At 67.1% G+C, this 54,380-nt stretch carries 59 protein-coding genes (1 of these 59 running past the window's edge); 34 read left to right on the top strand and 25 right to left on the bottom strand.

What is annotated here, in order from left to right; genetic code table 11:
• The 3 genes from ACFCV3_RS33205 to ACFCV3_RS33195 all read right to left on the bottom strand — a co-directional run.
• Positions 1-395, bottom strand: the beginning of a protein-coding gene (locus ACFCV3_RS33205; protein WP_376036830.1) for a sigma-70 family RNA polymerase sigma factor. 550 nt of this gene lie to the left of the window's left edge; only the first 395 of its 945 coding nucleotides appear in the window; it begins with the start codon at positions 393-395; the stop codon falls past the left edge of the window.
• Positions 395-1,429 carry an anthranilate phosphoribosyltransferase gene (gene trpD, locus ACFCV3_RS33200; RefSeq protein ID WP_376036828.1) on the bottom strand — a complete coding sequence of 345 codons (1,035 nt, stop codon included), beginning with the start codon at positions 1,427-1,429 and terminating at the stop codon, positions 395-397. The genes ACFCV3_RS33205 and trpD overlap by 1 nt, the downstream gene beginning before the upstream one ends.
• A 133-nt stretch (positions 1,430-1,562) precedes the next feature.
• Entirely contained in the window at positions 1,563-2,309 is a 747-nt protein-coding gene (locus ACFCV3_RS33195) for a glycoside hydrolase family 16 protein (protein ID WP_376036825.1), read from the bottom strand.
• Positions 2,310-2,396: 87 nt separating this feature from the next.
• On the opposite strand from ACFCV3_RS33195, the gene sigJ reads away from it, so the two are divergent.
• Positions 2,397-3,266, top strand: a complete 870-nt coding sequence (gene sigJ / locus ACFCV3_RS33190) for an RNA polymerase sigma factor SigJ (protein ID WP_376036824.1) — start codon at positions 2,397-2,399, stop codon at positions 3,264-3,266.
• Here sigJ and ACFCV3_RS33185 read toward each other — a convergent pair.
• Complete coding sequence (locus ACFCV3_RS33185; protein WP_376036823.1) at positions 3,250-3,960, bottom strand: phosphotransferase family protein; 711 nt, start codon at positions 3,958-3,960, stop codon at positions 3,250-3,252. The two genes, sigJ and ACFCV3_RS33185, sit on opposite strands and share 17 nt — an antisense overlap.
• Before the next feature lie 81 nt (positions 3,961-4,041).
• Between ACFCV3_RS33185 and ACFCV3_RS33180 the strand changes: the two genes are divergently transcribed.
• On the top strand, positions 4,042-5,319 hold the full coding sequence (locus tag ACFCV3_RS33180) for an FAD-binding oxidoreductase (RefSeq protein WP_376036822.1): 1,278 nt from the start codon (positions 4,042-4,044) through the stop codon (positions 5,317-5,319).
• Between the two features lie 57 nt (positions 5,320-5,376).
• On the opposite strand, the gene ACFCV3_RS33175 is transcribed toward ACFCV3_RS33180, so the two are convergent.
• Together ACFCV3_RS33175 and ACFCV3_RS33170 are read right to left on the bottom strand one after the other, a co-directional pair.
• The gene (locus ACFCV3_RS33175; protein ID WP_376036821.1) at positions 5,377-6,324 is read right to left on the bottom strand and encodes an SH3 domain-containing protein; all 948 of its coding nucleotides are present in this window, start codon (positions 6,322-6,324) and stop codon (positions 5,377-5,379) included.
• 163 nt (positions 6,325-6,487) lie between these two features.
• Positions 6,488-7,138: a TetR/AcrR family transcriptional regulator gene (locus ACFCV3_RS33170; protein ID WP_376036818.1), complete on the bottom strand. Its 651-nt coding sequence runs from the start codon at positions 7,136-7,138 to the stop codon at positions 6,488-6,490.
• A 57-nt stretch (positions 7,139-7,195) separates the two neighbouring features.
• On the opposite strand from ACFCV3_RS33170, the gene ACFCV3_RS33165 reads away from it, so the two are divergent.
• Together ACFCV3_RS33165 and ACFCV3_RS33160 are read left to right on the top strand one after the other, a co-directional pair.
• A complete protein-coding gene (locus ACFCV3_RS33165; RefSeq protein ID WP_376036815.1) occupies positions 7,196-7,708 on the top strand; it encodes an ester cyclase in 513 nt (170 codons plus the stop codon).
• Between the two features lie 45 nt (positions 7,709-7,753).
• Positions 7,754-8,536 carry an enoyl-CoA hydratase/isomerase family protein gene (locus ACFCV3_RS33160; protein ID WP_376036812.1) on the top strand — a complete coding sequence of 261 codons (783 nt, stop codon included), beginning with the start codon at positions 7,754-7,756 and terminating at the stop codon, positions 8,534-8,536.
• Here ACFCV3_RS33160 and ACFCV3_RS33155 read toward each other — a convergent pair.
• Entirely contained in the window at positions 8,528-8,833 is a 306-nt protein-coding gene (locus tag ACFCV3_RS33155; protein WP_376036809.1) for a YciI family protein, read from the bottom strand. The two genes, ACFCV3_RS33160 and ACFCV3_RS33155, sit on opposite strands and share 9 nt — an antisense overlap.
• A gap of 77 nt (positions 8,834-8,910) precedes the next feature.
• On the bottom strand, positions 8,911-9,066 hold the full coding sequence (locus ACFCV3_RS33150) for a DUF6131 family protein (protein ID WP_165956732.1): 156 nt from the start codon (positions 9,064-9,066) through the stop codon (positions 8,911-8,913).
• Between the two features lie 167 nt (positions 9,067-9,233).
• Here ACFCV3_RS33150 and ACFCV3_RS33145 point away from each other — a divergent pair, with 167 nt between their 5' ends.
• The 4 genes from ACFCV3_RS33145 to ACFCV3_RS33130 are packed head-to-tail and all read left to right on the top strand — an operon-like array spanning position 9,234 to position 11,972.
• Positions 9,234-9,587 carry a YciI family protein gene (locus ACFCV3_RS33145; protein WP_376037167.1) on the top strand — a complete coding sequence of 118 codons (354 nt, stop codon included), beginning with the start codon at positions 9,234-9,236 and terminating at the stop codon, positions 9,585-9,587.
• Entirely contained in the window at positions 9,584-10,816 is a 1,233-nt protein-coding gene (locus tag ACFCV3_RS33140) for an RNA polymerase sigma factor (protein WP_376036807.1), read from the top strand. Before ACFCV3_RS33145 ends, ACFCV3_RS33140 begins: the two co-directional genes overlap by 4 nt.
• Positions 10,817-10,854: 38 nt before the next feature.
• The gene (locus ACFCV3_RS33135; protein ID WP_376036806.1) at positions 10,855-11,532 is read left to right on the top strand and encodes a hypothetical protein; all 678 of its coding nucleotides are present in this window, start codon (positions 10,855-10,857) and stop codon (positions 11,530-11,532) included.
• 50 nt (positions 11,533-11,582) lie between these two features.
• Positions 11,583-11,972, top strand: coding sequence for a RidA family protein (locus ACFCV3_RS33130; RefSeq protein ID WP_376036804.1), 390 nt, complete (start codon positions 11,583-11,585; stop codon positions 11,970-11,972).
• Here ACFCV3_RS33130 and ACFCV3_RS33125 read toward each other — a convergent pair.
• Positions 11,969-12,520: a DUF4240 domain-containing protein gene (locus ACFCV3_RS33125; protein ID WP_376036801.1), complete on the bottom strand. Its 552-nt coding sequence runs from the start codon at positions 12,518-12,520 to the stop codon at positions 11,969-11,971. The genes ACFCV3_RS33130 and ACFCV3_RS33125 overlap by 4 nt on opposite strands.
• A gap of 40 nt (positions 12,521-12,560) precedes the next feature.
• A complete protein-coding gene (locus ACFCV3_RS33120) occupies positions 12,561-13,358 on the bottom strand; it encodes an alpha/beta fold hydrolase (protein WP_376036799.1) in 798 nt (265 codons plus the stop codon).
• 80 nt (positions 13,359-13,438) lie between these two features.
• On the opposite strand from ACFCV3_RS33120, the gene ACFCV3_RS33115 reads away from it, so the two are divergent.
• On the top strand, positions 13,439-14,080 hold the full coding sequence (locus ACFCV3_RS33115) for a TetR/AcrR family transcriptional regulator (protein WP_376036797.1): 642 nt from the start codon (positions 13,439-13,441) through the stop codon (positions 14,078-14,080).
• Positions 14,081-14,222: 142 nt separating this feature from the next.
• Entirely contained in the window at positions 14,223-14,540 is a 318-nt protein-coding gene (locus tag ACFCV3_RS33110; protein ID WP_376036795.1) for a hypothetical protein, read from the top strand.
• 65 nt (positions 14,541-14,605) lie between these two features.
• Here ACFCV3_RS33110 and ACFCV3_RS33105 read toward each other — a convergent pair whose 3' ends face one another.
• Positions 14,606-15,646 (bottom strand): LacI family DNA-binding transcriptional regulator, encoded by a 1,041-nt coding sequence (locus tag ACFCV3_RS33105; RefSeq protein ID WP_376036792.1) that lies wholly within the window; start codon positions 15,644-15,646, stop codon positions 14,606-14,608.
• Positions 15,647-15,807: 161 nt separating this feature from the next.
• Here ACFCV3_RS33105 and ACFCV3_RS33100 point away from each other — a divergent pair, with 161 nt between their 5' ends.
• The 12 genes from ACFCV3_RS33100 to ACFCV3_RS33045 all read left to right on the top strand — a co-directional run bounded on the left by ACFCV3_RS33100 (position 15,808) and on the right by ACFCV3_RS33045 (position 30,610).
• Positions 15,808-17,304, top strand: a complete 1,497-nt coding sequence (locus tag ACFCV3_RS33100; RefSeq protein ID WP_376036789.1) for a sugar ABC transporter ATP-binding protein — start codon at positions 15,808-15,810, stop codon at positions 17,302-17,304.
• Positions 17,301-18,320 carry an ABC transporter permease gene (locus ACFCV3_RS33095; RefSeq protein WP_376036788.1) on the top strand — a complete coding sequence of 340 codons (1,020 nt, stop codon included), beginning with the start codon at positions 17,301-17,303 and terminating at the stop codon, positions 18,318-18,320. Before ACFCV3_RS33100 ends, ACFCV3_RS33095 begins: the two co-directional genes overlap by 4 nt.
• Positions 18,310-19,278, top strand: a complete 969-nt coding sequence (locus ACFCV3_RS33090) for an ABC transporter permease (protein WP_376036785.1) — start codon at positions 18,310-18,312, stop codon at positions 19,276-19,278. Before ACFCV3_RS33095 ends, ACFCV3_RS33090 begins: the two co-directional genes overlap by 11 nt.
• Positions 19,279-19,289: 11 nt before the next feature.
• Entirely contained in the window at positions 19,290-20,348 is a 1,059-nt protein-coding gene (gene rhaS / locus ACFCV3_RS33085; protein ID WP_376036782.1) for a rhamnose ABC transporter substrate-binding protein, read from the top strand.
• A complete protein-coding gene (locus tag ACFCV3_RS33080; RefSeq protein WP_132405327.1) occupies positions 20,348-20,674 on the top strand; it encodes an L-rhamnose mutarotase in 327 nt (108 codons plus the stop codon). Before rhaS ends, ACFCV3_RS33080 begins: the two co-directional genes overlap by 1 nt.
• A 3-nt stretch (positions 20,675-20,677) precedes the next feature.
• A complete protein-coding gene (gene rhaI / locus ACFCV3_RS33075; RefSeq protein WP_376036779.1) occupies positions 20,678-21,835 on the top strand; it encodes an L-rhamnose isomerase in 1,158 nt (385 codons plus the stop codon).
• A complete protein-coding gene (locus ACFCV3_RS33070) occupies positions 21,835-23,853 on the top strand; it encodes a bifunctional aldolase/short-chain dehydrogenase (RefSeq protein ID WP_376036778.1) in 2,019 nt (672 codons plus the stop codon). Before rhaI ends, ACFCV3_RS33070 begins: the two co-directional genes overlap by 1 nt.
• A gap of 12 nt (positions 23,854-23,865) precedes the next feature.
• Positions 23,866-25,275: an arabinose isomerase gene (locus ACFCV3_RS33065; protein ID WP_376036776.1), complete on the top strand. Its 1,410-nt coding sequence runs from the start codon at positions 23,866-23,868 to the stop codon at positions 25,273-25,275.
• Positions 25,272-26,642 (top strand): rhamnulokinase family protein, encoded by a 1,371-nt coding sequence (locus ACFCV3_RS33060; RefSeq protein WP_376036774.1) that lies wholly within the window; start codon positions 25,272-25,274, stop codon positions 26,640-26,642. Before ACFCV3_RS33065 ends, ACFCV3_RS33060 begins: the two co-directional genes overlap by 4 nt.
• 6 nt (positions 26,643-26,648) lie before the next feature.
• The gene (locus ACFCV3_RS33055) at positions 26,649-26,885 is read left to right on the top strand and encodes a helix-turn-helix domain-containing protein (RefSeq protein WP_132405318.1); all 237 of its coding nucleotides are present in this window, start codon (positions 26,649-26,651) and stop codon (positions 26,883-26,885) included.
• A 141-nt stretch (positions 26,886-27,026) separates the two neighbouring features.
• On the top strand, positions 27,027-30,008 hold the full coding sequence (locus ACFCV3_RS33050; protein WP_376036772.1) for a family 78 glycoside hydrolase catalytic domain: 2,982 nt from the start codon (positions 27,027-27,029) through the stop codon (positions 30,006-30,008).
• A gap of 53 nt (positions 30,009-30,061) precedes the next feature.
• Positions 30,062-30,610, top strand: a complete 549-nt coding sequence (locus tag ACFCV3_RS33045) for a hypothetical protein (RefSeq protein ID WP_376036770.1) — start codon at positions 30,062-30,064, stop codon at positions 30,608-30,610.
• Between the two features lie 60 nt (positions 30,611-30,670).
• Here the strand turns inward: ACFCV3_RS33045 and ilvA are convergent, their stop codons facing one another.
• Positions 30,671-31,975, bottom strand: a complete 1,305-nt coding sequence (gene ilvA, locus ACFCV3_RS33040; protein WP_376036767.1) for a threonine ammonia-lyase IlvA — start codon at positions 31,973-31,975, stop codon at positions 30,671-30,673.
• A gap of 230 nt (positions 31,976-32,205) precedes the next feature.
• Between ilvA and ACFCV3_RS33035 the strand changes: the two genes are divergently transcribed.
• From ACFCV3_RS33035 to ACFCV3_RS33025, 3 genes are all read left to right on the top strand, one after another.
• On the top strand, positions 32,206-33,072 hold the full coding sequence (locus ACFCV3_RS33035) for a hypothetical protein (RefSeq protein ID WP_376036764.1): 867 nt from the start codon (positions 32,206-32,208) through the stop codon (positions 33,070-33,072).
• Between the two features lie 107 nt (positions 33,073-33,179).
• A complete protein-coding gene (locus tag ACFCV3_RS33030; protein WP_376036761.1) occupies positions 33,180-34,271 on the top strand; it encodes an RICIN domain-containing protein in 1,092 nt (363 codons plus the stop codon).
• Positions 34,272-34,281: 10 nt separating this feature from the next.
• On the top strand, positions 34,282-34,962 hold the full coding sequence (locus ACFCV3_RS33025; protein WP_376036758.1) for an SGNH/GDSL hydrolase family protein: 681 nt from the start codon (positions 34,282-34,284) through the stop codon (positions 34,960-34,962).
• Here ACFCV3_RS33025 and ACFCV3_RS33020 read toward each other — a convergent pair.
• Positions 34,948-35,703, bottom strand: coding sequence for a nucleotidyltransferase domain-containing protein (locus ACFCV3_RS33020; protein WP_376036757.1), 756 nt, complete (start codon positions 35,701-35,703; stop codon positions 34,948-34,950). The genes ACFCV3_RS33025 and ACFCV3_RS33020 overlap by 15 nt on opposite strands.
• A 34-nt stretch (positions 35,704-35,737) precedes the next feature.
• Between ACFCV3_RS33020 and ACFCV3_RS33015 the strand changes: the two genes are divergently transcribed.
• Positions 35,738-35,974, top strand: a complete 237-nt coding sequence (locus ACFCV3_RS33015) for a hypothetical protein (RefSeq protein ID WP_376036754.1) — start codon at positions 35,738-35,740, stop codon at positions 35,972-35,974.
• Here ACFCV3_RS33015 and ACFCV3_RS33010 read toward each other — a convergent pair whose 3' ends face one another.
• Positions 35,975-36,877 carry an RNA polymerase sigma-70 factor gene (locus ACFCV3_RS33010; protein WP_376036752.1) on the bottom strand — a complete coding sequence of 301 codons (903 nt, stop codon included), beginning with the start codon at positions 36,875-36,877 and terminating at the stop codon, positions 35,975-35,977.
• A gap of 126 nt (positions 36,878-37,003) precedes the next feature.
• On the opposite strand from ACFCV3_RS33010, the gene ACFCV3_RS33005 reads away from it, so the two are divergent.
• Entirely contained in the window at positions 37,004-37,486 is a 483-nt protein-coding gene (locus tag ACFCV3_RS33005; protein ID WP_376036750.1) for a carboxymuconolactone decarboxylase family protein, read from the top strand.
• Positions 37,487-37,563: 77 nt separating this feature from the next.
• Here ACFCV3_RS33005 and ACFCV3_RS33000 read toward each other — a convergent pair whose 3' ends face one another.
• Positions 37,564-38,403 (bottom strand): aldo/keto reductase, encoded by an 840-nt coding sequence (locus ACFCV3_RS33000; RefSeq protein WP_376036747.1) that lies wholly within the window; start codon positions 38,401-38,403, stop codon positions 37,564-37,566.
• A gap of 53 nt (positions 38,404-38,456) precedes the next feature.
• On the opposite strand from ACFCV3_RS33000, the gene ACFCV3_RS32995 reads away from it, so the two are divergent.
• A complete protein-coding gene (locus ACFCV3_RS32995) occupies positions 38,457-38,798 on the top strand; it encodes a MerR family transcriptional regulator (RefSeq protein WP_376036744.1) in 342 nt (113 codons plus the stop codon).
• A gap of 1,153 nt (positions 38,799-39,951) precedes the next feature.
• Here the strand turns inward: ACFCV3_RS32995 and ACFCV3_RS32990 are convergent.
• Both ACFCV3_RS32990 and ACFCV3_RS32985 read right to left on the bottom strand, forming a co-directional pair.
• Positions 39,952-40,506, bottom strand: coding sequence for an AAA family ATPase (locus ACFCV3_RS32990; protein ID WP_376036741.1), 555 nt, complete (start codon positions 40,504-40,506; stop codon positions 39,952-39,954).
• Between the two features lie 65 nt (positions 40,507-40,571).
• Positions 40,572-41,201, bottom strand: coding sequence for a DinB family protein (locus tag ACFCV3_RS32985; protein ID WP_376036739.1), 630 nt, complete (start codon positions 41,199-41,201; stop codon positions 40,572-40,574).
• 36 nt (positions 41,202-41,237) lie between these two features.
• Between ACFCV3_RS32985 and ACFCV3_RS32980 the strand changes: the two genes are divergently transcribed.
• Both ACFCV3_RS32980 and ACFCV3_RS32975 read left to right on the top strand, forming a co-directional pair.
• Positions 41,238-42,371 carry an erythromycin esterase family protein gene (locus tag ACFCV3_RS32980; RefSeq protein WP_376036737.1) on the top strand — a complete coding sequence of 378 codons (1,134 nt, stop codon included), beginning with the start codon at positions 41,238-41,240 and terminating at the stop codon, positions 42,369-42,371.
• A 104-nt stretch (positions 42,372-42,475) separates the two neighbouring features.
• On the top strand, positions 42,476-45,691 hold the full coding sequence (locus ACFCV3_RS32975; protein WP_376036736.1) for a S8 family serine peptidase: 3,216 nt from the start codon (positions 42,476-42,478) through the stop codon (positions 45,689-45,691).
• Between the two features lie 65 nt (positions 45,692-45,756).
• On the opposite strand, the gene ACFCV3_RS32970 is transcribed toward ACFCV3_RS32975, so the two are convergent.
• Positions 45,757-46,659: a serine hydrolase domain-containing protein gene (locus tag ACFCV3_RS32970; protein ID WP_376036733.1), complete on the bottom strand. Its 903-nt coding sequence runs from the start codon at positions 46,657-46,659 to the stop codon at positions 45,757-45,759.
• Between the two features lie 136 nt (positions 46,660-46,795).
• On the opposite strand from ACFCV3_RS32970, the gene ACFCV3_RS32965 reads away from it, so the two are divergent.
• Positions 46,796-46,984, top strand: a complete 189-nt coding sequence (locus tag ACFCV3_RS32965; protein WP_376036731.1) for a hypothetical protein — start codon at positions 46,796-46,798, stop codon at positions 46,982-46,984.
• 61 nt (positions 46,985-47,045) lie between these two features.
• On the opposite strand, the gene ACFCV3_RS32960 is transcribed toward ACFCV3_RS32965, so the two are convergent.
• Together ACFCV3_RS32960 and ACFCV3_RS32955 are read right to left on the bottom strand one after the other, a co-directional pair.
• Positions 47,046-47,801, bottom strand: coding sequence for a phosphotransferase enzyme family protein (locus ACFCV3_RS32960; protein ID WP_376036729.1), 756 nt, complete (start codon positions 47,799-47,801; stop codon positions 47,046-47,048).
• Between the two features lie 44 nt (positions 47,802-47,845).
• Complete coding sequence (locus ACFCV3_RS32955) at positions 47,846-49,339, bottom strand: hypothetical protein (protein WP_376036727.1); 1,494 nt, start codon at positions 49,337-49,339, stop codon at positions 47,846-47,848.
• Positions 49,340-49,437: 98 nt separating this feature from the next.
• Here ACFCV3_RS32955 and ACFCV3_RS32950 point away from each other — a divergent pair, with 98 nt between their 5' ends.
• On the top strand, positions 49,438-49,761 hold the full coding sequence (locus ACFCV3_RS32950; protein ID WP_376037164.1) for a nucleoside triphosphate pyrophosphohydrolase family protein: 324 nt from the start codon (positions 49,438-49,440) through the stop codon (positions 49,759-49,761).
• Here the strand turns inward: ACFCV3_RS32950 and ACFCV3_RS32945 are convergent.
• Together ACFCV3_RS32945 and ACFCV3_RS32940 are read right to left on the bottom strand one after the other, a co-directional pair.
• On the bottom strand, positions 49,758-50,150 hold the full coding sequence (locus tag ACFCV3_RS32945) for a DUF4375 domain-containing protein (RefSeq protein WP_376036724.1): 393 nt from the start codon (positions 50,148-50,150) through the stop codon (positions 49,758-49,760). The genes ACFCV3_RS32950 and ACFCV3_RS32945 overlap by 4 nt on opposite strands.
• 19 nt (positions 50,151-50,169) lie before the next feature.
• Positions 50,170-50,793: an SAM-dependent methyltransferase gene (locus ACFCV3_RS32940; RefSeq protein ID WP_376036723.1), complete on the bottom strand. Its 624-nt coding sequence runs from the start codon at positions 50,791-50,793 to the stop codon at positions 50,170-50,172.
• Positions 50,794-51,210: 417 nt separating this feature from the next.
• Here ACFCV3_RS32940 and ACFCV3_RS32935 point away from each other — a divergent pair, with 417 nt between their 5' ends.
• A complete protein-coding gene (locus tag ACFCV3_RS32935) occupies positions 51,211-51,363 on the top strand; it encodes a hypothetical protein (RefSeq protein WP_376036720.1) in 153 nt (50 codons plus the stop codon).
• Here ACFCV3_RS32935 and ACFCV3_RS32930 read toward each other — a convergent pair.
• Positions 51,333-51,815 carry an SRPBCC family protein gene (locus tag ACFCV3_RS32930; protein WP_376036718.1) on the bottom strand — a complete coding sequence of 161 codons (483 nt, stop codon included), beginning with the start codon at positions 51,813-51,815 and terminating at the stop codon, positions 51,333-51,335. The two genes, ACFCV3_RS32935 and ACFCV3_RS32930, sit on opposite strands and share 31 nt — an antisense overlap.
• A gap of 92 nt (positions 51,816-51,907) precedes the next feature.
• Here ACFCV3_RS32930 and ACFCV3_RS32925 point away from each other — a divergent pair, with 92 nt between their 5' ends.
• Positions 51,908-52,252 carry a ClpX C4-type zinc finger protein gene (locus ACFCV3_RS32925; RefSeq protein ID WP_376036715.1) on the top strand — a complete coding sequence of 115 codons (345 nt, stop codon included), beginning with the start codon at positions 51,908-51,910 and terminating at the stop codon, positions 52,250-52,252.
• Positions 52,253-52,374: 122 nt separating this feature from the next.
• On the opposite strand, the gene ACFCV3_RS32920 is transcribed toward ACFCV3_RS32925, so the two are convergent.
• Both ACFCV3_RS32920 and ACFCV3_RS32915 read right to left on the bottom strand, forming a co-directional pair.
• Entirely contained in the window at positions 52,375-53,361 is a 987-nt protein-coding gene (locus tag ACFCV3_RS32920) for an NAD(P)H-dependent glycerol-3-phosphate dehydrogenase (protein WP_376036713.1), read from the bottom strand.
• Positions 53,358-54,380 (bottom strand): GTP-binding protein (locus tag ACFCV3_RS32915; RefSeq protein WP_376036710.1); only part of this gene is annotated, 1,023 nt, incomplete at its 5' end. The genes ACFCV3_RS32915 and ACFCV3_RS32920, both read right to left, overlap by 4 nt.

The raw sequence follows: 54,380 nt of genomic DNA, 5'->3' as shown, positions 1-54,380 counted from the left end.
GTGGCGACAAACGCCAGTTCCACCGACTCCAGCGTCGCCACACGAGCCTCCGGAGTGGTCCAGTCGAGACGGCTGGTGGGGTACGGCTCCAGCCACAGAACCTCCCCAGCGCCCTCGACATCCACCGGGAGCTCGCGGCGGCCGCGGCGCTCGATCAGAGTGAGGCAACGGTTCGTGGCGATCTTGTAGAGCCATGGCCGGATCGACCCGCGGTCGTCGTACCCGTCCAGGCTCATCCAGGCCCGCAGCAACGTCTCTTGCACCGCATCCTCCGCGTCAGCAAAGGATCCGAGCATGCGGTAGCAGTGTGCGTGCAGTTCACCCCGCCACGGCTCGACGAGCTGACCGAATGCCTCCTGGTCGCCCGCGCGAGCCGCCTCCAACAGTTCCTGCATCACGTGGAGCCTATCCAGCGAGCCAGTGTTGTTGCAGTGCGGCCGCTGTCCAGTGCTGCACGGCACTCATCCAGACAGGTGGCGAGTTGGTCGAGGAAGTGGTCGGGCTGCAGGTTCAGCGTGGTCAGAGCGGCCGCAGCATTGAGCAGTACGACGTCTCGCACCGGACCGGGTTCGCCGTTGACCAGTGCATGCAGAACGCGAGCGTTGCTGGCCGCATCACCCCCACGCAGAGCCGACAGTGTGGTGGGTCGCAAACCGAGTCCACGCGGATCGAAGACCGTCTCGCGCAGCGTGCCGTCAGAAACAAGCCATAGCCGGGAGAACGTGGTTGTGGTGAGCTTGTCCAGTCCATCGTCGCCACGAGCAACCAGTGCCGTTTTCCCTTGCTGACAAAGGGTTTGAGCGATCACCGGCAGCATCTGCGGATTGGCCACCCCGACTAGCTGGTGCTGTGGGTCGGCTGGGTGCAGCAGTGGCGCCAGCACGTTGAACGCAGTCGGTACGCCGAGCTCCCGCCGTACGACGGCCGCCTGGCGCAGCGCGGGGTTGAAGCGCGGTGCGAACAGATACGCAAGCCCAACGTCAGCGGCCGACCTGGCAGCCTCAGAAGCGGACAGGTCGAGCGGGACACCCAACTGCTCGACCAAATCGGCAGAGCCGCCCGCAGATGAGGAGGCGGCTCGGCCACCGTGTTTGACCACGGTCACTCCGGTAGACGCTGCTACTACCGCAGCCATGGTGGAGACGTTGATCGCGCCAGTCCGATCGCCACCTGTGCCGACGATGTCGACGAAAGGGCCGTCGATCCGCACAGGAATCGCGTGTGAACGGAGTACCGAGGCCAGTCCGAGCAACTCGTCGGCTGTCTCGCCCTTGGCACGCAGAGCGATCAGGAAGCCCGAGATCTGGGCCGGGGAGACGTCGCCCAGCACCACCTGGTCCATGGCCCAGCCGGTGTCCGCCGTGGTCAGGTCGGAGCCGTTCAGCAGGGCGGAGATGAGCCCGGACCAGGTCCGGAGTGCGGTTGCCATAGCAGTCCTCGGGACAGGGACCGCTCCTCCGAGAAGGCCGCCTCGGAAGAGACGGCCGGAGTGGTTACACGCGGAAGCAGCCGTCTAGTCGACGGCCCACCACATCCCCGCGCGCATGAACATGTCAGTGATCCTACGCAACGATGTGGTCGACGGTAAACGTAGGCACCAGGTGGTCGTCGTCACCGACAGACCGATCCGGGAAGTCGAACACCGCCAGCATCAACTGCAGCGGGTACGTCGGCGCACCCGTGCACCGGCGGATCGGCGAACCGTCAACGCTGAACTCGGCCACCCCGTCGGCCCACTCCACCGCGTAGGTGTGGAACTCGCGGATGTCGATCGGCAGCCGGACCGCCTCGAAGTCCTCGGTGACCGAGGGGTCACGGAAGCTGTGCAGCCCCATGCCGACCGCAGCGGACTCGCCGGGCACCACGGCGTCGCCGAAGACCTCCATGACACAGATCTCCGCGCACCGCTCGGGCTGATCCTCCAGTCCGACCATCCAGAGCGAAACCATCGAGCGGGGACTCAGATCGGCTCGCGCGCGCAGTTCGACGCGTCCACCAGCCGGAGTCCAGCCCCAGAACGGCTCCTGCTCCTCCTGAACGAGCAGTCCGTCGCGGTACGGCTGCTGACCGACAGTGCTGCCCACAGGACCCGAGTACCGACCAGACTGCAGGCCCGAGACCCGCAGGTCAGGCTTGTGGTCCCCGGCGCACCACAGTCCCTGGTCCGTGGGGATGCTGAGTGTCAGACACGAATCACTCAGCGTGTAGCTGGCCTTTGTCGCAGCACGGGAGCTCCACTGCGGCAGGTAGTACGGCGACCAAACGGACTGGTCGAGGGCGGGACCGTCGAAGTCGTCGGAGAAGGTCATGACTCCACATCTTGGCACCGTGTCACATGATGTGGTCGCGATTCGTCAAGAGAATGACCGGACGGGCAACAAGAGGGAGCAAGAGCAGTGGACGAGCTGGCGCGGAGTTTCGAGGAGCAGCGGGATCACCTGCGCGGGGTGGCGTACCGGATGCTCGGTTCGCGCAGTGAGGCCGAGGACGCCGTACAGGAGGCGTGGCTGCGGCTCAGCCGATCTGATGTGAGCGAGGTGGCCAATCTGGCCGGCTGGCTGACCACTGTGGTGTCGCGGGTCTGTCTGGACATGCTGCGGAGCCGGAAGTCACGGCGCGAGGACTCACTCGACACGTTCGTACCGGACCCGGTCTCGCTGAAGGCGGACACCAGGGCGCCCGAGGACGAGGCGGTGCAGGCAGATGCGGTGGGGCTCGCGCTGCTCGTCGTACTGGAGACTCTGGCGCCGGCGGAGCGGCTGGCGTTCGTACTGCACGACATGTTCGGGCTGAGCTTCGACGAGGTGGCGGAAGTCGTCGGCAAGTCGCCTGCCGCCGCACGGCAGCTCGCCAGCCGGGCACGGCGGCGCGTCCAGGGCGCACCGGCCCACGACGGCGACCCGAGCCGGCAGCGCGCCATCGTGGACGCCTGGCTGGCCGCATCCCGTGGCGGCGACTTCGAGGGCCTGCTGGTGCTGCTCGACCCGGACGTCGTACTGCGGGCCGACGCCGGCGACGGCGAGAGTGGGGCGGCGGTCTCGAAGGTGGTCCGGGGTGCACTGGCCGTCGTCGAGCAGGCGCTGATGTTCAGCCGCCTGGCCCCGCACACCGAACTCGCTCTGATCAACGGCGTGCCCGGCGCCGTGACCGTCGTCGACGGCCGTGTCCAGGGGGTGATGGCCTTCACCATCACCGACGGCAAGATCACCGAACTCAACATCCTCGCCGACCCCGACCGCCTCGCCGAACTCACCGTGGAGCGATAAGCCCCAGCACTCGCTCAGCCTGGGCCTCCGCAGTTCCAGGTGGGTTTCGCACAAAGCTGGGTCCGCCAGGGCCGATCAGCCCGAGCCAGAAGGCGGCCCAGAGCGTGCGAGCGCTGTGCAGCCGGGCGGTATCCACAGGCCACCTGTGGATGAGTGAGCTCCAGTCGGTACGGCGGCCGGCCAGGTGCTCGATCAGATTCGCGAGCTCGACTGTCCGATCACCGAGGCCCGCGTCCTCGAAGTCGACGATCCGAATCCGGGTGCCGTCCCACAGGTAGTTCGCAACATTCGGATCCCCGTGCGCGACGACGGGGTCGTGGATCACCAGCAGGCCGGACCAGTCGAGCCCGTCACAGGCCGCAGCGGCTGTGCCGATCACGTCGTCGCGCTCGCGCAAGGCGGCAAGCCCGACAGAGGTTCGCTCGATCAGCGCAGCGATGTCGAGCGGCACCAAAGCCGGCGAGACCGACCAGAGCGTGTCCAGCGCGACGCCCAGCGCTTCGACCTGCTGAGGCGTCACTGGATCGGCGAGCGGCTCGCCCGGGACGACCGACATGGTCACCCACATCGGCCCACGGGACACCGGTGCCGGCACCAGATCCGGTACCGCGGCCGCGAGCAGTGTGAGCGCGGCCCACTCGCGGTCCGGTTGGCCACGAGGCGCGGACGCGAACTGCTTGGTGAAGGTCATCAAGAAAAGTTTGGTGGCAGTGTCAATCTGGGCGGTTCTCCTTCGACGTGTGGGTGAGAGCAAAACGGCGAAGGGGAGCGAGACATGTCTACGCAGGTTGTGGTGGCGACAGGGCGGGACCTGGTGGCCGGGCTGCTCGGGGCGGGGTTCAACGGCGACGTGCGGTTGCCGGGTGAGGCTGAGTACGACGTGCAGCGGCGGGCGATCGTGCCTTCGGTGGACTCGCGGCCGGTGCTGGTTGCCGAGGCGTACAGCCGGAGTGACGTGCAGGCGGTGGTCCGGGTCGGGCGGGAGTACGGCGTACCGGTGGCTGTGCAGGCGACCGGTCACGGGACGAAGCTGCCGGCCGATGGTGGCATCCTGCTGAAGACCACGCCGATGACGGCGGTCTTCGTGGATCCCGAGCGGCGGGTCGCCAAGGTTGCGCCGGGTGCGCGGTGGGGTGCGGTGCTCGATGCGGCGCGGCAGTTCGGGCTGGCGCCGTTGTCGGGATCGTCGCGGGACGTCGGCGTCACCGGGTACACGCTTGGTGGTGGAGTCGGTTGGCTGGCGCGGAAGTACGGGTTCGCGGCCGACAGCGTGATCCGGGCCGAGGTCGTGACCGCGGACGGCCGGGTGGTGACGGCGACCGCCGAGCAGCACCCGGATCTGTTCTGGGCGATCCGCGGTGGCACCGGCAACTTCGGCATCGTCACGTCACTCGAGTTCCGCCTGTACCCGGTCCGCCAGGTACACGCCGGCATCGTCTACTACGGCATCGACCGCGCCGCCGAGATCCTCCGCCGCTACCGCGACTGGACCGCCACGATCCCCAACGAGCTGAGCACTGCGGTCGTCCTGACCCGCATCCCCGGCACCGAACAGCGCGCGGTCGCGATCAAGGTCCTGTACGCCGGAACCCGCGAACTGGCCGATCACCTCCTGAAGCCGCTGTTCGCGGTCGCCGGTCCGCGACTGGCCGGTGAGCTGACCACGATCGAGTACGCCGACGCCGCGATGGGCGGGACGCCTGCCCGGCACCTGGACTTCCTCGACGAACTCACCGACGACGTCATCGATTTACTGACCAGCATCGAGGACGAGCCGACCATCGAACTTCGGCACTGGAGTGGAGCGATGGCGCACCCAGGTCCGGGCGCCGGCCCGGTCGGTCACCGCCAGGCACAGTTCTCGCTGATCATCGACCGCGAACTGCCGGCCGGACTGCTCCCCGATTCCGGTCGCACCTTCGTGAACTTCCTCGGCGATCACGGTCGCGCCGAGACGTCGTACAGCCCGGCCGATCTCCAGCGACTGCGTGCAGTGAAGCGGGCCTACGACCCGACGAACTTCTTCCACCTGAACGCGAACATAAGGCCGTGAAACGGCACAGCAGCCCGGTCCTTAGGAGGGTAGGACCGGGCTGCTGCGGGGTGGAACTCAGACGGTGCCGGAGTTGCCGTAGACGCTCACGTGCACGTGGTCGTAGTGGTTGGCGGTGTCGCCGCCACGGTCCTCCATCGAGCGCCAGCCTTCGCTGCTGCGCTGGACCGTCCAGATGCGCTGCGACCAGATCAGCTCGCTGATGCCGAGCTTCTTGTAGTTCGCGCGCAGGTAGTCCGCGACCTCCTGGCCCAGGGATCCCCTGACCATGATGTCGAGCGCGCGCCCCGACGAGTGCTCGGAACCGCTGTCACCCGAGCGGAGACCGCCGTACGACGTGATGCTCGGGAAGAGGTTGCAGATCGCACGGTGGACGCGGATCGCGTCCTGGGTGAGACCGGACTCGACCGACGAGCCCGACTTGCAGGCGGCCTGTGAGACGCCGCCGGCGACCTTCTCGACCGGCTTGGTGGCCGACAGGTACTGCGCCTTGACCCAGCGGGACTTGCCGTTGCTGACGATCTCGGCCCAGATGCCGTCGACCTTGCCGGTCACGGAGACCTTGGAACCGCGCTTCAGGACATCCAGCAGGACGCCGGTCAGCGGGACGGTCCACACGTTCAGATCCGTGGTGGTGAACTTCGAGCCGGTGATCTTCGGCGGCAGCGCGGCCGCGGCGCGCGTCTTGGTCGCGGTCGCCTTCGGGATCGGCGCCTGCTTCTTCAGGTGCTTCGGCGTCGGCGCCGCGGAGGGCTTCGCCGAGTTGAGATTCAGCGGGGGACGCAGTGCATCCCGGCTGGTAGCCACATCGCGCGCCAGCTGCAGGGACGAGCTGGCGATCGGGGTGTCCACCTTGACGTCGTGCTGGCCAGGAAGAGCGGCGGCGGAACCGGTGGCCACCAGGGCCACTGCCGCTCCGGGAATCGCCACCTTCACGAGGCCGGGGCCGATCAGCTTCGGGCGCGGTTGACGGTGCCGCGCCTGTCTATGCCGTCCTGCAGTCATTACGTTGAACCCAATCTGCCGAGACCAAAACGTTATCGACCGGAGGAGTCAAGCACAGATCTGCCAAAGGTTCGCAATCGACCGGCGTTTTTAACGCATTGCGAACATGCCGAAGGGGTGTTGAGCGTGATCTGCCCGCTATTCGGATGTAATCGATCCGAGATCAAACGCTTGGCTCCGATAACAGGCTCCCGATGAGACCTGCCGTGACGAACTCTCCGTACTGCCGCGGTGACCATCTGCGGATCACGACCAGCAGTTCGTAGAGTTCGACGGCGATATAGGTCCACAGAACGTCGGCGACCTCCTCGACCTCGAGTCCGGATCGCAGGTCACCGGTCGCCACCAGATGCCGGGCAAACAGAGTCATCCCGGTCAGTCGCTCGTCGAGCAGGGTCTGCCAGGTTTCCCGCAGGGTCTCGTCGCTGTGCCGGCCGTCCCGGATCATGATCTGCACCCGGGCCGACCGCTCGGCCCGCTCGACCATGCCGTCGACGTACAGCCGGAGCTTCCGCCGTACGTCGGGTTCGGCCTGAATGGTCTCGGCCTCTGCGCGCTGGGCGACCGGGACCGGTTCGTCGTCACCGGCGATCACTTGGTCGAAGACCGCCTTGGCCAGCGCGGCCTTGGTGCCGAATCCCTTGTAGATGCTCTCCGCCGAGACGCCTGCCCGCCGGGCCACGGCCGCGATCGTGGTCGCCTGGAACCCGTCGGACTCGAACAGTTCGCGGGCCGCGGCCACGACGGTACGGCGTCGCTGCCGGGCCTGCTCGCGCCGGCCGGACGCGTCGTACTGCCGCTTGACTTCCGCCATTCACCGTCCCATGCTTTTGAGTGCAGTATCACTGTATCTAATTAGGGGGAGAACCTGATGGACACCACCGAAGCGATCGGCATCGCCGCTCGCTGCATCAAGATCATGGCCGACGGGGAGCCGGCCGACTTCGAGGAGCTCGTGCACCCGGAGGCGGTCAACCACGAGGACAGCGCCGAGCCGCCCGAGTGCCGCAAGCCCGGACCGGCCGGCTACTACGCGACCGCGCTCTGGCTGCGGACCGCGTTCGCCGACCTTGCCTACGACATCCACTACGTCGTGACCGAGGGGGATCTGGTCGCGATCAACTCGACGATGAGCGGGCGGCACGTCGCGCCGTTCGCCGTGTACGACGAGAGCGGCGCGGTGGACTCCGTGTTCCCGCCGACCGGCAAGACGTTCGCGGTGAGCCAGTCGCACTGGTTGCGGATCAAGGACGGCAAGGTCGTCGACCACTGGGCGAACCGGGACGACATCGGCCAGGCCAAGCAGCTCGGCTGGGTCCCGCCGACCCCGCTGTACCTGATCAAGATGGCGCGCGCCAAGGCCCGGCTCAAGCGTGCGATGTGACCCACGAGGCGGCGCGACCACGGCCTGCGCTGGTTGACTGCTGGAATGGATGACCTCGGGTTCCAGATCCAGAGTGGCGTGGTCGCCCGGCTGGTGATCGATCGGGTGCCGAAGCGGAACGCGCTGACGCGGGCGATGTGGGAGGCGCTGCCCGGTCTGCTGGCCGAGCTGGCCGCGAACGACGAGGTCAAGGTCCTGGTCGTCACCGGCGCCGGGCCGAGCTTCTCCGCCGGTGCGGATATCGGTGAGCTGATCTCCGGCGCCGACCCGGCCGACCCGATGGCCGAGCTGCGGGCCTTCAACCTGCGAGCCCAGCAGGCGCTGCGCGAGTTCCCGAAACCGACGATCGCGATGGTCCGCGGCCATTGCATCGGCGGTGGGCTCGAGATCGCGGTGAACTGCGACTTCCGGTTCGCTGCGCACGGTTCGACGTACGGCGTGACTCCGGCCCGGATCGGGGTCGTGTATCCGCCGGCGGCGATCAAGGTCCTGCTCGACCTGGTCGGTCCGGCGACGACGAAGTACCTGCTGTTCAGTGGTGAGCTGCTGACCGCAGAACAGGCTGAGCTCAAGGGCTTGGTCGATCGCGTGGTCGGCGAGCTCGATCTGGAGTCGGAGGTCGACGAGTTCGCGGCCACGCTGGTGTCGCGGTCGCAGCTGACGATCCGGTCGGCCAAGGAGACCGTGAACGCGTTGCTCGCCGAGACGGATGCGGACACGGCCGCGCTGGCGCGCTACCAGGAGACGATCGCGAGTGGCGAGCTGGCGGAGGGCATCACGGCCTTCGGCGAGCGGCGCTCGCCGCGCTTCCCCTGGCACTCAAGCTGAGATCAGCGTCCCGCGGAGCTCGACCCGATCACCCACCGCAGCCGAGACCTGCGCAGCCACTGCCTCCGCCCGGGCCTGGTCCGGTACGTCGATCAGCAGGAACCCGGCGAGCGGCTCCTCGATGAACGGCCCGGCCGTGACCACTTGAGCGCCGTTGCGGATCTGCACGATCCGGCCGTCGCTGGGCGGCAGGAGTCCTTCGGAGCTGACCAGCTCACCACTCGCCGTCAGCTCGGCCCGCACGGCATCCAGCGCGGCGGGGGCGTTGGCGGAGAAGATCATCACGACGTACTTCATGGCGACACCGTAACCGTCGGCTCCGACAGAAAACCCCGCGGACCGGATCGGCCCGCGGGGTTGTGTTCTGCTGTGGCTTAGAACCAGTGTCGACGTCCCCCGACCGCACGGCCGGTGGACCCGAGCAGGAACAGCACTGCCCCGACCACGAGCAGCACGATGCCGATCGTCCACAAGATCGAGATCTTCAGCAAGAACCCGAGCAACAACAGAATCAAACCGAGGATGAGCATGGAGCCTCCTTACGAGAGCCGCCAGGCGGAATGAACGGCGGCCACTCCTCCAGTGCCCATCTGATCAAACCGCAATCCCCAACGACCGTTTGTCGAAGTCGGTGCCACGGTCTCGACGTACCTGGTGAGAGGCTCGAGCGAGTTAGAGGATGGTGCCTGTGAAGTACATGCTGATGATCTACAGCAGCCCGGAGAGCTGGGCCGGGCTGTCTGCCGAGCAACGCGACGGATTGACGCGTGCGCACAACGAGCTGACCCAAGAGCTGCGTGAACAGGGTCTACTGGTCAGTGCGGCCGGTCTGGCCGACCCCATCACCAGTCGGACGGTGTCGGTGCGTGATGACGCCACTACGACGACAGACGGACCCTATGCCGAGGCGAAGGAGCACTTGGCCGGGTTCTACGTGGTCGAGTGTGAGGACATCGACCAGGCGATCGGCTATGCCGCGCGGATGCCGGACGCGGAGTACCTCGCCGTGGAAGTGCGCCCTGTGATGGAGACGTCCGGGTTGGAGATGTGAAGGACTTCGAGCTGCTCCTGCGCGAGCAGACGCCACAGGTGCTGAGTGCTCTGGTGCGGCACTACGGTCACTTCGATCTGGCCGAGGAGGCTGTGCAGGAAGCGCTGTTGGCTGCTGCACAGCAATGGCCGGACGAAGGAGTGCCCGACAATCCACGTGGCTGGCTGATCCGGGTCGGTTCGCGTCGGCTGATGGACCTGCTGCGCAGTGAGTCGGCCCGGCGTAAACGTGAGGAGAACGCCGCACAGCTGGCCATGCCTGAAGAGTTCGTTGCCTCAGGCCCCGAAATTGACGAGTTGGGTGGGCAGGACGACACCCTGACGTTGCTGTTCCTGTGCTGCCACCCTGCACTCTCGCCGGCATCGCAGATCGCACTCACACTGCGCGCTGTCGGCGGTCTGACCACCGCACAGATCGCTGCGGCGTTTCTGGTGCCGGAGTCGACCATGGCACAACGGATCAGCCGGGCGAAGCGTGGCATCAAGCAGGCAGGTAGCACGTTCGAGCTGCCGCCCGAGGCGGAGCGATCCGAGCGGATGAGCGCCGTACTGCATGTCCTCTACCTGATCTTCAACGAGGGCTACACAGCCTCATCCGGTACGGCGTTGCACAGTGCCGAGCTGACGGGTGAGGCGATCCGGCTGGTGCGTGCGGTGCGGAGGTTGCTGCCGGACGACGGTGAGGTCGCGGGGCTGCTGGCGCTGATGCTGCTCACCGATGCACGGCGGGCGGCTCGGACGACCAGTGAGGGCGCACTGGTTCCGCTGGGCGAGCAGGACCGGTCGTTGTGGAACAAGGAGGCGATCGTCGAGGGCGAGGCCTTGGTCTCCGATGCGCTCACTCACACGCGGATCGGGCCGTACCAGGTGCAGGCCGCGATCGCTGCGGTCCATGACACTGCCGAGCGCGCCGAGGACACGGACTGGCGGCAGATCGTCGCCCTGTACGACGTACTCGAGCAGCTCGTCGACAACCCGATGGTGAAGCTCAATCACGCAGTAGCAGTCGGTATGGCGGTCGGCCCGAAGGAGGGTCTCGCCGTACTGGAGCCGTTGGAGTCCGACGGCCGGGTGACCGAACACCACCGGTTGGAGGCCGTCCGCGCGCACCTGCTCGAGATGGCCGGTGATATGGCGGCTGCCCGAGAGAGCTACCTGCTGGCGGCCCGCCGTACGACGAGTGTGCCGGAGCGGGACTACCTGCAGTCCAAGGCGGACCGCCTGAGCTGAAGTCGCAATAGGCCCTCAGGTGTGGTCAAGTTGGAGCTGTGGACCTGACGAGGGCGTCGCTCCTGAGGGAGATGCTGACCGGGACCGAGTTGGGTACGCAGACTCGGGACTTCGGCCACTCGCTGCGCCGCTACACGACCCGCACCGGCGGTCTGATGCTGTTCGGCCCGGTCGACGAGGAGCCGTGGCACCTGACCGCCCACCTGGACGACGAGCTGCACCGGGCCGGCGTAGAGAGCATCCGCCCGTCCCTGGTGCGCTGGGCGCCACCACCGGACGCACCGCCGCATCTCGCGATCGGACTGGACCGCCTGCGCGACGCAGGTCGTGGCGAGTCCCTGCTGGTGGTCGCCGAGGAGGACCCCGCTGACACCCTGCTGGAGCGGATCAGCGACGTACGGCGTCGTGGTACGACGATCTTCAGCATCGGCAACGGTGACAAGGAACTGTCGTCACTCAGCCACGAGGTGCTCACCCCGGAGCTGCTGGTGCCGGACGGGTTCGGCTGGGCCAGCCGGCCGATCAGCTTCGACCACGACGAGCCAGAGTACGAACCACAGCCTGCCGTGACCGACCTGGACTCACAGGCCGCCGAAGGCTTCGAGATGGCCCAGCACCTGGTCAGCCTGGCCGCAGCCGACGAAGAGGCCGGCCAACCCGCCTGGCGCCGCCGCCTCCGCACCGCGATCGAGCGCCTCGGCGGCGAACCCGCCTGACCCTTTTTAACTGGTAGAACGAAAGAAACCGGTTAGTGAGGAGTGGCGAGATGGTCGAGATCACGCAGCTGGATCCGCAGATACTGCCGCAGCGGATCGGGCAGTACACGAACGGAATCCTGGTGACCGGCGGCGAACGGACGGTGTACGTCAGCGGTCAGGTCCCGTGGGGGGACGAGGACGGACGTGTTCCCGAATCGTTCGAGGACCAGTGCCGGATGGTTTGGCGCAACGTGCTCGCCGTCCTCAGCGAAGCCGGTATGGGTGTGCAGAACATCGTCAAGGTGAACACCTACCTGGCGGATCGGCAGTACCGCGCCGCCAACAACGAGATCCGCCTCGAGATCCTCGACGGTCACGCACCGGCGCTGACCATCATCATCTGCGACATCTTCGCCGAGGAATGGCTCCTCGAGATCGACGTCGTCGCAGTCGCCTAACCCTCGAGGTACAGCCCCGCCAGCCGGGGTAGGTGGTCGTGGAGGTCGTCTTCGTTGTCGAAGTCGATCTCCTCGCCCAGCGGCAGGTCCGGTGTGTCCGGGGCCTCGGCCTCGACCGCCTTCCAGTACGCCGCCTCGTCGCCGGTCACGTTCTTGTAGGCGTGACTCCCGACGTGCAGCATGCCTTCGCCGTCGAACCCCTCGAACCCGTCCGGCCGGTCCTCGTCGACCACGTCGGCGAGCGAATCCGGGTCGACCAGCGCGGCCTCCCAGATCTCCCGGCCCTGCGCGACCAGCCAGCCCCGGAACGAGTCGAACCCGTCCTCCGAAGCGCCCGCGTTGATCAGGTACGCCGCCGCCCACAGGTCCCACCGGTACGACTCGACCTGCAGTCGTGCGAGCTCGATCCCGAACTCCACGATCTCCTCGGCCGTCAGCCCCGCCAGCTCCCGCGTCAGCGCGTCCGCAACCCCGTCCGGATCCGCGACGGTGTCGTCCACCGTTTCGCGCGCACCTTCCACCGCTTTCCAGAACCCGTCCCTGTCCACCCCCAAAGCGTCTCAAAAGCCCAGCTCATTCGGGAGGGGTTCATCCAGCGAATTCGCGCAGGTTCGCAGCCAGTACGTCGGCGGTGGTGCCGTGGTCGGCGCCGGGAACGGCTTTGAGGGTGGCCGTGGGGACGTGGGCGGCGACTGCCTTGGCGCCGGAGACAAGCGCCGGCCAGGTCTGGTCGCCGTACAGGACGTTGACGGGGACGTCGATGGTCGTCCAGCGGTCGGCGGGCAGCGGGTTGCCGGACATCGTGGTGCCCATGATGCGGCCGTCGTAGGAGATGGTGTGGGCGACGTCGACGACGGGCTGGAAGTGCGGCGTCTCACGCATGCCGGCGACCGTCTCGGGCGGGAGGCCGACGGCAGCGGTCATGAAGACCTCGGCGGCCAGGTCGGGTCGACCGGCGGCGATGTGGGTCTCGAGCTGCTCGACGTAGTCGCTGGGCAGGGGCGGGCGGGAGTCGTCGACGACGACCGGCGGCTCGAACGCGACGACCCTGGAGATCGGGAGGCCGGCTTCCGCGGCGTCGAGGGCCAGGAGCGAGCCGGATGACCAGCCGAAGACGATCGCGGGCCGGCCGGCGTCCTCGATCAGGGCGGCGAGGTCCTCGATCTCCCGCTGGATCGCGTACGGCGCGGTGTCGCTGCTCTGCCCGCGGCCGCGGCGGTCGTAGACGTAGGTGCGGAACTGGTCGCTCAGCAGTTTGGCGGTCTCGGCGTTCAGCGGGTTCACCGCGCTGTGGGCGGTGGCGCCGTCGACGATGATCAGCGGCTGACCCTCGCCGTACACGTCGTAGCTGATGGTGGTGCCGTCGGCGGACTTCACGGTGCTCATGGGGCTCTCCTCAGGGGATCGTTCGGAACTAGACCGTACAGTACTCGACGGAAAACTAGACTGTCCAGTATGATTTCGTCATGGAGCTGAACCCGGAAGGCCGCACTGCCACCAAACGCCGCGCGATCCACGCGGCGGCCACCGAGGTGTTCCTCCAGCACGGCTATCTCGGCGCGAGTATGGACGAGGTCGCGGCCAAGGCCGGCGTCTCCAAACAGACCGTCTACAAGCAGTTCGAGAACAAGGAACGCCTCTTCGCCGAGATCGTCCTCGCGACGAACGACCAGCTAGCGGTCAACTTGGCCAAGGCGTACGCCGAGACTCTCGACGGCGCGACCGATGCCCGCGAAGCCCTGCGGGCACTGGCCTTCCGGCTCCTCGAGAGCCTGATCGCCGACCACGTCCTCCAGCTCCGCCGCCTCGTGATCGCCGAGGCCGACCGCTTCCCCGAAGTCTGCGGTGCCTGGTTCACCAGCGGCTTCGAGAAATCCCTCGAAACCCTCGGCCAAGCCCTCACCGGCCTCACCGACCGAGGCCTGCTCCGCACCCTCGACGACCCCACCCTCGTCGCCTACCAGTTCGCCGGCCTGGTCATGTACAAACCCATGAACCGAGCCATGTTCGCCGGCACCCGAGAACGCCCCGAACCAGCCGAACTGGAAACCCTCGCCACCCAAGCCGTAGACGTCTTCCTGGCCTCCTACGGCGCCGAAGAACAGTGACTCGGCGGACCGATAGCATCGCCGCTGTGCACTACACGCCCATGGGTCACCGCACCGTCGTCTGGTCCACCGCGATCGGCGTGATCTTTGCCGGCATCAGCTGTGGCGGACATGGGCCCAGGCGGCCCGGGAGGACGTGGATATGACGGATCATCGCACCAGACCTGCCGATCCTTGGTCGGACGGCGGCGATCCCGCCCGAGCACGCCGTCTCGCCTGGATGTGGACCGGGTTCTCCGCCGTGTGGTGGGGCGCGGCCGCGTTCCAGGTCCTCAGCTGGTGGACCGCTCAAGTGACCGATCGCGCAGGCGAGTACGAGTGGCGGGGTTACGCCGACGGCGACATGTTTCCGTGGTACCTGGTGATCCCGTTCGGGCTACTGGGACTGGTCTTCGCGATCGTTGCCGTACGCAAGTGGTCCCGTGCCGCTCAACTGAGAAGGAACACACCAGCCGCATGAGCGGAGGCGCTCTGTTGCGAGGCGGGCAAACCCGACTAGTACCCGTTCTTCCGTGCGCCGCCGCGTCAGGCGGTGCCGCGGGTGGACGTCCGGACGACGAGTTCGGGGGTGAAGGTGACTCGTTGGTGTTCGTGGTCCGGGTTGGAGGATTCGTCCAGGAGGAGTTCGGCGGCGGTTCGGCCGAGGAGCTGGCGGGGCTGGCGGACCGAGGTGAGGGGTACGGCGGCGGCTTCGGCGAACTCGATGTCGTCGTAGCCGACGATGGCGAGGTCCTCGGGGACGCGGAGGCCGAGGCTCACGCATTGCTGGAGTAGTCCCAGGGCCAGCAGGTCGTTCGCGCAGAAGGCGGCGGTCGGGCGGCGGGAGGCGGGGAGGCCGGCGAGTCGTTGCCCTGCGCCCCTACCTTCGGCGACGGTGAGGGCGCCGGTGGTGATCTCGATCAGGTCGTCCTCGGACCGGCCGGCCTTGCGCAGCGCGTTGCGGCCGCCGTCGCGGCGGTCCACGACCTGACCGATCGTGAGCGGGCCGCCGACGTACGCGATCCGCTCGTGGCCGAGCTCGAGCAGGTGGGCGATCGCGAGCTCACCGCCGAGAACGTCGTTCACCGCGACCGAGCAGTGCTCGCCGCCGTCGATCGCGCGGTCGACCACGACCACCGGCGTACCGCGGGCGGGCAGTGAGCGCAGGCGTGAGGAGTGCTGGTCGATCGGGGTGATGAGCACGCCCTGGACGCGTTGCTGTTCGAGCAGGTCGAGGTAGTCGGCCTCGCGCTCGGCGTCCTCGTTGCTGTTGCAGAGGAAGACCGACAGGCCGGCCGCGCGGGCCGCCTCCTCGACGCCCTTCGCGACATCGGTGAAGAACGGGTTGCCGGCATCGAGCATCAGGTACGCGAGGATCCGGCTGCTGCCGGCCCGGAGCTGCCGGGCGGACTCGTTGCGGACGAAGCCGAGCGAGGCCATCGCGGCCTCGACCTTGGCCCGGGTCATCGGACTGACCATCTCGGGCCGGTTCAGCACGTTCGAGACCGTGCCGAGGGAGACGCCGGCCGCGGCGGCGACCGCCTTCACGCCGGCGGTGTGCCCGCGGCGCCGGGTGTCGTCCGCCACGCAACCTCCCCGCCTCAGGTCAAACGTTGAAACGTCTTAGGGCCCGAAGCGTACCGCGAGATCTGCGCAATCCGCACTCCACCTCTTGACGCCCGCAAGCCGCCACCCGTACTTTCCTCCCAAGACTTTGAAACCTTTCAGAGCCGAGCTGGAGGTGACCGATGGCGGCACTGCTGCGGGTCCGTGGCGTGTCGAAGTCGTTCGGCGCGGTCGCCGCGGTCCGGGACGTCTCCTTCGACCTGTACGGCGGGGAGGCGCACGCCCTGGTCGGCGAGAACGGTGCCGGCAAGTCCACGATCGTGAAGATGCTGGCCGGTGTGCACCGCCCGGACGACGGCTCCCTCGAGCTCGACGGTACGGCGCTCGCCCTGACCGGACCCGCCGACGCGAAGGCGGCCGGGATCGCGGTCATCTACCAGGAACCGACTCTCTTCCCCGACCTGTCGGTGGCCGAGAACATCGCGATGGGCCGCCAGCCACTGGGTCGTTTCAACACCATCGACCGGGCCGCCATGGTGCGCCAGGCCGCGCGCCTCTTCACCCGCCTGGGCGTGTCGATCGACCCGAACCGTCCGGCGCGCGGCCTGTCGATCGCCGATCAGCAACTGGTCGAGATCGCGAAGGCACTGTCCGTCGACGCCCGCGTCGTGGTGATGGACGAGCCGACCGCAGCGCTCACCGGGGTCGAGGTCGAGCGCCTGTTCGCGGTCGCCCGCTCACTCCGTGACGACGGCGCCGCGCTGCTGTTCATCTCGCACCGGTTCGAGGAGATCACTGCCCTCTGTCAGCGCGTCACGATCATGCGCGACGGCAAGCATGTCGCGACCGACCTCCTCGCAGACACCAGTGTCGACGAGATGGTTCGCCGGATGGTCGGCCGTGATCTCGACGCGCTCTTCCCCAAGCAGGACGTCGCCCCGGGCGCGACCGTCCTCAAAGTCGAGGGCCTGACCCGAGACCCGGTCTTCAAGGACATCTCGTTCGAAGTGAAAGCCGGTGAGATCGTCGCGCTCGCCGGTCTGGTCGGCTCCGGCCGCTCCGAGGTGGTGCAGTCGATCTTCGGCGTCGACCCGCGCGACGCCGGCACCGTCGAGGTGCTCGGCAAGACGCTCAAGCCGAAGAACCCCAAGCAGGCCATGGCCGCCGGCGTCGCGCTCGTCCCGGAGGACCGCCGCCAGCAAGGCCTGGTGATGGAGCTGTCGATCGAGCGCAACGTGACGCTTCCGCGGTCCCGATCGCTGTCCCAGCTCGGTTTCCTCACCGGTAGCAGCGAACGCCGCTCGGCCAAGGAATGGACCGAGCGCCTGAAGACGAAGTACGGGCGACTCTCCGACGAGGTCGGCACATTGTCCGGTGGCAACCAGCAGAAGGTCGTGCTGGCCAAGTGGCTCGCGACCGGACCCCGGGTGCTGATCGTCGACGAGCCGACGCGCGGGATCGATGTCGGTACCAAGGCCGAGGTGCACCGGTTGATGTCCAGCCTCGCCGCGGAAGGAGTCGCCGTACTGATGGTGTCGTCGGAGTTGCCCGAGGTGCTCGGGATGGCCGATCGCGTACTGGTGATGCGCGAGGGCCGCCTGGTCGCCGAGCTGAGCCGCACCGAGGCCACCGAGGAGTCCGTCATGTTCGCCGCGACCGGTCAGGAGGCGACGGTATGACGGCTGTCGAGCTGCCCGCGCCGCGCCGCAACACGCTGAGCGTCGTACTGCGCGCCCGTGAGCTGGGCATCGTCATCGCGCTGGCCTTGCTGGTGGCGGTGACCGCGATCTCGAACCCGCGCTTCCTGTCCGGGCAGAGCGTCCGCGACATCCTGCTCAACACCGCGATCCTGGCCGTTCTGGCGGTCGGCCAGGCGGTGGTGGTGATCACCCGCAACATCGATCTGTCGGTCGGCTCGGTGCTCGGCCTGAGCGCCTTCACCGTCGGCACACTGCTCCAGAACAACCCCGGGCTGCCGGTCGTCGTCGCGCTGCTGGCCGGTGCCGCGGTCGGCGGGGTCTGTGGCGTCCTCAACGGCGTCCTGGTCCGCTATGGCAAGGTCCCCGCGCTCGTGGTGACGCTCGGCACCTTGTACGTCGTTCGCGGGGTCACGTACTTCTGGGCCGGCGGTAGTCAGATCAACGCCGACGAACTCCCACCGGGGTTCCTGAGCTTCGGCAACGCATCCCTGCTCGGCGTACCGCTGTTGGTGCTGATCGCGCTCGGAGCCTTAGTGGTGACCGCAGTCGTGCTGCGCAACTACCGGGTCGGCCGCGAGCTGTACGCGATGGGCTCCAGCCCACAGGCCGCCCAACTCGCCGGCATCCCGGTTGGCCGCCGTACCGTCGGCGCCTTCCTGGTGAGCGGCGCGTTGGCCGGAGTGGCGGGCGTCTTGTTCGCTGCCCGGTTCGGCACGATCGATGCCGCGGCCGGTACGGGCCTCGAGCTGAACGTGGTCGCGGCCGTGGTGGTCGGCGGAGTCGCCGTCTTCGGTGGCAGCGGGTCGGTCTGGGGTGCCGCGCTCGGCGCGTTGCTGCTGACCACGATCGGCAGTGCGCTCGCCGTTCTCGAGATCAACCAGTTCTGGCAGCAGGCGATCGTCGGCGGCCTGATCCTGCTCGCGATCGGCGCCGACCGGCTGGTCGCCGTCCGGGTCGCGGCCGGTCTGAAGAAGCGAGGCTCCCATGTCGGCTGAGCTCACTGAAACTCGCGTAGGCCGTATCGCCAACTGGAATGTCGCGATCATCGCGATCACCGTGCTGGTGCTGATCATCGCCGCCGCGAGCGTCGACAGCTTCGGTACCGGACAGAACTTCGGCTTCCTGGTTCTCGACCTGCTGCCGATCGCCCTGGTCGCCCTCCCGATGACACTGGTCATCGTCACCGGCGAGATCGACCTGTCCGTCGCCAGCACCCTGGGACTGTCCAGCGCGGTCATGGGCTACCTGTGGAACGCGAACCAGCCGATCGAGACGATCATCCCGATCTGCCTGCTCCTCGGCGCAGTCCTGGGTGCAGTCAACGGCTTCTTCGTCACCGTCCTCGGCCTCCCGTCCCTCGCCGTCACCATCGGCACCCTCGCCCTCTACCGCGGTCTCGCCTTCGTCGTCCTCGGCGACGGCGCAGTGGCCGACTTCCCGGCCGTCTACACCGACTGGGTCACCGGAACCATCGGCAGTACGCCGATCCCGAACGTCCTGATCGTGATCGTCGTCCTGGCCGCCGTCTTCGGGGTCATCCTGCACGCCACCCCGATCGGCCGGGCTGTGTTCGCGGTCGGCGCCGGTGAGCAGGCGGCTCGGTTCGCCGGGATCCGGCCCGGTCGCCTGAAGTTCTGGCTGTACGTCGCCAGTGGCGTGATCTCGGGTCTTGCCGGGGTGCTGTGGACGCTGCGCTACTCCAGCGCGCGCGCCGACAACGGCGCCGGCCTCGAACTCGCGGTGGTCGCCGCCGTACTGCTCGGTGGTGTCTCGATCTTCGGTGGCAAGGGCGCCCTGCCCGGAGTCATCGCCGGCGTGGTCCTGCTCGGTTCCCTGCAGAACGCGCTCCGCCTCTCCGATGTGTCCAACGAGGCGCTGAACGTCGTCACCGGCGTCCTCCTCATCGCCTCCGTGCTCGGCCCCAACCTGGCTCATCGAATCCGTCGTACCTGAAAGGACGAACCATGCGTAAACCCCTCACTGTTGCGGTGGCGCTGCTGGCGCTGACCGCGTGCGGCGGTACGACGAAGTCGAGTACCGAGGGTCAGAACACCCCTGCCCCGCAAGGCTCGGCGGGTAAGGCGGATCCGAACGCGCCGCTCAAGGAAGGGCTGAAGATCGCCTATCTCCCCAAGCAGCTGAACAACCCGTACACCGATGTCGAGGTCGGCGGCGGCAAGGTCGCGGTCGACGAGATCAAGGGCACCTACAAACTGGTCGGCCCGAACGACGCCAGCGCGTCCTCGCAGGTCAGCTACATCAACACGCTGATCCAGCAGCAGCAGGACGTGATCGTGGTCGCGGCCAACGACCCGAACGCGGTCTGCCCCTCGCTGAACCAGGCGCGCAAGGCCGGGATCAAGGTCGTCACGTTCGACTCCGACGCCTCCAAGACCTGCCGGGACGCGTTCATCAACCAGGCCACCACGCAGGGCATCGGTGAGAGCCTGGTCAAGATGGCGAGTGAGCTGGCCGGCGGTTCTGGTGAGATCGCCGTGCTGTCCGCCACCCCGAACGCCACGAACCAGAACTCCTGGATCGAGGTGATGAAGACCGAGCTGGCCAAGCCGGAGAACGCGAAGCTCAAGCTGGTCAAGATTGCCTACGGCAACGACGACGACCAGAAGTCGTTCACCGAGGCGCAGGGGCTGCTGCAGTCCTACCCGAACCTGAAGGTGATCGTCTCCCCGACGACGGTCGGGATCGCGGCCGCTTCGCGGTACGTGAGCGCCTCCAGCTACAAGGGCAAGGTCGCGATCACCGGTCTCGGGCTGCCGAACCAGATGCGCCAGTACGTCAAGGACGGCACGGTGAAGAAGTTCGCGCTCTGGAACCCGGCCGATATCGGCTACCTGGCGGCGTACGCGGGCGCGGCGATGAGCTCGGGCCAGATCACTGGTGCACAGGGCGAGAAGTTCAAGGCCGGCAAGCTCGGTGAGTACACGGTCGGCGCGGACGGTGAGATCGTCCTCGGCCCGCCGACCGAGTTCACTGCCGAGAACATCGACAAGTTCGACTTCTGATGCAGCGCTACTGCTTCTGCCTCCAGGTCCGCCCCGACCGGCTGGACGAGTACGTCGAACGTCATCGCGACGTCTGGCCGGAGATGCAGGCGGCGCTGCGGGAAGCCGGGTGGCACAACTACTCGCTCTTCCTGCGCGACGACGGACTGCTGATCGGGTACGTCGAGTCGCCGGATCTGGACGCGGCGCAGCGAGCGATGGCGGCCACCGAGGTCAACGCCCGGTGGCAGGCCGAGATGACCGAATTCTTCCAAGGGACCGACGGTGCGGCGCCGGACGAATCGTTCCAGCTGCTCCCGGAGATCTTCCATCTACAAGAGGACTGAGACATGAGCAGCGTGACGGATGCCCTCAAACGTCAGGAGATCGAGCTCCCCTCGTGGGCGTTCGGGAACTCCGGGACCCGGTTCAAGGTGTTCGCCCAGCCGGGAGTGCCGCGGTCGCCGCAGGAGAAGATCGCCGACGCGGCCGTCGTGCACAGGTTCACCGGGATCGCGCCGAGCGTCGCGCTGCACATCCCGTGGGACAAGGTGGACGACTACGCGGAGCTGGCGGCGTACGCGAAGGAGCAGGGGGTCCGGCTCGGGGCGATCAACAGCAACGTCTTCCAGGACGACGACTACAAGCTGGGCAGCGTCACCAACCCCGATCCGCGGGTACGGCGCAAGGCCACCGACCACCTGCTCGAATGTGTCGACATCATGGACGCGACCGGGTCCCGCGATCTGAAGCTGTGGTTCTCCGACGGCACGAACTACCCGGGCCAGGACGACATCCAGGACCGGCAGGACCGGCTCGCGACCGCGCTGAAAGAGGTGTACGACCGGCTCGGGGACGACCAGCGGATGCTGCTGGAGTACAAGCTGTTCGAGCCGGCCTTCTACACGACCGACGTACCGGACTGGGGAACGTCGTACGCGCACTGCCTCGAACTGGGGCCGAAGGCAACGGTGTGTATCGACACCGGGCATCACGCGCCGGGGACGAACATCGAGTTCATCGTGGCGTTCCTGCTGCGGGTGAAGAAGCTCGGTGCGTTCGACTTCAACAGCCGGTTCTACGCCGACGACGACCTGATGGTCGGGTCGGCCGATCCGTTCCAGCTGTTCCGGATCATGTCCGAGATCGTCCGCGGTGACGCGCTGGATCCGGACCGCGGGATCGCGTTCATGCTCGACCAGTGCCACAACATCGAGGTCAAGATCCCGGCGATCATCCGCTCGGTGATGAACGTCCAGGAGGCCACCGCGAAGGCGTTGCTGGTCGACCGGGAGGCGCTGAAGAAGGCTCAGCAGGAAGGCGACGTGCTGGAGGCGAACGCCGTACTGATGGATGCCTACAACACCGATGTGAGGCCGCTGCTGGCCGAGCTGCGGGAGTCGCAGGGGCTCGATCCGGACCCGATCGCGGCGTACAAGCGCAGTGGGTACTTCGAGCAGATCGTCAAGGACCGTGCCGACGGCCAGCAGGCCGGATGGGGAGCGTGATGGAACTCGTTGCCAGGAGCAACCGCCTGGGTGCGGATCCGCGGAACACCAACTATGCCGGCGGGAACACGTCGGCGAAGGGTGCCGCGGTGGATCCGGTGACTCAGCAGCCCGTCGACCTGCTGTGGGTGAAGGGTTCCGGGGGTGACCTCGGCACGCTGACCGAGGCCGGGCTCGCGGTTCTGCGGCTCGACCGGTTACGTGGGCTGGTCGACGTGTACCCGGGTGTCGAGCGCGAGGACGAAATGGTCGCCGCCTTCGACTACTGCCTGCATGGCAAGGGCGGCGCGGCGCCGTCGATCGACACCGCTATGCACGGGCTGGTCGATGCGCCGCATGTCGATCACCTGCACCCGGACTCCGGGATCGCACTGGCGACGGCCGCGGATGGCGAGAAGCTGACTGCCGAGTGCTTCGGGGACCGGGTGGTCTGGGTGCCGTGGCGGCGGCCCGGATTCCAGCTCGGCCTGGACATTGCTGCAGTGCATCGTGACAACCCGTCAGCCATCGGCTGCATCTTGGGTGGTCACGGCATCACGGCTTGGGGTGCGACCTCGGCTGAGTGTGAAGCGAACTCACTCGAGATCATCCGTACGGCGGAACGCTTCATCGCTGACCGGGGTATCGCGGAACCGTTCGGTGCCGTGGTGCCCGGGTTCGAGGCCCTGCCGGTCGCTGAGCGCCGGGCGCGCGCGGCTGCGCTGGCCCCGGTGATCCGCGGCCTCGCCTCAACCGACAAACCGCAGGTGGGCCACTACACCGACTCGGACGTCGTACTGGAATTCACCGCGCGTGAGCGGTTGGCGGAGCTGGCCGCGTTGGGCACGTCCTGCCCGGATCACTTCCTGCGGACCAAGGTGCGGCCGCTCGTGCTCGACCTGCCGCCGAGTGCGTCGGTGGAGGACGCGGTGGAGCGGCTGAAGGAGCTTCACGAGGCGTATCGCGAGGAGTATTCGGCCTACTACCAGCGGCACGCGGATGCCGACAGTCCGGCGATGCGGGGTGCGGATCCGGCGATCGTGCTGGTGCCCGGGGTCGGGATGTTCAGCTTCGGCAAGGACAAGCAGACGGCTCGGGTGGCCGGCGAGTTCTACGTGAACGCGATCAACGTGATGCGCGGTGCGGAGGCGGTGTCGTCGTACGCGCCGATCGACGAGCGGGAGAAGTTCCGGATCGAGTACTGGGCGCTGGAGGAGGCCAAGCTGCAGCGGATGCCCAAGCCGAAGCCGCTCGCGACCCGTGTCGCGTTCGTGACCGGTGGCGGCTCGGGAATCGGTAAGGCGATCGCGCAGCGGCTGGCGGCCGAGGGCGCGTGTGTCGTGGTGGCCGATCTCGATCTGGCCGCGGCCGAAGCGGTCGCGAAGGAGATCGGCTCCAGCGACGTCGCTGTCGCGGTGGGAGCCGATGTCTCTGATGCGGCTGCGGTCGACGCTGCCTTCGAGGAGGCGGTGCTCGCCTTCGGGGGCGTGGATCTGGTCGTCAACAACGCCGGACTGTCGATCTCGAAGTCGTTGCTGGAGACAACTGAACGCGACTGGGACCTACAGCATGACGTGATGGCCAAAGGCTCGTTCCTGGTCTCGCGGGCGGCCGCGAAGGTGCTGATCGATCAGGGCATCGGCGGCGACATCGTCTACATCTCCAGCAAGAACGCCGTCTTCGCCGGCCCGAACAACGTCGCGTACGGCGCGGCCAAGGCCGACCAGGCGCACCAGGTTCGACTGCTCGCCGCCGAGCTCGGCCAGTACGGCGTCCGCGTCAACGGCGTGAACCCGGACGGCGTCGTCCGAGGCTCGGGGATCTTCGCGAAGGGCTGGGGTGCGAAGCGGGCCGCGGTGTACGGCGTACCCGAGTCGGAGCTCGGTGCGTACTACGCCCAGCGCACGCTGCTGAAGCGGGAGGTGCTGCCGGAGAACGTCGCGGCGGCGGTCTTCGCGCTCGTGGGTTCGGACCTGAGTCACACCACGGGACTGCACGTGCCTGTCGACGCCGGCGTGGCTGCCGCGTTCCTGCGGTAAGAGGAGCCTGGGATGGAGCGGATCGTGACTCGGAAGACGAGGATCGGACTGGTCGCCGGTGGACTGGGGGCGTACTGGCCGCAGTTCCCTGACCTGCTGCCGCAGTTGCAGGCGTCCGCTCACCGGGTGTCCGAGCGGTTCGCTTCGCTGGACTGCGAGGTCGTGGATGTCGGGTTCATCTCTGATGCGCAGGAAGGTGCTGCGGCGGCGGAGAAGCTGCGGCTGGCCGACTGCGATCTGATTGTGGGCTTCCTGACCACGTACATGACGGCGTCGATGCTGGTGCCGGTGGCGCAGCGGAGTGGTGCGCCGGTGCTGCTGCTGAATCTGCAGCCGACGGAGTCGATGGATCACGCGACGTTCGACACCGGTGCCTGGCTCGCGTACTGCGGTGCTTGTCCGCTGCCGGAGATGGCGAATGCGTTCGAGCGCTGCGGGATCGAGTTCCGGTCGGTGTCGGGGTACCTCGAGGACGAGCGGGCGTGGGCGCGGATCGGCCGATGGATCCGGGCGGCCGGCGTACGGGCTGCGTTTCGGCATGGGCGGCACGGCCTGCTCGGGCATCTGTATCCCGGCATGATGGACGTCGTCACTGATCCGACGCTGGTGTCCGCGCAGCTCGGTGGACATGTGGAGATCCTGGAGATCGACGATCTGCGGGTCCGGGTCGAGAAGGTCACCTCAGCGGAGACGGACGCCCGGATGGCGCTGGCCCGGGAGATCTTCACGCTGGACGACTCGGTGGTCGAGGACGACTTCCGGTGGGGTGCGACGGTCTCCGTAGCGCTGGACCGGTTGGTCGAGGACTTCGACCTGACCACGCTGGCGTACTACCACCGTGGTCTGGACGGGGAGACGCATGAGCGGGTGGCCGCCGGGATGATCCTCGGCGCATCGTTGCTCACGGCCAGGGGTGTGCCGACGGCCGGTGAATACGAGCTGCGGACGTCGCTGGCGATGCTGGTGATGGACAAGCTCGGTGCGGGTGGCTCGTTCACCGAGCTGCAGGCGCTGAACTTCCACGACAACGTGGTGGAGATGGGGCACGACGGGCCGGCGCATCTCGCGATCAGTTCGGCCAAGCCGTTGCTGCGTGGGCTGGGTGTCTACCACGGTAAGCGTGGGTGGGGAGTGTCCGTCGAGTTCGACGTTCGTCAGGGACCGGTCACGTTGTGCGGGCTGGGTCAGCGGCGCGACGGCACGTTCCACCTGATCGCTTCCGAGGGGAACGTCGTACCGGGGCCGTTGCTCCAGATCGGGAACACGACGTCGCGGGTGGACTTCGGCCGTGACCCGGGTGAGTGGACCGATGCGTGGTCCGCGTCTGGTGTCGCGCACCACTGGGCGCTCGGCACCGGCCACCGCGTCAAAGACCTGGAGGCCGTCGCCGGTCTCCTCCGCCTCGACCTCACCGTTATATGAAGCGCGTCGCGGCGGTCGACCTCGGGGCCTCCAGCGGACGCGTCATGCTCGGCGAGGTCGGCCCCGACGTGCTGAACCTGACCGAGGTCAACCGCTTCTGGAACGGCCCGGTCGACGTCCGCGGCACCCTGCACTGGGACATCCTCCACCTCTACCGCTCCATGCTGGATGGCCTGCACAAGGCCGGTCCGGTGGACTCCCTCGCCATCGACTCCTGGGCCGTCGACTACGGCCTCCTGGACGCCTCCGGTCAGCTGCTGAGCAACCCGATCCACTACCGCGACAGCCGCACCCAAACGTCGGTCGGTGAGGTGCTGCAGAAGATCTCCGCTCCAGACCTGTACGAGGTGACCGGTCTCCAACAGTTGCCGATCAACACCCTGTACCAGCTGGCTGCTGAGCACCGGCTCGAGCAGGCTCAGACACTCCTCCTCATCCCCGACCTGCTTGCTTACTGGCTCACCGGCTCGATCGGCGTGGAGCGGACCAACGCTTCCACCACCCAGCTGTACGACGTGCGCCGTCGGGAGTGGGCAACCGCGCTGGCCGAGCAGGTCGGCGTACCGGCTCGGGTTCTGCCTCGGTTGTGGGAAGCGGGGGACACGATTGGTTCGTACGACGGGACCCCGGTGATTGCGGTGGGGTCGCACGACACGGCGTCTGCTGTGGTGAGTGTGCCGACCGAGACAGAGCGGTTCGCGTACATCTCGTCGGGGACGTGGTCACTGGTGGGACTCGAGCTGGACGCACCTGTGCTCACCGAGGAGGCACGTCTCGCCAACTTCAGCAACGAAGGGGGAGTGGATGGGCGGATCCGCTTCCTGCGCAACGTCATGGGCCTCTGGATCCTCCAGGAGTGCCAACGCGTCTGGCAGGACGACGACCTGCCCCGGCTGCTCAGAGAAGCAGCTGCTGCAACACCTTTCGCCTTACTCATCGATCCGGATGCGCCAGAGTTCCTAGCTCCAGGTGACATGCCGGCTCGGATCGGGAACGCACCGAAAGGTGCCGTGGTGCGGTGCGTGCTGGAGAGCCTGGCGCTCGCCTACCGGCGGACGCTGCGGTCGGCACAAGAGCTCGCGGACCGGCCGGTCGACGTACTGCATGTCATCGGAGGCGGCTCCCAGAACGAACTGCTGTGTCAGCTCACCGCAGACGCCTGCGGCCTGCCGGTACTTGCCGGTCCGGTCGAAGCGTCCGCACTGGGCAACGTCCTCGTCCAAGCTCGCGCACTAGGCGAGCCACTGCCGGATCTGGCCGCCATGCGCGCCCTGGTCCGCTCCACCCATCGCCTGCGGCGCTACACCCCGCAGGGCAAACCGGCCGACTGGGACGCCGCCGAGTCCCGGGTGTTCGGAACCAGGTGATACGCAATGACCGCACTCCCCCAGGAACTGCGCCCGCTGCGGGTACCGCCGCGGGAGATCAGCCATGACGATCTGCAGCTGCTCCGCCTCCTCGCCACCGGCTTGCCGATGGACGCGGTGGCGCGCAGGTTGCAGTTGTCCGAACGGACTGTCCGCCGCCGGACGCGCTTGATCTGCGACCGGCTCGGCTTCAGTACCGCGATCGAAGCCATCGTCTGGGCCGCCCGCCGCGGCCTGGTCTAAAGCCCTACCCACTCCCCTGCAGTTCCGCCCCACTGACTGAGGAGCTTTGTCATGCCTCGACACCTTCGAGGGCTCTGCCTTGCCTTGGCAGTCCTCCTGGCTATGCCGATATCCACGGCATCGGCCGCCCCAGCACCTCAGGTGCACAAGCTGAAGACCAACGCTCTCGCCGAACCACTCGGCATCGCCGCCGGCGCACCCCGGCTGAGCTGGCAGCTCGACAGCAGCAGTCGCGGAGTGACCCAGACGCGCTATCAGGTCAGAGTCGCGACCGCAGCCTCTAAATTGAACCGTCCGGATGCGTGGGACAGCGGTGTGGTCCGCTCCGACCGCTCGGTCGATGTCGAGTACGCCGGTACTACGCTGAAGCCGTACACGCAGTACTTCTGGACTGTGCGGGTCTGGGACGGCAACGGCCGCGCTACGCGCTGGTCCGACCCTGCGACGTTCGAGACGGCCCAGTTGAAGCCCTCGGACTGGACTGGTCAGTGGATCGGCGCTGAGAGCCAGCCTGGTCCCGAGTGGACCGACTACACGGTCGATGCCGATGTCACGGTCGCCAAGGAGGCACTGGGCGTCTTCTTCCGCGGCCGCTCCGGCATCGGCTACATGTGGCAGCTCAACTCGATCAACGGGGCGAAGCTGCGGCCGCACGTCCGCCAGCCGGGTGGTGGGTACGTCGTACTCGGGGAGATCCCGCTGAACGTCGACCTGAGCCAGCGGCACCACCTGCGCATCACCGTCGCCGGTAAGACCATCACCACCTGGATCGACGGTACGCAGGTCGACCAGCGGGAGCGGTCTGACCACAACGCGGCCGGGGTCGTGGGTTTCCGCACCAACGGAGCTGAGAGCGGCGTTGTGCATAACCTGGTGGTGACCAACGCCGCCGGTAAGAAGCTGATCGACACCGCCTTCGCGTCCGGTGACCAGACCTTCCCGGACGGGACTGTGCTGCCGAGTGGCGGCCTGCAGGTGAAGGGCAACACGGACCTGTGGCTCCCGGGCCCGCCGCTGCCCGTGTTCAAGCGCACGGTGACGATCCCGGCGGGGAAGAAGGTCGTGCGGGCACGGATGTATGCCGCCGCGCAGGGGATCTACGAGCTGAGCCTGAACGGGCGCAAGGTCGGCGATCAGGAGCTGGCACCGGGCTGGACGGACTACCGGCAGCGCATCCAGTCGCAGACGTACGACGTCACCCGGCAGCTGCGGCCGGGTCAGAACGTGCTGGGTGCCGAGCTGGCCACCGGCTGGTTCGCGGGCAACCTCGCGATGTTCGGGTCGCAGAAGTACGGCAGCGAAACCGCGCTGACCGCCCAACTGCGCATCACGTACTCGGACGGCACCACGGAGGTGGTCGGCACGGATCAGACCTGGCAGACCGCACCGGGCGCCGTACGGGTGGCTGACCTGCTCAACGGCGAGAGCTACGACGCACGTCGTACGGCTACCGAGTGGACGCCCGCTTTGCTGCGGCCCAGCGCGACGGCACAGCTGGTCCCGCAGACCGACCAGCCCGTCCGCGTGACACAGCACTTGGCTGCCAAGGCCATTGCCTCGCCGACCCCGGGTAAGTACCTGTACGACCTCGGACAGAACATGGTCGGCGTTGGACGGTTCAAGCTGACCGGACAGCCGGGGCAGACGGTGACCATCCGGTACGGCGAGGTGCTGAACCCGGACGGGACGCTCTACACCGACAACCTGCGCGGTGCGAAGGCCACTGACCACTACACGTTCGCCACCAACCAGCCGGAGACCTACCAGCCGCGCTTCACCTTCCACGGCTTCCGGTACGTCGAGTTGAGTGCGCCGGCCGATGCGGTCACCGGTGTGGTGATGGGCACCGACGGGGCACAAACAAGCAGGTTCCACACCAACTCCACGCTGGTGAACCAGCTGCACAGCAACATCGTCTGGGGTCAGCGTGGCAACTTCTTGTCGATTCCGACCGACACTCCGGCCCGCGACGAACGGATGGGCTGGACCGGTGACATCAACGTGTTCGCGCGCACTGCCGTCTACAACCTGGACTCACAGGCCTTCCTGACCAAGTGGCTGCAGGACCTGCGAGACAGCCAGGCGGCCGACGGCTCGTACCCGAGTGTTGCGCCGACCGTGCCGGACTCGTTCGACGGCGGCCTCGGGAACGCAGGCTGGGCAGATGCCGGTGTCAACGTGCCATGGACGCTCTGGCAGGCGTACGGCGACACGAACGTGATCCGCTCGCACTACGCGTCCATGGTGCGGTACGTCGACTACCTGGCCTCCCACGTGCCCGGTCTGATCCGCGGTGGCGGTGACTACGGTGACTGGTTGAACCTGGACGACCCGACACCCGGTGACCTGATCGGTACGGCGTTCATGGCCAAGGGTGCCCGCCAGCTCAGCCAGATGGCTGCGGCCATCGGGAACAGTGCGGACGAAACGAAGTACCGGAAGCTGTACGACGACGTCCGGGCCGCGTGGATCGGGCGGTTCGTGGCAGCTGACGGGAAGGTCGGGTCGGACAGTCAGACCGGCTACATCCTCGGGTTCACCAACGACCTGATCCCCGACGTCACCAAGTCCGGTGAGCACTTCGCGAACACCATCCTGCGCCGGGACACGCACCTGTCCACCGGCTTCCTCGGAGTGGACGGGCTGCTGCCGGTGCTGACCAAGATCGGCCGCTCGGATCTCGCCTACAAGCTGCTGCAGAACACGTCGTACCCGTCCTGGGGGTACGAGATCGGCTGGGGCGCGACCACGGTCTGGGAACGCTGGAACTCGATCAACCCGGACGGCACCTTCAACGACGTCGGGATGAATTCCTTCAACCACTATGCGTACGGCGCGGTCGGCGAATGGATGTACCGGACCCTGGGCGGGGTCTCGGCGGCCGAGCCGGGCTATCGCAAGATCCTGATCGCACCGACGCCGGGGGCGGGGATCACCCGGTCCGACTTCGCGCTGGAGACGCCGTACGGCGAGGTGGTCAGTAACTGGAGGACTACTGCGCGCGGCTTCCAGCTGGACGTGACGGTACCGGCCAACACGACGGCAATCATTCGTTTGCCTGGATCTGCGAAGGCAGTGAATGTTGCCTCGGGCACCTACCAGTTCGTGGTGCCGGCTGGTTAGCGGGTGGGCGCGACGGGTACCGGAGGCAGAACCCCGGAACTGAGGAGGAACCCATGGACGGAATGACCGTCCTCTGGATCGTCGTCGCGCTCGCCGTGCTGGTGATTCTGGTCGCGCTGATCGCCGGCGCGTCCAAGACATCGTCCAAGCGCCGTGAAGAGCACCAGCGGCAGCAGGCCGAGCACGACCGCCAGGAGGCCTACGAGAAGGAACAGGAGTCTCGGATCGCGGCCGCTCACGCCGAGCGTCAGCATGCTGTCGCCGATGAGGTCGACGCCCGGGCCAAGCGCGCCGAGGCGGAGTCCGAGGAGAAGGCGGCCGAGGCCCGTCGACTCGCCGCCGGTGCCACTGAGCGCCGTGAGGCTGCCAAGACTGCAGAGCGTGCGGCCGACGAGCACCACGCCGAGGCTGCCGATCTGTACCCGGATGCCGAGGCGCACGCCGACAACACCACGCTGCCGCACGCGGGCGACGCACCCAACGCCCCCCGGGCGCAGGGCGACGTGCCGGACGCCACCCGGACGCAGGCGGAGGCCGACGAGCACTGGGCGGACGGGAACCACCCGCACGACCCGCGGCACTCGAGGCACACGAAGCACTGAGTGAGGACGTCTGATCCCGCCCTGATGTGAGGTCTGCGGCGGGATCAGATCACGCTGGGGTCAGATCAAATAGCGGAACTCGGGGGAGTTCGGGTTGATGCGTTCGATGTCGAGCGGCGCCGCGTCCATCCGCGCCAGCAGGCCGGCCAGGTCGGCGGCCCGCCCGATCTCGATCCCGACCAGCGCGACCCCGGTCTCCCGGTTGTTGCGCTTCACGTACTCGAACAGGGCGATGTCGTCGTCCGGCCCGAGCACCCCGTCCAGGAACTGGCGCAGCGCGCCCGGCTCCTGCGGGAACGTCACCAGAAAGTAGTGCTTGAGCCCTTCGTAGACAAGCGATCGCTCGAGGATCTCGCTGTACCGGCTGACATCGTTGTTCCCGCCGGAGAGCAGACAGACCACCGTCTCGCCCGGCTGCACGACCAAGCCGTTGCCCAGGGCGCTTGTCGCCAAAGCGCCCGCGGGCTCGGCGATCAAACCGTCGACCTGGTAGAGCTCGAGCATCTCGCTGCACACCAGCCCCTCCGGGACCGACATCATCTCGACCCCGGCACTCGCGACCAACGGCAGCGTGACGTCGCCGACCCGACGGACGGCCGCGCCGTCGACGAAGCTGTCCAGCTGCGGCAACGTCACCGGTTCACCAGCGGTCAGTGCAGCCGCCATACTCGCCGCACCGGCCGGCTCCACGCCGACGACCCGTACGCCGGGATGCCGGGCCGTCAGCCAACTCACGACGCCGGCGATCAGCCCGCCGCCACCGACCGGCACCACCAGTACGTCGGGTGCGTGGCCGAGCTGCTGGACGATCTCGACGGCGACCGTGCCTTGGCCGGCCACGGTGCGCGGGTCGTCGAAGGCGGGAACCATCGTCGCGCCGGTCGCTTCCGCATCAGCGAGCGCTGCGGTGGCCGCGTCGTCGTACGTGTCGCCGGTGACGATCACCTGGATCTGCTTGCCACCGAGAGCTGCGATCCGGTCCCGCTTCTGGCGCGGTGTGGTCCGCGGAACGAAAACTTTTCCGTGTACGCCGAGCGCGTGGCACGAATATGCCAGGCCCTGTCCGTGGTTGCCCGCACTGGCACACACCACGCCCGCGGACTTGCTCTCGTCGTCGAGCTGCGCGATCAGGTTGTAGGCCCCGCGCAGCTTGTAGGAACGGCCGATCTGCAGGTCCTCACGCTTCAGCAGAATCTGTGCTCCGGTGCGCTCGGACAGGCGCAAATTGCGCTCCAGCGGCGTCCGGATGGCGATCCCGTCGAGCCGCGAGACCGCGGCCTCGACGGCGGCCGCACCGGCCGTTTCTGAGACGGTTGCTGAACCGGTTCTGCTGGTCGATCGAGCGACTGAACTACTGCCCTGCATGACGTTCCTTCCCGTGCATCTGCACGATCTTCGCCGTTTCGCTCGCTGCACAAGACGATCTTCGTCCAGAGTGCGGACAGACGGCTACCGTTGCGCAACGGAGCCTGATTCCATGCGTGAAACAGCCCTTCCCGGGGCAGTCTAGTTTTCATACGCTCACTCGGTGTAACGGCCAGGGCTCTGGACGAGATGAGCCGAGTCAACCGGTCAGCGGGGACTGGAGGGCACATATGGAACTGATTCCGTTCAGTCTGTGGGGCGACGCACTGTGGTGCGGACAGGAGGTCGTGCGGGAGGCTCCGCACGAGCAGGCGATTCGCAGCCTGTTCCCTGATCCCATCCCGGCACGTGGCGCAGATCTGGACACCGAGGCGGACCTCGTCCCGGAACCGCACAACAGATTCGACCCCCGATCGATCGCAGTCCGCGTCCAGGGGAAGATCGTCGGCTACCTGCCGAGGGACGACGCACATCGCTACCACCCGGTGCTTTCCGAGCTGGTGGCCCAAGGACTGCAGCCCCAGGTGCCGTGCCACCTGTGGGTGAGTGAATGGGAGCCGGCCGACTGGGTCGGTAAAGATGACGACGGCACGGAGTTCCACGCCAGTGTCGCGGTGGCCCTGGGCCAGCCGCACATGCTCGTCCCGGTGAACCTGCCCCCGCCGGGGAGCTTCCACCTGTTACCGCCCGGCAGCGGCATCGTCGTACCGGGCAGTGAGGTGCATCCAGAGGTCCTGGCACCGTTCTTCCGGGCGGAGGGCGAGTGCTGGGCGTACGCCACCATGCATGCGATCGAGGAGGAGGACAGCATCCAGGACCGGCCGCGGAACGTGGTCGAGATCCGTCTCGACGACGAACCGGTCGGCCGTCTCAGCCCCCGGCTGAGCGCGGAGTTCCTGCCGGCTGTGCACTACCTGGCCGACATGCGCGCCGAAACCGCCGCACGCGTCGCGGTCCGCGGGGACCGCACCGCATCGGAGGTGACCTTGTACGCGGCACGGAGTCATGACCTGCCGGCCACGTGGCCGGACGGCCTGACCCGTTCCCCAGTCGCGTCCCCACAATGGCACTACTGGGCGACGAAAGAAGCCAACTAGGCGGCTGCGCTGTACTCACCCCGCCCACTGGGTGGGTACAGCGGAGCTACTTTTCGAACTCCGTCGCAAGGCGTGCTTACTTGCGTGGAGAAACTTAGCCTCGAGGCATGAGACTCCGCCTCCTTGCCGTGCTGCCCGTGGTCGCCACTGCGATCTTGGTGCCGACCAGTCCGCAGGCCGCTGCTGACCTGCCCGCCGCCGACTATGTTCTGAGCGCACGGCACTCCGGTCACGCCTTGGACGTGTTCAACGGGAACACGGGCGAAGGTGAGCGAGCGATCCAGTGGTCGTACCACGGCGACGCCAACCAGGAGTGGCGTGCTGCCGTGCAGTCCGACGGGACGTACGAGCTGCAGGCTAAGCACAGCGGCCTGCTCCTGTCGGTCGCTGCGGACGGGACGAACGTCGTACAAGCGAGTGATGCAGACCTGGCCACGCAGCGCTGGCGCATCGTGACTGACCCGGTGCGTGGGAGCCGGATCGCATCGGTGGCGTCCGACAAGGTGCTGTCCGTGGCTGACGCGTCGAGGACGGAGGGCGCGCAAGTGGTCGTGTCGACCGACCAGAACGTGCCCAGTCAGCGCTGGTACGCCGACTACGTCGCAGCGGTGATGCCGCTCGGTGACTCGATCACGTACGGCAGCGGTGCATCCACTGCGGTCAGCTATCGAACGTCCCTGTGGCAGCACTTCATGGCGACGCGTGGATTCCGTCCGGACTTCGTCGGGTCGGTGTTGTGGGGGAACATCGCGGACCGTGCCAACGAGGGTCACCCCGGCTTCCGGATCGACCAGGTGCGGTCAGAGATCGACGGGTGGCTCGCACTGAACCGGCCGCGGTATGTGCTCATCCACCTCGGTACCAACGACATCAACCAGAACCACGATCTGCCCAATGCACCGGCCCGGCTGCAGGACCTCGTGCAGCGCATCACTCAGCAGGTGCCCGGTGTGACAGTTCTGGTCGCGTCGATCGTGCCGTCCCGCGACGGCGTACTGAATCAGCGCATCAACACCTACAACGCCGCTATCCCGGGTGTGGTCGACGCTGTGCGCGCTACCGGCGCAGACGTTCGTTTCGTCGGCCTGAACGCTCGGATGACGCTGGACGACATCTCGTCCGACGCCATCCACCCAACCGACGCGGGCTACCTGAAGATGGGAGACATCTGGTACGACGCGTTGTCACCACTGGTCTAGATTTACCTGCATGAGACGGCGTCTGCTCGCGGTGGCGTTGACTGTGGCGGCTGTCCTGCTGGTGGGACCGGCGGCTCCGGTCGTCCGTGGAGTGCCGCTGATGCCACTCGGCGACTCCATCACCTATGGCAACCCGGAGACCGGCGTCAGCTATCGCACGTCGCTGTGGCAGCACCTTCAGACCGGACCCCAGGTGGACTTCGTGGGTTCGGTCCGGTGGGGAAACCTGCCGGATCGGGACAACGAGGGTCACCCGGGGATGCGGATCGACGAGCTGCGGTCCTGGATCGACTACTGGCTTGTCCTGAACCGGCCCCGGTACGTGCTGCTCCACATTGGCACGAACGACGTCGTACAGGCGCATGACCTGGCCAACGCTCCTGCGCGTTTGCAGGACCTGGTGGAGCGCATCACGCAGAAGGTCCCCGGTGTGACGATTCTGGTCGCCTCGATCGTGCCTTCGTCCGATGCTGGGTTGAACGAGCGCATCAAGGCCTACAACGCGGCGGTGCCCGGTGTGGTGGATTCAGTGCGCGCTACCGGCGCCGATGTTCGTTTCATCGACCTGAACGCGCGGATGTCGCTGGCCGACATCTCGCCCGACAAGCTGCATCCCAGTGACGCGGGCTTCTTGAAGATGGGCGACATCTGGTACGACGCCTTGGCGCCGGTGATGTCAGGGCGTCCGTAGTGCGTCGTACTGCTCGGCAGACCATTCGGCGAAAGTCTCCCGGACCATTGGCAGCTCGTAGCTCTGTACGCGTCTGAGGCTCTGTCTGATCGCTTCGGGGTTACCGGCGAGGTACTGCTCGACGGTCTCCAGCAGGTCGTCGGTCGGCCAGCTGGGGAGCGGGTGGTGCTGCAGCGACCAGGTGAGGTACTTGCTGTACGGCCGGACCTGTCCGTCGAGTGCGAACACCACATCCAGGAACGGCGAGATCGCCTCGGCCGCGTCCATCCGTGCCGCGAGCAGGTTCCCGTCGCGCGAGGACTTGAGTGAGCGGTAAGTGAGGTTGATCCAGGCGTCCAGCCGCTGCTGCAGGAGCTCCAGCGTCTCCTCCGGGCTCAGGCGGGTCTGTCGTTCCACCGCCTGCGCGATGCGGCCGCCTGTCTTGTCCAGCAGGGTTGGCGCCCATGCGTAGGACCAGCGGTAGCCCCACTGGTCGTCTCCGAAGACTGCCAGCTTCTCCAGGTGCTGGAGTGTGACTGGGAGCAGTTCCAGCTCGGTGTTGCGCGTCAACGGCCTGTCGACGAGTTCCGGCGACACTACGACCAACACGTCCAGGTCCGAGCGCTCAGTCTCCAGGCCGCGCCCCGCCGACCCCGACAACACCATCCCGAGGAAGCCCTCGCCGTACTCGCTCTGGAGTTGCGTTGCGGCGTTCTCGATCAGTTCACGCCGCTCAGCCGACAGCGTCTCCGGGAACTCCATGCTGCGACCGTACCCGGCGACGTACGCTGGCCGCATGGGAGTTTCTGCCGGTCCGGCGTGCCCCGTCTGTGGTCAGGCGGGGGTACCGATCCTCTACGGCCTGCCGGGGCCTGCTGCACGGCGCGCGGCCGCCGCAGGCCGGATCAAGTTGGCCGGGTGCGTGATGGGCCCCGACCCGGACCAGTGGATCTGCCCGGCCAAGCACGAATGGCGCACCGGTGACGACGCTCAGTTCGGCGCCGCCGTCCGCGCGGCGATCGCGGCCGAGTAGCTACCGCAGCAGGGTCGTCTCCTGCTCGAGGCGCTCCAGCTTCTCCGGGTTGCGGACGACGTACATGCCGGTGATGAGGCCCTGGTGCATGTGGAAGGCCATGACCTGTTCGATCTCGCCGTCCACCCGGAGCAGCAGGCCGGGAGCGCCGTTGAGCTGAATGTTCTCGGTGACGACAACACCGGTGAGGCGTGGGATGCCGGCGCCCAGGATGCGTCCGACGCGTTCGGAGCCGACGATCGGGTTCAGGACCGCCTGCCTGATGCCACCACCGTCGCCGATCAGCACCACGTCCGGAGCCAGCATGTCCAGGAAGCCCTGGATGTCGCCGGTCTCCAGAGCTCGGCGGAACGCCTCGAGTGCACCCCGTGCCTGGGTCGACGAGACCACTCCGCGCGGTCGGCGCGCTGCCACGTGGGACCGGGCCCGGTGGGCGATCTGGCGAACCGCCTCGGGCGACTTGTCGACAGCCTGCGCGATCTCGTCGTACTCGAGGGCGAAGACGTCACGCAGTACGAACACTGCGCGCTCGGTCGGTTTGAGCGTCTCCATGACCAGGAGCATCGCCATCGACACACTGTCGGCCAGCTCGACGTCCTCGGCCACGTCGGGCGTGGTGAGCAGCGGCTCGGGCAACCACTGACCGACGTACGACTCGCGTTGCCGTCCGACCGTCCGTAGCCGGTTGAGGGCCTGCCGGCTGGTGATGCGGATCAGGTACGCGCGTGGCTCACGGACGGTGTCCAGGTCGACACCGACCCAGCGCAACCACGTCTCCTGCAGCACGTCCTCGGCATCCGCGGCCGAGCCGAGCAGCTCGTACGCGATCGTGAACAACAGGTTGCGATGGGCAACGAATGCCTCGGTCGCCGGATCCATGGCCGCCTCCTCCACAGTGGTCATAACTCCCTTCAGACACCGGTCAGCGCGATCTCGTGACAGTGGCCCTGATCACATCCGAAGCCTGTCACGGATCCGGGCCGACGCGCATCTTGTGGGCAACACCGACCACGAGAGAGGACACGCACCATGCGTATCAACCTGATGGAGACCGAACTCGGCGGCAAGCTCGGCAAGCGGTTCGCCGGCCTGGCGATGCTGATCGAGCAGTCGACACTGCCCGGCCCGCTCAAGGAGCTGGTCAACATCCGCGCCAGCCAGATCAACGGCTGCGGCTTCTGCCTCGACATGCACACCAAGGACGCCACCGCCGCCGGCGAGGACCCCCAGCGCCTCAACATGGTCGCCGCCTGGCGTGAAGCCACCGTCTTCACCCCCGCCGAACGCGCCGCCCTGGCTTTCACCGAAGAAGGCACCCGCCTGGCCGACCTCCACAAGGGAGTCTCCGACGACACCTGGGCCGCCGTCCGCGAACACTTCGACGACGAGCAGGTAGCAGCCCTGATCATGCTGGTAGCCCTCATCAACGCCGCCAACCGCATGAACGTCATCGCCCAAACCCCCGCCGGCTCCTACCAGCCCGGCATGTTCGACGCCCTCGTCAAAGGCTGAACCAGCGTGCTCGCCCTCGGCAACCCGTCGGGAGTTGCCGAGGGCCGCTGGTTCCCCAGCCGGTTTCCCAGCGGGTTTCACAGCCGGGCGAACTGTTCCTCGGTCAACCGGACCTCGGCCGCGGCGACGTTCTCCGCGAGGTGTGCGAGTGACGTCGTACCGGGGATCGGCCGCACATGCGGCGCGCGCTGCAGGAGCCAGGCCAAGGCGACCTGGGCCGGTGTCGCGCCCACCTCACGGGCCACCTCCGCGAGGACGCCGTCGGCCTTGGTGTGCGCACCCGCGCCGACCGGGAACCACGGGACGAACGCGATCCCTTCGGACCCGGTGTACTCGAGAACGTCCTCGTGCCCGCGGGTGCTGAGGTTGTAGAGATTCTGTACGGCGGCGATCGGGGCGACCTGCTGCGCTTCCCGGAGCTCGTCGACGGTGACCTCGGACAGGCCGATGCTCCCGACCTTGCCCTCCTGCTGCAGCCGCGCGAGCGTGCCGACCTGGTCGGCCAGCGGCACGTCCGGGTCCGCCCGGTGCAGATAGAGGAGGTCGATTCGCTCGACCCGCAGCCGCCGCAGGCTCAGCTCGGCCTGCTGGCGAAGGAACGCCGGGTGTCCCACCGGGATCCATTCCTCCGGGCCCGGGCGGGTGTTGCCGATCTTGGTGGCGATCATCACATCGCCGTACGGGTGCAGCGCCTGCGCGACGAGCTCTTCGTTGGCACCCAGGGCGTAGGCGTCGGCGGTGTCGATGTGCTGGACGCCGAGCTCGACCGCACGCCGCAGGACGGCGATCGCCGCCGTCGGGTCCTCCGGGCCGCGCCAGATCTCGCCGCCGCCCGCGTGGGTCAGCCGCATCGCACCGAATCCGATCCGGAAGGATTGGGCTGTCAGTGGGGTTACCTCTGCTGATGTCTGCGTCATGAACACGACGCTAGGCCGTGACACCAGTGTCAGATTCAAGAGGAGATTTCCACGTGTTGCGCATCGGTGAGCTGTCGGAGGCCACCGGAGTCAGTGTCCGCCTGCTCCGCTACTACGAACAGCAGGAGCTGCTGAGCTCCGAGCGAACCAGCAGCGGCCATCGCCGCTACCGCCCGGAAGCCGCCGACGCGGTCGGCCGGATCCGCCTGCTGCTCGACGCCGGCCTGCCTACCAGCATCATTCGCGAGGTCATTCCCTGCTTCGAAGGCGGCAACCTGGCCGCCTGCGTCGCCCAGCACCTCGACAACCACCTGGCCGAGCTGACCGACCGCCTAACCACCCTCCAGAGCAAACACCAGGCCCTCTCCGACCTGGTCGCCGCCATCCCCCGCTAACCGCGGTGTAGATCGCCAGCAGGTTCGCGAACGCCGCCGGCACACTCGCGTTGTACGCCGCCGACCCGTTGTCAGGCCCTGGTACGTCGAGGGCTCCGTAGTGCAGCACCATTCGCCGTGGCGCGTTCAGCCCGGCGATATCCGCTCGGTCGAACCATTCCAGTACGCCGGGAACGCAAGGCGCCGGCGCATTCCCCGCCTGGGCGAAGACTGCTTCGAACGAGCCCAGCGTCCCACTGGCGAAGATCGATCGCACCCGCTTGCTGAACACCGGATACGTGCACGCGAGATCTCCACCCCACGAGATCCCGACGACGTCGCAGTCCGCGTCCAGCCAGTCCTCCCACCGCAACAGATCCTCGATGGTGTCGCCCAGCAACGTCCGCCCGTGCTGGAAGGTATCCGTGAGCAGCGTGTAAACCATGTGCTCGCCCCACCGCCAGTAGCTCAAACTCTCGCCGTCCCGCTGCGCTGCAAGATCCTTGAGCGCGCCGAACCCCCGCAGCTCCGGCAGCAGCACAGTGTGCCCGGCCTTCGCTAGCTCGATCGCAAAGTTGTGGTGGTAGTCCTCGTGCACCCCATTGATCCGCAGGCACTCGTCCACCTGCCCATGCCCGTGCAACGCCATCACCACGCGCCGCCCACCCGGATTCAGCAAGTACGCCGGCACCGACAGCCCGTCCCCCACCGCCATCACCAACGCAACAACCTCAACCCCCTCAGCCGTCGTACGCCGAAGCTCAGTCACCGCGCCCGCCGAAACCCCTGCGTCAACCCCCACCACCTCCCCAAGCCTGGCGGTCGCCACCTCCCGCCACTCCGCCCAAGGCAACCCCGCCCGCCCGAACGCCAACCGCAGCCCCGCCCGAGGAGCCCGATACCTGAGCTCCAACTCCTCCGCCTTGACGAGAAAGTCGTAGTCCATCCCCCCACCCTGCCTCTCCAACCACCCAGCCGCCGCCCATTTACGCCGCACGACCCTCCGAAGCACAGGACGTATAGCCCCACCCCCCGCTCACCGACCGCCGGCCAGGTTCCCAAGTAGCCGTATACGTCCTGTCGTTCGGAAGGTCCGTCGGGAACGACACGTAGTGGTCGGCTCGCCGACCGCCTGTCCCGCCTGGATACGCAAGCCAGACGGCCGAGGTAGGTACTAGTACGTGTCCTTGGCGACGGGGAGCTGAATGCCGGCGGTGGTGGCGAGGTGGACGACTTCGTCGGTGACGGCGGAGAGGGGTTGGCGGGCGTCGACGGGGTGGGCGCCGACGGCGAGCATCTCGGCCTCCAGGCGGGGACGCCAGTCGAGGGACCACTGCAGGGTGGCCTCGGATTTGCCGAAGTCGTTGGTGCGGCTCGGGTCGGTCAGTCGCCGGCTCATCGTCAGCTCGTCGACCTGTAGGAGGATCAGCAGATCGAAGCGGACGAGGTAGTCGCCCATGTTCGCGGCGGTGCCACAGACGACCAGTGGGTGCTCGTGTGACTCCGCCAGTACCTGGTCGACGCGCTCGGCGACCCAGTGCCAGCGGTGTCGCTCAATCCACTCCATCGAGGGCGCATTCGCGGGGAACGAGACCGGGGAGCCGTCGGTGTCCTCCCAGCGAGCGAGGACGAAGTCCGCGTCGACCGATCGCAGTCCCCGGCGCCGCAGTTCCTCGGCCACCGAGGACTTGCCGGCTCCCGGACCGCCCACCACCAGCACCGACGCCATCACCCCAAACTCCCCGGATGTGTCGGTTGCCGCAACGCATTTACGGTTCACCTGTGTGGGCGGCTCTAGTACGTGTTCTTGGCTTCGCGGGCGGCTTGTTCGACTTTGGCGCGGTGGGGGGACCAGTCGGTGGTGGTGGGGGTGGGGGCGGAGCCGAGGGCTCCGTCGAGTTGTTCGCGGAGGATGTCGGCGTGGCCTAGGTGGCGGTTGGTTTCGTTGAGGAGGTGGACGAGGACGTTGAAGAGTTTGACGTCGGGGCTGGGCCACCAAGGGACATGGCCGGGGGCGTCGATGGGGAGGGCGGTGATGGTGGCGTCGGCGTGCCGGCAGGCGCGGGTGTAGGCGTTGAGGATGTCGGCGCGGGACTCGTCGGGGCGGACCCAGAGGTAGTCGCTGCTGTTGAAGGCCGGATCGTCGAAGCTGGGGATGGGTTCGGGGTAGGGACGGTCGAAGATCTGGCCGAAGTAGCGGGCTTCCGAGAGGGTGAGGTGTTTGACCAGGCCGAGCAGGTTGGTCCCGGTCAGCGTGCGGGGACGGCGGATGTCGTACTCGGACAGGCCCTCGAGCTTCCGGACCAGGTCGGCGCGGGCCCACTGGAGTGCGTCGTGCAGGTAGGCCTTGGCGAACTCGTCGATCATCTGGATCCCGTCGGTTGAAGGTTTGCGCCAGGAGCTGAGCCTGGCAGTTGTTCTCAAGATTCAATAATGTTGTTCAACGATAAAGTTGAAGATATGGATCTGCTGCAACTGCTGGGGAACAAGCCGCGACTGCTGGCGTTGGGTGAGCCGACGCATCTGGAGAACGATCTGCTCCGCCTGCGCAACGAGTTGTTCCGGCGGCTGGTCGAGGACGAGGGCTATCGGACCATCACGGTCGAGTCCGATTGTCTGATGGGGCTGGTGGTGGATGACTACGTGACCTCGGGCGTGGGTGACATCGACGAGGTGATGGCGCGCGGGTTCAGCCATGAGTGGGGTGGGCTGGCGGGGAACCGCGAACTGGTGGAGTGGATGCGGGCGTTCAACGAGGGGCGCGTGGACCAGGTGCGGTTCGCCGGGTTCGACGGTCCCCTGGAGATCAGCGGCCCGGCCAGCCCGCGCCCGGTGCTCACCACACTCCACGCCTACCTCGCCAACTGGCTCGATGCCGACCTGCTTCCTTGTACGTCGGACGCTCTCGACGACCTGCTTGGTTCGGACGAGCGCTGGACGAACCCGGCCACGATGATGGATCCGACCCAATCCATCGGGCAGACCGCTGATGCCGAGCGTCTCCAACTGATCGCAGGGGAGCTCGCAGTCCTCGTCGACACCCAGACGCCGCACCTGATCGCCGCCTCCTCCCGTGAGGACTGGCAACGCGCCCGCCTGTATGCCCGAACGGCCACCGGCCTCCTGCGTTACCACTACTGGATGGCTGACCAGTCCAACCGCCGCATCGCCCGCCTGCTCGCCCAGCGGGACGCGATGATGGCTGCCAACCTGCTCGACCTCGTCGACCGCGGGCCGACGCTGGTGTTCGCGCACAACTCGCATCTGCAGCGGGAGAAGAGCAGCATGAACATGGCCGGCGCCAACCACGAATGGTGGAGCGCCGGTGCGCTGGTCAATGCGCATCTCGGCGCGCAGTACGCCTTCTTCGCGACCGCCCTCGGCACGATGCAGCACCGCGAAGTGGACACTCCGCCGGCGGACACCATCGAGGGTGTCCTCTACGCCCAGGACCAGCAGTTGATCGATCCCCGCACCCTGACCGGATCTCTGCAGCCCAGAGTCTCCCCTTGGTTCGGGTACGCCGCGCTGCACCCGAGCCATCTCCCCAGCATCGACGGAATCGTGTTCCTCAAGGACGTCAATCCTTCCTGAGTTCGATTCGACGGCAGTCGAATTCGTGGACCCTGTCAACTTTTCGCGCCTCCCGGACATACACCTCTATGTCCACCCATCTGTGAGGACTCAGTGGAGGTGCTATGAGGAAGGGACGTAGTCGTCCCGTCGCGGCTGCCCTGGCGATAGTGGTCGCCGGGAGCGGCATGTTCGGCGGTACGGCGGCAGCGGGCGAAGCGCGAAACGACAAGCCAACGGCGCAAAAGCCGGCCGGACACGGGGTCTCCGGCGATATCACGTTGATCACCGGCGATCGGGTCACCCTGCGCGGCGACCAGCCGGCCAAGATCCGGCCGGGCAAGAGCCGGGAGAACGTCAAGTTCGTCCAGCGCAAGGAGATCAACGGCGACCTCACCGTGCTGCCGCTGGACGCGGAGGCGGCGGTGCGGTCCGGTGAACTGGACGCGCGGCTGTTCAACGTCACGCAACTGATCAAGCACGGGTACGGCGACAAGTCGCGTGCCGATATTCCGCTGATCGTCAGTGGCCCGGTGGCACTGCGGTCCGGTGCGAGCCACGCCCGCAGCCTGCCGAGCGTCGGCGGTACGGCGGTTCGGATCGGCAAGGAGGCGCCGTACTGGACTGGTGCCCGGACGGCGTTGCGCGCCAAGGGCAAGCAGTGGATCCGCCTGGACGGACCGGTTCGGGCCTTCCTGGACAAGAGTGTGCCGCAGATCGGTGCGCCCGAGGCGTGGAAGGGCGGACTGACCGGCAAGGGCACCGAGGTCGCCGTACTGGACACCGGGATCGACACCACGCACGACGACCTGAAGGACGCGGTCGTTGCAGCGAAGGACTTCACCGAGAGCGCGAGCGGTACGGCGGACAAGTTCGGCCACGGCACGCATGTCGCGTCGATCGTGACCGGGGAGGACGACGTCTACCGCGGCGTCGCGCCGGACGCCAAGCTGCTGAACGGCAAGGTGCTCGACGACGAGGGCGGCGGCTACGACTCGGGCATCATCGCCGGGATGGAGTGGGCCGCACGCTCCGGTGCCGAAGTGATCAACATGAGTCTGGGTTCGCCCTGGCCGGACGACGGCACGGACATCATGTCGCAGGCGGTCGACCGGCTGACGGCCGAGACCGGCGCGCTCTTCGTCCTGTCCGCAGGCAACAGCGGCGGGAAGCCGGGCAGTCCGGCCTCGGCCGATTCCGGGCTGACGGTGGGCGCGGTCGACCACAACGAGAACCTGGCCGAGTTCTCCAGCCGCGGTCCGCGCTGGCTGGATGATGCGATCAAGCCGGACATCACGGCGCCTGGTGTCGACATCGTCGCGGCGAAGGCCAAGGACAGCTACCTCGCGGCCTACTACCCGAACATCGGTCCGGATCACCTGCAGCTGTCCGGTACGTCGATGGCTGCCCCGCACACCGCGGGTGCGGCAGCGATCCTGGCCCAGCAGCACCCGGAGTGGAAGGCCGGTGAGCTCAAGGCCGCACTCATGGGTACGGCGAAGGCGAACCCGAAGCTGAGTGTCTTCGAGCAGGGTGCCGGCCGGGTCGACGTTGCGGCCGTCGTGAAGTCGACCGTCCGCGCCTCGGTCGGCAGTATCAGCAACGGCGTCGTGCGCTGGCCGCACAACGACGACAAGCCGATCAGCCGCGAGGTCACGTACTTCAACTCCGGCTCGGCTCCGGTCACGCTGGACCTGAGCGCAGCCGTCACCGGTCCGGACGGCAAGGCTGCTCCGGCCGGCATGTTCACCGTGTCGCCGGCCTCGCTGACCATCCCGGCCGGCGGCCAGGCGACCGCGACGGTCACCACCAACACCGCCGTACCGGGGGTCGATGGTGTTTACAGCGGCGTGGTCTCGGCCGGTGCGTTGCGGACGCCGATCGCGGTCACCCGCGAGGTGGAGAGCTATGACGTCAAGCTGAACTACATCGGGTTCGACGGCAAGCCGACGGCGAACTACTGGTTCCGGTTCGTCGGCCTCGTGGACCCGACTGTCGCCGTACCGAAGGCGAGTGATGGAAGCACCGTGACCGCACGAGTGGTCAAGGGGCAGCACTACTTCGAGAGCTACGTCGCGACCGAGGACGGCATGAAGTCGACCAACCTCGCCGAACCGACCTTCACGGTCGACGGGCCGAAGGAGATCACCGTCGACGCGCGTTCCGGCGTACCGATCGGCTTCCAGGTCGACAAGCCGGATGCGGTGTCCTCGACTGCGGTGTACGGGTTCTATCGCGACACCGTCTGGGGCGGCGACGAGTCGACCGGGCTCACCTCGGTCGGGAGCACGTTCGACGGCACGTATGTGCTGCCGAGCCGGACCTCCGCGGCACCGGCCGAGTTCCGCTACATGATGGCCGAGGTGAAGTCGGCGCCGACCAACTCGAGCTACCTCTATCAGTTGGAACGCAACGATCTCGGCAAGATCCCGAGCAAGCTGACGCACCGGGTGCACGACAGCTCGCTGGCTCGGGTGCGATCGGAGCACACCAGCACCAAGCCCGGTACGTACGGTATTCGCGACTACGTCGTCACCAGGCCGCTGCCGTTCACGCTGGACGAGTTCTACTCACCGGGCACGGAGTGGTACCCGTCGTTCGTCGAGACCACGGATCCTGAGGACTGGCAAGGCTTCGCGAACCAGTCCGTCAGTATGCCGAAGAAGTACGATCGCGGGCGGACCGTGACCGAGCGCTGGGGTCTCCCCGTCTTCGGGCCGGGCTTCCCGTCGTACCGGGAGAGCGCGGACGCCGCCGGTCGCGAGGGCGACGTGATGGCGCTCAACCTCCCGCTCTACTCCGACCAGAACCCCGGCAACTTCGGATACGCCATGGCCGAAGGCACGACCGTGCTGTCGAAGGACGGCAAGGAGGTCGCGAAGGGCGACTTCCCGGGGTACATCGACGAGGTCACGGTCCCGGCGGGCCCGGCGACCTACCAGCTTCACACCGAGGCGACCCGGGACAACCCGCTGTCGTCGCGGATCGTCGCCGACTGGACCTTCCACTCCGACACCGTCGCCGGTACGGAACCGGCCGCGCTGCCGCTGCTGGGAGTCCGGTTCGCCCCACCCGTGAACGCCTCGGCCAAGGTCCCGACTCTGGTCCCGATCACCGTCGACAACAACGCCGGCCACCGGAGCCGGCTGGGCACCCTGTCCGTCTCCCATGATGGCGGCGCGACCTGGAAACCCGCCAAGTTCTACACCGCCGGCGGTAAGACCTTCGCCCTCATCAAGCATCCTGCAGGCGCGAAGACGGTCTCCCTGAAGGCCACGGCATCCGATGCCCAAGGCAACAAGGTCGACCAGACCATCACGAACGCCTTCCTCCTGAAGTAAGGCCCGACCGGGGTACCGCCTTACCGCGGTACCCCGGTTGATGGCGGCCTGCCCGCCACCGGTTTCTACAGGAAGGGGATCAGCTCGGTCCAGATCGCGTCGAGGATGTCGGTGGTCGGCTTCTCATAGTGCGCGGTGACGGTCACGCAGGCTCGTTGGTGCGGGAGCATGATGCTGAACTGGCCGTAGATACCGTCCATCCGCCAGGCGTCGTCGCGCGTGCAGGACCAGCAATGCAGCCCGTACGACGCGTTGTCGCCGGGGCGACCGGTCGGAGTCAGCTCCGACCGCATCAGCTGCACGTAGTCCGCCGGGACGAGTTGCTGTCCGCGGAAGTTGCCGTCGTACAACAGTGTCTCGCCGAGCCGCGCGATCTCGTCGGTCCGCAGATGCAAGCCCATCGCGCCCAGCGGAAAGCCGAGCGGACACCGGAACCACTGCGGATTGCCGATCCCCAACGGCCCGAACAGCCGCGGCATCAGGAACTCCCGCAGGTCTTCTCCGCTCGCGGACGCGATGATCCGGCCCAGCAGGTAAGAGTTCGTTCCGCGATACGCGTACTGACTCCCGGGTGCGCTGCTCAACGTCGTGGCGAGGAACGCCTGCGCCGGGTCTCCGGGGTGATCAAGGTCCGGATCGTCCCACGTCAGGTCGACCCCTGCCGTCATCGACAACAGGTGGCGGACGGTCATCGTCTCCACGCCCGCTGCCGCCGTACTCGCGAACTCCGGCAGGTGGGTCAGCACAGGATCATCAAGCCCCAGTAATCCCTCGGCCCTCGCGATCCCGACGGCCACCGAGGTGAACGTCTTCGAGACCGAATAGATGTCCCGGCGATCATCGCTGACCCAGCGGAACGAGACCGCCTCCTCGCCCTCCTGCAGGACGTGAACTCCCTCCAGCCCGAGTCCGCGCTCCGCCACCGCTTGCCGTAACCCCAGCAACCCCACCCGTGCCCCGGCATCCATCCGCCAACCTTAGTCGTTGCGATGGTTGCCGGTGGCCCGGAAAAAGGCGGGAACCGGCTTCTGGGAGGCCGCGTCGTATCGCCATCAACCGCGAGGTCGCGCACGGCCTCACCCTCGGATTGCACAGGAGCTGAAGATGAGCGAGCGCAAGGACCAGGCAGCGGCGGACAAGGCGGCCGCGCTCTACCGCGCCCAGGCGAACGTCGTACCGAAGCTCGAGAAGGAAGGCCACCTGCGGGCGGCCAAGAACATCGAGAACAAGGGCGCCCGGTGGGACTCGCCCGAGGTCAAGAAGGAGTCCAAGAAGGGCTGGGGACGCGGCTAGTTCCGGCTCAGCGAGCCCAGGTAGACACTGTCTGCCTGGGCTTTCGTCGTACGACGGTTGCTCAGAGCAACGCTGCGATCCAGGCGTCGTGGTTCTGTTCGATGTACGTGGCAGTCGGTCCCCAGTAGTTGCCGTGGCCCTCGTCGTAGAGGCGGGACCACGGTTGCTCGCCGGTCCGGTGGCCGTGGATCAGTAGGTCGTACATCGCCCGCGTGTGTGCTGCGATCTGTGCCGGAAGCGCCCGCCGCTGCTCGTCGTCGAGCCCGTAGCCGTCCACCAGTGCGCGCAGCCGTGGTCCGTCCACCTGTACGTCGCCGTCCGGTGCGAACGACACGAAGCCGGTGGCGGCGTACCCGAGATCCCAGAGCCGGGTTCCGGGGCCGGTGTTGTCCCAGTCGATGAAGACCCAGCGCTCGCCGTTGCGAACCAGGTTCCACGGGGCGAGGTCGCCGTGGCAGATCAGATCCCCGCCGGCCGGATCATGAACCACCGGCCGCCAGTCTGCGTCCGCCGGCGGTTCGAATCCCTCCATCGTGTCGTGCAGCTCGCGAATCAGCCGCCCGACCCGCTGCAGCTCCTCCAGCGAGAACGGCAGCAGGGTGTCGGCCAGAGCGCCTGGGACGTACTCGAGAACGTGCCGCCCGCGCTCATCGATCCCCAGCGTGCGCGGTGCACCCTCGAATCCCTTGTCTGCAAGGTGATTCAGGACGGCCTCGACTCCCGCTGTCTGGGGTAGCGAGGGTTTCCGCACGGTCGACCCGATCCGGACGACCTCCGCGGCGACGTTCCCGCCGGTCAGCACCTCTTCGAACTCCACCCCGAGATCATGCCTCGCCACCGTGCCACCCGTCGCGCGAAATATCAGCTATGAGCGCTGGGGAGGACGTGACCGGGGAGGTTCAGCCACCACGTCGCGGCTGCTTGGGAGTCGTACGGCGTCCGTGGGTCGGCACGCAGTTGTTCGAGGGCCGCCCGCTGGCCGGTGATGCCCGCGCTGTAGGCGAGACCGCGCAGGATTTCGAGATCGGTCGGCCTGGCCAACTGCTGGGAGATGGCGGTTTGCCACCAGCCAGGTGACGTGTCGTTTCCAAGGTGAGCCATGGCGAAGGCTGCGACGCGGACGGTCTCGCCCGGAATCCCGGCAGCGGTCACAATCCGTTGGGCGAGCCGAAGCTCCGGTTCGCCGCCGAGCGCACGGAGCGCGGCGAGCACGGTCGTGCTCCATCCCGCCGGGCCCGCCAGGGTGGCCCCGAGTTCCTGGCGCAACGCGGCCGCGAGAGGTCGCCGGTACGGCGTCGCTGCGAGCGTGAACGACGCCCCGAGCCGATTGTCCGGATCCTGGTGGAACAGCAGGCACTGCACGACTTCACCGAGTACGTCGTACTCGGCCGGATCCGGACCGTCGACCTGAGCGATCGCGCGGCTCGTCACCCGGTCGACCACGTTGCGGCGCGCATCGTCCGGTGCCGCGGGCTCCCGCCGTACCGGAGGGGTTGTCGTCAGGCGCTGCACGAGGTTGGTGGACCAGGCGTCGAGAATGTCACCGGATCCGGCCAGCGGCTGGAGTACAGCCAGCACCCGGCCGCGCTGCGCCGGGTCGAGCCGGCCTCGCCAGACAGTCTCAGCCAGTCCGGCAACAGCCCCGGCCAGGGCGCGGTCGTTGGTCGGATTGTGGACCTGCGAGACCATCGCAGCGATCGAGTCGCGGTGGTCGCTGGCTCCGAGCGCCGCGACCGTGGACGTCATCGCCTGGTGGTGACGGAGGCCGGCGGCGGACGCGCAGGCGTCGATGGCCGCCGTACCGCCGGTGGGGTGATTGAACAGCCGGGCCAGGGCCTCGTAGCGCTGGGCCCACGCCGTACCGTCAGCGACCAGCATCTCCATCAGCAGGCGCTGCGCCATCGATTCCCACATCCGCGGCGGCAGGAACGCCGCCGGCCACTGCGTCAGCAGGCCGGTCAACTCGTCCCACTGGGCTCCGGTCACGATCGCGGGTGAGCAGACTTGATCCAGCAGTACGCCGGCTCTGCCGCCGTGTGCTGTCAGTTGCTGGAGATCGCCGCTGGTCGCGGTTGGCAGGGGGCGCGGGTGGCGGGTGAGACCGGGGAGAAGGTCGAATACCGCGGTCAGCTGGCCGGTCGGCAGGTGGAGTAGTTCTTCGTAGCGTTTGATTGCATCGCGCGGTACGACGACCAGTCCGGCTTCCCAGCGTTGGATGGTGGAGACGTGGACGGGCTGGACGCGGTCACCATCCGGCCACGCTCGCGCGAACACCGACCGGTTGCGGAAGCTCGTGTCCGTCCCCAGAGTCCGGCACGCGCGCAGCATCCACCCCAGCCACTGTCGGACCCGCACGACAACCCCACCCCCTCCGTCTCCAGCACAGCAGCCGTTCTGAAGCGCTGCAACACCAACGGCATGTCAGACCCGACCTCTAGAGTTGCCGCGTGGACATGAACGCCTACCAACAGGCCGCGCTGCGCACCGCTGCACCCAAGGAGAAGAAGAACGAGCTGTTCCATCTCCTGCTCGGCCTCGTCGGTGAGACCGGCGAGATCGCCGAGAAGGCGAAGAAGATCGTCCGCGACCACGACAGCGACTTCGCGCAGTGGGACCTCGAGGACCTGACGAAGGAACTCGGCGACGCGCTGTGGTATCTCGCGGTGATCGCTGACCACTTCGACGTACCGCTCGAAGATGTTGCCCAACGCAACATTGCCAAACTCGCCGACCGGCAGCAACGTGCCGTGCTCGGCGGTAGCGGCGACAACCGCTAGTTGTTGAGCGCCTCGGCGAGCCGGGCGTCGGCGTTCGCGGACGCCTCCAACTTGTAGAACCGCGCGTCCAGATCCCCCAGCATCACGTCGAGATCGTCGCTGTCGAGCTTCTCGGCGCGATCGTCCGGATCACGCGGGTACGGCGTACCGAGCAGTGCAACGGCCTCACCCAGCAACTCGGCCCACGGCGACCCCAATAACCGCGGCAACGCGCTCATCGCCGTCAAAGCGGTGTCACCACCGAAATACCGAAAATACGAGTCGAATCCCCCCGAGTTGACCTCCTGCCGGAAGTCGCAAACAGCAAGCACCTGCCGCTCCCGCTCACTCAGCGAGGACCTGTCCGACTCCGTGTACTGCTCATAAAAGGCCCACACATCAATGGTCACCTTGCGAACGGTACGACACTCACCTTTTTCGACGGGCTATGACCCGCACCAGGCCGAGTGATCGGCCATCATCGGCCCGAAGCATTTGCGCCTCCTCCTGAGTCGGCAGACCGCTGTCCTGATCGCAAGCTTCGTTCCACTGCAACCAGTCCCGCCACCCATCAGGCAACCGATCCGCGACCTCAACGGTGACCAGCCCAGTCTTCTCCCAATGCCGTCGCCACCAGCCGGCACTGTGCCAAGCACAGAAGTCCCACTTCCAGTACGGCGCCAAATGCGGCGGCGGCAACGTCTCGTACTCCTCAGCCAGCCCAGGCTGAACAATCCCGATCTGCCCACCAGGCTTCACGAACCGCGAGTAGTAGCCGAGGTAAAGGTCGTCCGTCCCGAAGTAGTGATAAGCGCCGATACTGACGAGCGCATCGAAGAACCCCTCAGCAAACGGGAGGCTGTGTGCTTCCGCATAAATCGGATGAACCAGATCCGCAGTGTCGGCCTCGCTCGCGCGCCGGGAATTCTCGTCCGGCTGTACCCAAAGATCCGTCGCCCACACCTCCACCCCGAACTCCTTCGCCAGGAAGATCGAACTGAGCGCCGTACCGCACCCCAGATCAAGCACCCGCATCCCCGGCTCGAGCGACATCACCCCACTCAAAGCCTCCGCCTGCCACACCGGGTTGGGCCCCATCCCACCCGCAACCATCCACCGAGCCGAATACCCCGCCGCCCGCGGATACCGCCCATTCCTCAGCAACAGTTGAAGCTCACCATCATCCACACAACCAACCTCTCCCCACCCCACCCGCCCCTGCAACCGCTTATTCAGCACACGCGATGGCAAACCGCCACCACGACATCTCCGGCCCTCTCGGCACAGCCTGGCAACTACACAAAGCCTGGCCCACCAGCCACCTGGTAGTAGCAGACGACGCCGGTCACTTCGCCGGCACCATGACCCAAGAACGACTCAAAGCCTTCAACACCACGAGCCATTCGCGGTCGCGCTTTCTACCTGACCGAACGTCTTTGGGAGTTGTCGGCGGGCCTTCCTGTTGAGCAGGTGCCGATCGATGACATCAAGGAGTTCGCCGAGGACTGCTGGTTCGGGGGCGCGGCAGTCACCTGCATCAACGGCCTGGCGACGATCAACGCCGTTCGCTTCGTAGTCGACCCAGAGCCCGACTACTCCGAGTGGGAATCCGATTCCGCGTAGCGGTTCAACGTGCTCGTCCAGAGGCGCGAGATCACGCGGTTCATGGGGCTGTGATGGAGCAGGAACAGCATGATCCTGTCCCGTGTACGGCGGGGGTCGTTGGAGCTCCATTCGACCTGAAGCCGGCTACCGCCATCAGCTGCCGGCGCGATCCGGACCGAACCCGAACCATGGCCTCCGTAGCTGCTCTCTTCCTCCGTCCACCGGACCACCGTGGGATCGGACCAGTCGTACCGGGCGACGACCCAGAAGGGAGAACCGGGCGTGCTCTCCCGAGCCACCGCCCACGAGTCTCCGAGCCCGCGCACCTCGAACGTCTTCGGGTCGAGCGTGCGGTTCCAGATCTGGACACGACGATCCGAGAAATCGGTCAAGGCGCGGAGAACCTGCTCAGGTGACGCCCGAGTGGTCACGTGGAATCGCACCCAATCAGTTGACCACCCACCTCCCATCGCGTCCAGCTAGCGGGCTCTTGACTCCCCGAATCCGTCAGGCTTAGCCTGACAAATGTGTCAGGGAAGTCCTGACAGAATTGGGGTCCGTCATGGCGGTAACCGTGATGTGTTGCTCCTTCTGCGCGAAGGACAAGAGCGAGGTGGAGCGGCTCATCGCCGGCCCCGCGGTTTTCATCTGCAACGAGTGCGTCGCCCTTTGCGAGCAGGTGCTGAGCGACCAGCCCACACAGCCGTTCCCACCATTGGACGGCAAGAGCGACGAGGAGCTGCTGGCCGACGTAGCGCGGCTTCACCTCTCCCGAGGCCAACTCGAAACCGCCGTACAGCAACGCGTGCAACTCCTCCGCTCCCGCTCCGTCACCTGGGCGCGGATCGGCGAAGCCCTCGGCATGAGCCGCCAATCCGCCTGGGAACGCTTCTCCGGCGAGGAGTGAGGTGCTGCGGTCACACCTGTACCTCGTACTGCTCGGAAACCGCGCACTCGAGGCAGCTGTGGATCTCGACGATCACCTCGCAGGAACTGAAGCGTTCTGCCTTGTCGGTAGACGGTGCGGGGTCAGAACGACGACCGTGCCAGGCGGCCGACCACTTCGTTCGGGTGTTCCCGACCTTCGAGCACTCGGGCCACGCCACTAACGACGGGCAAGTCGACGCGGTGCCGACGGGCGAGTTCGAGTATGGACGCGCAGGATTCCACGCCCTCGGTGAGCTGCTTGGAAGCCGCGGCGAGGTCCGCATCGGCCAGCCCTCGTCCCAGTAGCTCACCGAACGTCCTGTTCCGTCCTTCCGGCGAGATGCAGGTCGCGACAAGATCCCCGAGTCCGGCGGGCCCGGCGAAGGTCTCCGGATCCGCACCGAGCGCACGTCCTAACCTCGTGATCTCGTACAAGCCGCGGGTGATCAGCACGCTCGCGGTGTTGGCTCCCAGGCCGAGGCCGTGCACCATGCCCACGGCCAACGCGATCACGTTCTTCGTCGCGCCCCCGATTTCGCAGCCAATCACGTCCTGACATACTGTCAGCCGGTATCTCAGCGAGGTCCACTCCGCGCAGAGATCTGTGGTGAGCTGGTCGTTGGTGCCGGCAAGGACTCCGACGGCGGGCTGCCCGGCTGCTATTTCCTGGGCAAGATTTGGGCCCGTGACCACGAGGACTCGATCCAGACCGACCCCGGCAACTTCGGTGATGACCTGGCTCATCCGCATCGCCGTTCCTGCCTCGATGCCCTTCATCAGGCTGACGATCGGAACCCCTGGCCGTATCAGCGGTGTCCACGTCTTCAGGTTGTCTCGCAGGACCTGACTAGGGACAGACAGGACGATCACATCGGCATATTCGGCTGCTGTGGCTGGATCGGTGGTTGCCGTGATGGCGTTGTGCAGCCGCAGGCCGGGCAGGTAGTCGCGATTCTCGTGCTCTTTGTTGATCCCATCGCAGACTGACTCGCGTCGGCTCCACAGTACGACCCGGCCTCCGGCCCGTGCGATCACCATCGCGAACGTGGTTCCCCAAGCACCCGCACCGAATACGGCAACCGTCCTCATCGCGACTCCTCCTCGTCGATCATGCCTGCGGCCAGCGTCCATCCATCGTGGGCGTCGATCAGCAGGAAGGATCCAGTGATGGTGTTACTGGAGTACGGGTCGGTGGCGAGTGGTGCGGCGATTTTGAGCTGCACTTTGCCGATGTCGTTCAGGTTGAGCCCGGCGGCGTCGAGGACGCCGAGTCCTTTAAAGTCCAACGCTGTCAGATCGAGTACCCCGGCGATCTTGGTGACGATCGCTTGGGCCGTGGTGGTGGTGTGTTTGATCAGCAGCCGGGCGCCCACGGTGAGTGGGCGTTCGGACAGCCAGGCCACGGTCGCGGACAGTTCGCGGCGGGTGCCGGGGGATGAGTCGGCCGCGACGATGACCGAGCCGCGGGCGACGTCGAGGTTGTCGGCGAGCCGGACCGTGACCGCTTCACCAGCGACCGCGCTGGGTCGTTCGGCGACGGCGGTGGTGGTCGCGGTGACGACTGGGCGGTCGATGCCGGCGACCGTCGTACGACGTCCGGCGGGGAGCACGATGACCTGGTCGCCGACCGTGACGGTGCCGGAGGCAACGGTTCCGGAGTAGCCGCGGTAGTCGCGGTACTCGTCGTCGGTCTGCGGCCGGATCACGTACTGCACCGGGAAGCGCAGCGCGCGGCCCGAAGTATCGGTCCGGCCGGTCGCGCTTTCGAGGACCTCGAGCAGCGCGGGCCCGTCGTACCAGGTGGTGTTTTCGGAGCGTTGGACGATGTTGTCGCCGATGAGTGCGGAGACCGGGATGGTTTTGAGGTCGGCGATGCCGAGTTGGTCGGCCAGTTGCCCGACTTCTTTGGCGATGCCGGTGTAGACGGCTTCGTCGTAGCCGACCAGGTCGATCTTGTTGACCGCGAGGACGACGTGTGGGACGCGGAGCAGGGCCATCACGGCGAGGTGGCGCCGGGTTTGTTCGAGTACGCCGTGGCGTGCGTCGACGAGGATGATGACCACGTCGGCGGTGGAGGCGCCGGTGACGGTGTTGCGGGTGTACTGCAC

The organism is Kribbella sp. NPDC056345 (genome assembly GCF_042262745.1).
Classification (GTDB): domain Bacteria; phylum Actinomycetota; class Actinomycetes; order Propionibacteriales; family Kribbellaceae; genus Kribbella.
Note: the sequence above shows the minus strand (reverse complement) of the source record. Positions and strands in the feature narration are given on the sequence as shown.

Bases quoted from the DNA above. Each gene is read 5' to 3' on its own strand.
- trpD (WP_376036828.1), bottom strand. From the start codon at position 1,429: ATGGCAACCGCACTCCGGACCTGGTCCGGGCTCATCTCCGCCCTGCTG.
- ACFCV3_RS33195 (WP_376036825.1), bottom strand. From the start codon at position 2,309: ATGACCTTCTCCGACGACTTCGACGGTCCCGCCCTCGACCAGTCCGTT.
- ACFCV3_RS33180 (WP_376036822.1), top strand. From the start codon at position 4,042: ATGTCTACGCAGGTTGTGGTGGCGACAGGGCGGGACCTGGTGGCCGGG.
- ACFCV3_RS33175 (WP_376036821.1), bottom strand. From the start codon at position 6,324: ATGACTGCAGGACGGCATAGACAGGCGCGGCACCGTCAACCGCGCCCG.
- ACFCV3_RS33170 (WP_376036818.1), bottom strand. From the start codon at position 7,138: ATGGCGGAAGTCAAGCGGCAGTACGACGCGTCCGGCCGGCGCGAGCAG.
- ACFCV3_RS33165 (WP_376036815.1), top strand. From the start codon at position 7,196: ATGGACACCACCGAAGCGATCGGCATCGCCGCTCGCTGCATCAAGATC.
- ACFCV3_RS33160 (WP_376036812.1), top strand. From the start codon at position 7,754: ATGGATGACCTCGGGTTCCAGATCCAGAGTGGCGTGGTCGCCCGGCTG.
- ACFCV3_RS33155 (WP_376036809.1), bottom strand. From the start codon at position 8,833: ATGAAGTACGTCGTGATGATCTTCTCCGCCAACGCCCCCGCCGCGCTG.
- ACFCV3_RS33150 (WP_165956732.1), bottom strand. From the start codon at position 9,066: ATGCTCATCCTCGGTTTGATTCTGTTGTTGCTCGGGTTCTTGCTGAAG.
- ACFCV3_RS33145 (WP_376037167.1), top strand. From the start codon at position 9,234: ATGCTGATGATCTACAGCAGCCCGGAGAGCTGGGCCGGGCTGTCTGCC.
- ACFCV3_RS33130 (WP_376036804.1), top strand. From the start codon at position 11,583: ATGGTCGAGATCACGCAGCTGGATCCGCAGATACTGCCGCAGCGGATC.
- ACFCV3_RS33120 (WP_376036799.1), bottom strand. From the start codon at position 13,358: ATGAGCACCGTGAAGTCCGCCGACGGCACCACCATCAGCTACGACGTG.
- ACFCV3_RS33115 (WP_376036797.1), top strand. From the start codon at position 13,439: ATGGAGCTGAACCCGGAAGGCCGCACTGCCACCAAACGCCGCGCGATC.
- ACFCV3_RS33110 (WP_376036795.1), top strand. From the start codon at position 14,223: ATGACGGATCATCGCACCAGACCTGCCGATCCTTGGTCGGACGGCGGC.
- ACFCV3_RS33100 (WP_376036789.1), top strand. From the start codon at position 15,808: ATGGCGGCACTGCTGCGGGTCCGTGGCGTGTCGAAGTCGTTCGGCGCG.
- ACFCV3_RS33095 (WP_376036788.1), top strand. From the start codon at position 17,301: ATGACGGCTGTCGAGCTGCCCGCGCCGCGCCGCAACACGCTGAGCGTC.
- ACFCV3_RS33090 (WP_376036785.1), top strand. From the start codon at position 18,310: ATGTCGGCTGAGCTCACTGAAACTCGCGTAGGCCGTATCGCCAACTGG.
- rhaS (WP_376036782.1), top strand. From the start codon at position 19,290: ATGCGTAAACCCCTCACTGTTGCGGTGGCGCTGCTGGCGCTGACCGCG.
- ACFCV3_RS33080 (WP_132405327.1), top strand. From the start codon at position 20,348: ATGCAGCGCTACTGCTTCTGCCTCCAGGTCCGCCCCGACCGGCTGGAC.
- rhaI (WP_376036779.1), top strand. From the start codon at position 20,678: ATGAGCAGCGTGACGGATGCCCTCAAACGTCAGGAGATCGAGCTCCCC.
- ACFCV3_RS33070 (WP_376036778.1), top strand. From the start codon at position 21,835: ATGGAACTCGTTGCCAGGAGCAACCGCCTGGGTGCGGATCCGCGGAAC.
- ACFCV3_RS33065 (WP_376036776.1), top strand. From the start codon at position 23,866: ATGGAGCGGATCGTGACTCGGAAGACGAGGATCGGACTGGTCGCCGGT.
- ACFCV3_RS33060 (WP_376036774.1), top strand. From the start codon at position 25,272: ATGAAGCGCGTCGCGGCGGTCGACCTCGGGGCCTCCAGCGGACGCGTC.
- ACFCV3_RS33055 (WP_132405318.1), top strand. From the start codon at position 26,649: ATGACCGCACTCCCCCAGGAACTGCGCCCGCTGCGGGTACCGCCGCGG.
- ACFCV3_RS33045 (WP_376036770.1), top strand. From the start codon at position 30,062: ATGGACGGAATGACCGTCCTCTGGATCGTCGTCGCGCTCGCCGTGCTG.
- ilvA (WP_376036767.1), bottom strand. From the start codon at position 31,975: ATGCAGGGCAGTAGTTCAGTCGCTCGATCGACCAGCAGAACCGGTTCA.
- ACFCV3_RS33035 (WP_376036764.1), top strand. From the start codon at position 32,206: ATGGAACTGATTCCGTTCAGTCTGTGGGGCGACGCACTGTGGTGCGGA.
- ACFCV3_RS33030 (WP_376036761.1), top strand. From the start codon at position 33,180: ATGAGACTCCGCCTCCTTGCCGTGCTGCCCGTGGTCGCCACTGCGATC.
- ACFCV3_RS33025 (WP_376036758.1), top strand. From the start codon at position 34,282: ATGAGACGGCGTCTGCTCGCGGTGGCGTTGACTGTGGCGGCTGTCCTG.
- ACFCV3_RS33020 (WP_376036757.1), bottom strand. From the start codon at position 35,703: ATGGAGTTCCCGGAGACGCTGTCGGCTGAGCGGCGTGAACTGATCGAG.
- ACFCV3_RS33015 (WP_376036754.1), top strand. From the start codon at position 35,738: ATGGGAGTTTCTGCCGGTCCGGCGTGCCCCGTCTGTGGTCAGGCGGGG.
- ACFCV3_RS33010 (WP_376036752.1), bottom strand. From the start codon at position 36,877: ATGACCACTGTGGAGGAGGCGGCCATGGATCCGGCGACCGAGGCATTC.
- ACFCV3_RS33005 (WP_376036750.1), top strand. From the start codon at position 37,004: ATGCGTATCAACCTGATGGAGACCGAACTCGGCGGCAAGCTCGGCAAG.
- ACFCV3_RS33000 (WP_376036747.1), bottom strand. From the start codon at position 38,403: ATGACGCAGACATCAGCAGAGGTAACCCCACTGACAGCCCAATCCTTC.
- ACFCV3_RS32990 (WP_376036741.1), bottom strand. From the start codon at position 40,506: ATGGCGTCGGTGCTGGTGGTGGGCGGTCCGGGAGCCGGCAAGTCCTCG.
- ACFCV3_RS32980 (WP_376036737.1), top strand. From the start codon at position 41,238: ATGGATCTGCTGCAACTGCTGGGGAACAAGCCGCGACTGCTGGCGTTG.
- ACFCV3_RS32975 (WP_376036736.1), top strand. From the start codon at position 42,476: ATGAGGAAGGGACGTAGTCGTCCCGTCGCGGCTGCCCTGGCGATAGTG.
- ACFCV3_RS32970 (WP_376036733.1), bottom strand. From the start codon at position 46,659: ATGGATGCCGGGGCACGGGTGGGGTTGCTGGGGTTACGGCAAGCGGTG.
- ACFCV3_RS32965 (WP_376036731.1), top strand. From the start codon at position 46,796: ATGAGCGAGCGCAAGGACCAGGCAGCGGCGGACAAGGCGGCCGCGCTC.
- ACFCV3_RS32950 (WP_376037164.1), top strand. From the start codon at position 49,438: ATGAACGCCTACCAACAGGCCGCGCTGCGCACCGCTGCACCCAAGGAG.
- ACFCV3_RS32940 (WP_376036723.1), bottom strand. From the start codon at position 50,793: ATGTCGCTCGAGCCGGGGATGCGGGTGCTTGATCTGGGGTGCGGTACG.
- ACFCV3_RS32930 (WP_376036718.1), bottom strand. From the start codon at position 51,815: ATGGGAGGTGGGTGGTCAACTGATTGGGTGCGATTCCACGTGACCACT.
- ACFCV3_RS32925 (WP_376036715.1), top strand. From the start codon at position 51,908: ATGGCGGTAACCGTGATGTGTTGCTCCTTCTGCGCGAAGGACAAGAGC.
- ACFCV3_RS32920 (WP_376036713.1), bottom strand. From the start codon at position 53,361: ATGAGGACGGTTGCCGTATTCGGTGCGGGTGCTTGGGGAACCACGTTC.